Raw genomic sequence first — 54,985 nt, 5'->3', positions numbered from 1 at the left:
TGGTGGCGCCGTTGGCGGCACGTTTTTTCTGCAGGCGGCCGTTCACTGGCGCGAACGCCTCCAGGCCCTGCTTGATATACTCGATGGCGATGCCCGCGCCAACGGCGCATGCCGCCGCGGCCAGCGCATTGCGCACATTATGGTCGCCCGCTGCCTGCAAGCCGACAAAGAACTGGCGCAAGCTGCCGTCCTGCGCGCGCACGCTGACGAACATGTCGCTGCCAAAATCCTCGGCCGCGCGGTGCGTGCAGCTCACGTCGGCGTCTTTCGACAGGCCGAACGTGATGACGGCGCGCGTGCCGGCCAGCTCGCGCCACAGGGGCGTGAATTCATCGCCATGCGGGAAGACAGCTACACCGTCATCGCCCAATGCCGCCAGCGCCGCGCCGTTCTCGCGCGCCACCGCTACCACCGTGTGCATGAATTCCTGGTGCTCGCGCTGCGCGTTGTTGACCATCGCCAGCGTCGGCGCGGCGATCGCCGCCAGGCGCGCGATTTCGCCAGGATGGTTCATGCCCATCTCAATGACGGCCGCCTTGTGCCCGGCACTCAGGCGGAACAGGGTCAATGGCACGCCGATTTCATTATTCAGGTTGCCGCGCGTGGCCAGGCGGGCGTCTTCGCCAAAGGCCGCCGCCAGGATGGACGAAATCATCTCCTTGACAGTGGTCTTGCCATTGCTGCCGGTGACGCCGATGACGGGCAGGCTGAAACGTCGGCGCCAGTGATGCGCGATGCGCCCCAGTGCGACCAGGGAATCGACGACCAGGATGGCCGGCACCTTGCTGCTGTCCCAGCCAGCGGGCAGGCGCTCGACCACCACGGCGGCAACGCCACTGGCGGCCACCTGGTCGAGGAAATCATGCGCGTCGAAACTCTCACCGCGCAGGGCGACGAACAGCGAGCCCGCTGGCGCGCTGCGGCTGTCGGTGGAGACACCGTCAAAAACGGCGTCGCCCGTCAGCTGCGCGCCATGCAGGGCAGGCATCAACTCGGCCAGGCTTGCGTGCATGGGATGATGAATAAGCTGGTCCATCAGTTCGTCCTCATCATGGTCAGGCGCGCGGACAGGGCCAGTTGCGCATGATCGGCATCGGAGAACGGCAGCTTCTTGCCCTTGATTTCCTGGTACGGCTCATGGCCCTTGCCCGCCAGCAGGATCACGTCCGGCTTGGCCGCGTGCTTGATGGCCGACAGGATGGCCGCAGCGCGGTCTTCGATGGCCTGCGGCTGCGGGCCGTCTGCACGCATGCCAGCGACGATCTGCGCGATGATGGCGTGCGGGTCTTCGCTGCGCGGATTGTCACTGGTGACCAGCACGTGATCGGCCAGCTGCGCGATGGCGCCCATCTGCGGACGCTTGCCAGGATCGCGGTCGCCGCCGCAGCCAAACACGCACCACAGCTGGCCACCCCGTTCTTGCGCCACCTGGCGCAAGGCTGCCAGGGTTTTTTCCAGTGCGTCCGGCGTATGCGCGTAATCGATGACGACCATCGGCGCTTCCTGTCCGCCCACCTGCTGCATGCGGCCAGGAGCCGGCTGCAGGGATTCGATGCCGTCGATGGCGGCGCGCAGGCCGGTGCCATGCGCCAGCAACGCACCCAGCACGGCCAGCGCGTTACTGATATTGAAGTGGCCCACCAGCTGCGTTTTGACCAGCGCCACGCCCAGCGCGCATTCCAGGTGGAAGTCGGTACCGGCATTGCGGCTGCGGAACTGGCTGGCGCGCAGCATCAGCACGCCCGGCAAGTCCGGCTGGCTGGCCGCAGCCTGCAAGGTATAGCCGATGACCGGATACTCGCCCGCCAGCTTGCCATCCACGTGGCGCGCCAGGCGCAAGCCCATGGCGTCATCGAGGTTGATGACAGCCGTTTTCAGGCCGGGCCAGTCGAACAGCTTGACTTTGGCCGCCTCGTAGGTGGCCATGTCACCGTGGTAATCAAGATGGTCGCGCGTCAGGTTGGTAAACATGGCGACATCAAAATGCATGCCGGCCGCGCGCTCCTGATCCAGGCCGATCGACGACACTTCGATGGCAACAGCCTTGGCGCCTGCGTCGCGCATGGCGGCGAGTTTACGCGCCAGCAGCACCGCGTCGGGCGTGGTGTAGCCGGTCACGTCGAATTCGATGGCGCCGCGCGGCTTGCACAGGCCCACGCCCAAGGTGCCGATGACGGACGAGGTTTCGCCCAGGCGTGCCAAGGCCTGCGCCAGCCATAGTGCACACGAGGTCTTGCCATTCGTGCCCGTCACGCCGGCGCTGAACATGGCGCTGTCGGGCATGTCGTAAAAGGCGTGGGCGACAGGGCCTGCCAGGCGTTTCAGGTCGCCGACCAGCAGATGCGGCACATTCCATGCGGCGTTCCATTCAACGGCGTCATGCACGATGGCGGCGGCGCCCTGCTGAATGGCGGTGTCGATGAATTGGGTGGCGCCCGCGTAGGCAAAAAACACGTCGCCGCGCTGCACGCGGCGCGAATCGGACGTCAGCTGCCCGGACGGGGCAGCCGCTTTGATCCACAAACTGATGTCTTGTATGGTCATGAGTGACTTCACATGGCCTCCGGGCCGGCATTGGCCGGGACCACGATTTCGGTAACGGAGGAATCGGGCGGTACGTTCATCGCGCGCAGCGCGTTGGTTGCAATCGCCGCGAAAGCGGGAGCGGCGACCTGGCCACCGTAGTGATACAGGCCGGTCGGTTCATCGATCATCACCGCGATGATGAAGCGCGGCGCCGACATCGGCACCATGCCGACGAAAGAGCCAATGTATTTGCGCGGCATCGCATAGCGGCCGTTTTCCACCTTGTAGGCGGTGCCCGTCTTGCCGCCGACGCGGTAGCCGGCGACCTGCGCGCGCTTGGCCGAGCCGTGCGCGCCGGAGACCACCAGCTCCAGCATGGCGCGCATGTCGGCGGCCGTCTTCGGCTTGATCACTTGCTGGCCCACGGGCAGTTCATTGACCTTTTGGAACGACAGGGGAATCGTGTCGCCGTCGCGCGCGAACATCATGTAAGAACGCGCCAGCTGGATCAGCGAGACGGAAATGCCGTTACCGTAGCTCATTGTGGCCTGTTCAACCGGGCGCCACGATTTATACGGACGCACGCGGCCAGCCACAGCACCGGGGAAGCCCCATTTCGGCTGCTGGCCGAAGCCCACCTTGGTAAACATCTCCCACATTTCCTGCGACGGCATGCCCAGCGCAATTTTCGAGGTGCCGATGTTCGACGACATCTCGATGATTTCGGAGACATTGATCACGCCGTGCGGCTTGGTATCGGTAATCGTGCGGTCGGCGATGGTGTAGCGGCCCGGCCCCGTATCGATCAGGGTGGTCGGCTTGACGCGGCCCGTGTCGAGCGCCAGCGAGACCGTGATCGGTTTCAGGGTCGAACCGGGTTCAAACGTATCGGTCATGACGCGATTACGCAGCTGCTGGCCCGTGAGCTTGCGGCGGTCGTTCGGGTCGTAGCTGGGGTAATTGGCCAGGGCCAGCACTTCACCCGTGTGCACGTCAAGCACGACGGCGCCGCCGGCCTTGGCGTTGAATTTTTCCACCGCTTCCTTCAATTGCGTGAAAGCGATGTACTGAATCTTGCTGTCGACGGAGAGGGTCAGGTCCTTGCCATCATGCGGTTCGTGGATGAAGCCGATGTCTTCAACGATGTGGCCCAGGCGGTCCTTGATCACGCGGCGGCTGCCGGTAGTGCCGACGAGGGTTTTCTGCTGCGCCAGTTCCATGCTTTCCTGGCCCACGTCTTCCACGTTGGTAAAGCCGACCACGTGGGTCATCACTTCGCCCTGTGGATAGAAGCGCTTGTATTCCTTGCGCTCGTCGATGCCGTCGATGCCCAGCTTGGAGATTTTGTCGGCCACGTCCATCTCGACCTGGCGTTTCAGGTAGACGAAGCTGCGGTCCGAATCGAGCTTCTTGCGCAATTCGTTGACGTTCATTTCCAGCAAACCGGCCAGCGCGTTGATTTTCTCGGGCGACGCCTGCAGCACGTCGTCGGGGATGGCCCAGATGGCCTTTACGGGCACGGACGACGCCAGCACCTGGCCGTTGCGATCGGTGATCTTGCCGCGCGTGGCAGGCAGCTCCAGCGTGCGCTCGTAGCGCGCCTTGCCCTGCTTTTGCAAAAACTGCGTCGACACGCCCTGTAGCCACAGGGCGCGCACGCCCAGGCCGGCGAAAGCGAAGAACAGCAGGAACAGCACGACGCGCGAACGCCAGACGGGCAGACGCACTGCCAGTACGGGGTTCTTCGAGAATGGCACGCCTTTCGATGCAGCCACCCGGCCGTTGCTGTTACCGCCCAACTTCATTATTCACCCTCCGTCAGGTATTGCGTACGCGCCGCCGTCAGCGGCGTCATGCTCAGATCGCGCCGTGCAATCGATTCGATGCGTTCATGCTTGCCCAAAGTGGACTGGTCAAGCTGCAGTTGCGCCCAATCGATGTCGAGCTGGCGCGACAGCGCTTGCGCGCGCTCCAAGTCGATCAGCAGGTGGCGCGACTGATACTGCGCGTTCACCAGCGACAGGCCGCAGCACACCAGCAGGGCCGACAGCACGACACACAGCTTGCCAGTCATCGGGAGCCGCCATTGGCAGGGACGACCAGCGGCAGGCGCTGCGCCACGCGCATCACGGCCGAACGCGAACGGGGATTACCCTCGATCTCGGCGTCGGACGGCTTCATCTTCAAAATCAGCTTCATTTCCGGCTGCGGCAAGTCCACCGCGCGGATCGGCAGGCGGCGGTCTGGCTGCTCCACGTTCGCCTTCGAGGCGAAGAAGCGCTTGACCATGCGGTCTTCCAGCGAATGAAAGCTGATCACGGCCATGCGCGCGCCGGGCGCCAGGCAGGCATACGCCTGATTCAGACCGATCTCGAGATCCTCGAGCTCTTTGTTAATGAAAATGCGTATGGCCTGAAAGGTGCGGGTAGCGGGGTCCTTACCCTTCTCGCGGGTCTTGACGGCGCCTGCCACGATGCCGGCAAGCTGTCGTGTGCTTGAAATTGGCTGGACTGCCCGGCCAGCAACAATCGCCTTTGCAATCTGAAAAGCAAACCGTTCTTCCCCATAATCGCGTATCACTTTCTCTAAATTCTGCTCGGTTTCCACCGCCAGCCATTCGGCTGCGGAGATGCCGCGCGTGGTATCCATGCGCATGTCCAGCGGTCCGTCGTTGCGGAAGCTGAAACCGCGCGCCGCATCGTCGACCTGCGGCGACGAGATGCCCAGGTCGAGCAAGATGCCGTCCACCTGTTGCACGCCACGCGCGGCCAGGCTGGCCGTCATGGTGGCAAAGCTGTCATGGACGATTTCAAAGCGGGGATCGCCGATCTGTTCGGCCGTGGCGATGGCTTGCAAGTCCTTGTCAAAGCCGATCAGGCGCGCGTCGGACGCCAGGCGCGACAAAATCAATCGGCTATGCCCGCCGCGGCCAAACGTGCCATCGACGTAAATGCCGTGCGCGCGGTCGCCCGACAGGTCGAGCGCATCGACCGCTTCATCGAGCAGCACCGTGCGATGCTGAAATTCCGGCACCGTGAGTTGTGTCATTACGGAGCCTTAGAAAGAAAAATTGGAAAGTACATCGGGGGTGCCGGCATCGATCGCCTGCTGTTCTTTGTCGGCCAACTTGGCGGCATCCCATATTTCAAAGTGACTGCCCATGCCGATCATCATGACTTCGCGCGACAGCCCCACGGCGTTGCGCAATTCGGGCGAGATCAGCACGCGGCCGGCCGAGTCCAGCTCGACGTCAACGGCGTTGCCGAGGAAGATGCGCTGCCAGGCGCGCGCCGACATGGGCCAGGCGGCGATTTGCTGGCGGTGGCTTTCCCACACGGGACGGGGGAAAAACAACAGGCAGCCATCGGGGTGTTTGGTCAGGGTCAAACGGCCTTCGCATTGAAGCGCCAGCGCGTCACGGTGCTTGGCAGGGATAGACATCCTACCTTTGGCATCGAGATTGATTGCGGACGCGCCTTGAAACACGGAAGACCTTTTTTGAGCTTGGGTTGCGACGCTTACGCATCACGATGAAAAGGGAAAAATTCCCACAAAAACACACTTTTTCACACAGTTGCCCACTTTAGAGGAAGCAAAGATAGTGGTCAAGCGGTTTCCGATTGGCAAAACAGGAATTTTATTAATGAAATTAAGGACTTAGCGCATATCGTTGAAGGAGTCTCAAATAAAAATATATCGATAAATTAGATACTTATGAAAGATAGTGAATGTGCTACCTCATCTGCACACATGTGTTTTCCTACCGTAAACATCGAAAAAAACGAAATCGAAAAATTGAATTTTTTACAGTTAGTTGACACATGACAATAGTTTCGTCATCCAGGCACAACAATAATCAGTCGCCGCGAAAGACTTGGTTTAAAGCAAAAAAAATTCGCCCATGGCGCGTACCGCGCCTGTTTTCCGGGGCTGGCCTGTCGCAAAAAAACTATTTTTGCAACGCAGCAATTAATTAAGAAGAGGAAACTTTAACCAATTGTTCATCTTAGTTGTATATACAACTTTATCTTAACTGCTATACTTTTAGAAACAAAAAAAGCCCCGTTGCGGGGGCTTTTTTTGGCGGCGCGCAGCAGGAAAACCGCTGCGGTCGATACACTCCCCGGCAGGCCGGGAAGTAAAAATTCAAGTGAAGCAAGCCGGTAGGCCGGATTTTGTTACGGCGCCTTCCCTTGCAGGTTGGCACTATGACAGTCATTCCTCTAGGCGCCAGATTACTCGGGCGCTCAAGCTTTCTACCCGCACGCTCCGCGAGCAGCATCATCGCGTGCCTATTTGAAATTGCACCAGGTGGAGGTTACCGCGTTTCACCGTAACTTAATACGCTCGTCTCTGTGGCCCTATTCCTCGCCTTATACCATGGGCTAACTGCGCTTGCGGCTTTCAGCGGACGGCCGTTAACCGTCACCCCGCTCTATGGAGTCCGGACCTTCCTCCCGCCAGCGCATTGCTGCGCCGGCCAGCGACTGTCTGGCCTGCTTCACCCGCCATTGTACCGCGCCGCAGCATGTTTCTGCAAAAAGGCCTGTGCAGGCCCCTCGTTACCGCTCCCTCCCAGTCCGGGGGATTGTGTAATTCGGTGTCGCCATTTCAAAAGCCGGGCCAAATCGACTCACATAGAATGAGGCAAGCTGCTTGCATGCAAGCACATGCGCACCGCCTGCCCCAACTTCTTTGCCACCCCACTAGAATATAAAGAGCCGAACATGACGCAACAATCCCGTACCGGCGGCCAGATCCTGGTCGATGCCCTGCAGATCCACGGTGTCGACACCGCTTTTGGCGTGCCTGGCGAAAGCTACCTCGACGTGCTCGACGCCCTGCACGATTCGGGCATCCGCTTCATCATCAACCGCCAGGAAGGCGGCGCCGCCTTCATGGCCGAAGCCTACGGCAAGCTGACGGGCAAGCCGGGCATCTGCTTCGTCACGCGCGGACCGGGTGCCACCAATGCCTCGATCGGCGTGCACACGGCTTACCAGGATTCCACTCCGATGATCCTGTTCATCGGCCAGGTGGGCAATGATTTCGTCGACCGCGAAGCGTTCCAGGAAATCGACTACCGCCGCATGTACGGCCAGATGGCCAAATGGGTGGCGCAGATCGACCGCGCCGAGCGCATCCCCGAATATCTGGCGCGCGCCTTCCAGGTAGCCACCAGCGGGCGCCCCGGCCCCGTCGTGCTGGCCCTGCCGGAAGACATGCTCATTTCCATGGCGACTGTCGCCGACACACGCGCTTACCAGCCCGTGCAGGCGGCGCCATCCGACGCCCAACTGCAGCAACTGCGCAGCATGCTGGTTAGCGCGAAACAGCCGCTGGTGTTGCTGGGCGGCACCACTTGGACGCCGCAAGCGTGCGCCGACCTGCAACAGTTCGCGGAAAACAACCACTTGCCCGTCGCCTGCGCCTTCCGCTTCCAGGACTTGCTCGACAACGCCCACCCGAACTACATCGGCGACGTCGGCATCGGCATCAACCCAACACTGGCCGCGCGCGTGAAAAATGCCGACCTGGTCATCGCCATCGGCCCGCGCCTGGGCGAAATGACGACGGGCGGCTACACCCTGTTCGACTCGCCCGTACCGCGCCAGCGCCTGGTGCACATCCATACGGATGCCGAGGAGCTGGGCAGCGTTTACCAGGCCGAGCTGATGATCAACAGCGGCATGCCGCAGGTCTGCGCCATGCTGGCCGCCATGGCGCCTGTGGATGCGTCCGCCTGGCAGCATACGCCGGGCGAAGCCAAGGCCGAGCTGGCCGCCTACCAGCAGCGCCCGCCCATCTTCCAGGATGGCCAGGCACCGCTGGATCTGTGGCAAGTGACACAGGAGATCATGGCGCAGGTGCCACCCGACACCATCCTGACGAACGGCGCCGGCAATTACGCTTCGTGGGCGCACCGCTTCTACCGCTACGGCGGCATGCGCACGCAGCTGGCGCCAACGAATGGCGCCATGGGCTATGGCGTGCCGGCCGGCGTGGCGGCGAAGATCGTGCATCCGGAGCGCACCGTGATCACCTTTGCCGGCGATGGCGAATACATGATGAATGGCCAGGAACTGGCCACCGCCGTGCAATACCAGGCCGGCGTGGTCATCATCGTCTTCAATAACCAGATGTTTGGCACCATCCGCATGCACCAGGAACGCGATTACCCGGGCCGCGTCTCGGGCACGACCCTGCATAACCCGGATTTTGCGGCACTGGCGCAAGCGTATGGCGCGCATGGCGAAGTGGTGAATACGACGGAAGAATTCGCCCCAGCCCTGCAGCGGGCCTTGGCGCACGCCAAGGCGCACAACTTGCCGGCCCTCATCGAGCTGCGCTACGACGGCAACCTGATCACGCCGAACGCCACCCTGGCCACCATCCGCGCCACGGCGGAAAAGGCGCAGGCGGCCAAATAAGCCCCTTGCAAGGCGAGAAATAACAAAGGCCCGGTCGATACTGGGCCTTTTTCTTTTTGACAGCGGGAATCGCTCAGGCGGCGGGCGCTAGTGCGCTTTCCTCGGCAGGCACTGCCTCGGCGGGCGCCTCCGGCATCGGTGGGCAGGGCGTGCAATTTTTCAAGGGACGGCCGAAATCGCGCACGCGACTCAGTTTCATGGGCATGCGCACGTTGCCGCCGCAGTAATCGCCTTCCAGCGTCAGGGTCTGCCCATCTTTGGAAAACTTGCCGACGATGGTGCGTTCTTCGCTGTCGGCGCCGGCGATGGTGAAGTCGAAGGCACCCGTGGCGACGTCCAGGTTGACGTCGTTGGCGACGATGGGCCAGCTCAGGGCGCCAGCCGTGAATTCGTAGATGACGGAATCGGCCTCGGCAAAGCGGTGCAGGGTCACGCGCTGGCCACCGATTTCGCCGCTATCCTTTTGCAAGCACAGATCCGAATAGACGGCGACGCCGTAGCGCTCCAGTCCGGCCGACTTCTTGCCCTTGACCGCGGCGAAGGCAGCACCCGTGGCGCCAGCGAGCAGCAGCGCGGCCAGCATAGCGGGCAGGCGCGGCAATGGGTATGAATACATGGCATTCCTTTACTTGAGTAACGGCGCCATTATAACTGGCACCGCCCATGCAAAAACGCGCCGCCAGGACTAGCCTGGAGACGCGTTTTCTTGCTTATCAACATCCCCGAAGGGATGCTGGCAGCGGTACTAAGCTTCGCTTGCGCGACTATTAGAACGAGTGACGAACACCAACGTTGAAGGCTTTGTCGCCCGAACCGATGTTGCTGTTGTTACCAACAGTGTAGCCAGCGTTGTTTTTGTTCTTGATTTTAGCGTACGAAGCGTAGGTGCTGGTGCGCTTCGACAGAGCGTACGAGTAGCCCACTGCCCATTGATCAGCATCAGCGTTCGTGCCAGCTTTGTCGTTCGTGCGGATGAACGAAGCCATTACGGTGCCAGCTGGACCAACAGGTACGGTTGCGCCAACCAGGATGTTGTTGCTGTCGTTGCTGTAAGCAGCGGTGTTGTAGTTGAACGAGTTGGTCGTCGAGAACGTACCGTCCGCGTTTTCCTTGGCGTTGTTAGCTACAGCGCTGTTGTTACCTTTGTTGGAGCCGTACGCGATGTAAGCTTTAGCAACTGCGAAGTCGTAGTTAGCTGCAGCCAACCAGTTGCGTGCGCTACCAGCTTCGGTGGTTGCGGTGTCGTTGCTGGTGGTGTTGTAAGCCAGACGAGCATTCAAAGGACCGTTCGAGTAACCAACCGACGCGCCGATTTGACGGCCGATTTTGTTCGACTCAGCTTTTTCGCCGAAGGTGTAAGCCACGTCAGCGTCAAAGCCGTTGAAGTTTGGCGAGGTGTACAGCACGGTGTTGCTGGTGCGGGTCAGTGCTTTCGATGGGAACAGGTTCTTGGCGGAACCAGCGTAGCCCACTGCGAATGGATCAGCAACTTTCGACAGGGTGTTGTACCAAGGCGTGTATTGACGACCCAGGGTCAGGGTACCGGTCGTTTTGCTGCTCAGACCGATGTACGATTGACGATTGAAGATCGAACCGGCTTTGTCTTGCGTACCGTTGTCAACGCCGAAACCCGACTCCAGAACGAACAGTGCCGACAGGCCGCTGCCCAGATCTTCGGTGCCTTTGAAGCCCAGACGGGAAGCCGAAGCAACGCCGCTGTCCAGTTTGTTGGTGTTGCCGGCTGCGCCGCCGCGCTCGCTGACGAAACCAGCGTCAACGGTACCGTAGATAACAACGCTCGATTGAGCTTGGGCTACGCCAGTGGCTGCTGCCAGGACTGCCAGGGTGATCAGAGTTTTTTTCATTGCGATTTCCTTTAATTTTTGAAGCAAAAAGTAATACAGCCTATGCATCTCGAGCTGCGCTCTAGCAGAGCGCTTTTTATGAGTGAGGGCAAGGTCTCCACCTGCCACATTGCTGTTCCGGTCAGGGGAACATTCATATCGGTATCGGCACGCTATTGCACCGATAAGCTTGAAGGCTGCATAACGACCGTCATTCGTGCGCCGGTTCGGTGCTCAAACGGCACCGGAAGCGGCACTATAACGACCGTTTCACATTCCATCAAGTTCCAACATGTTACTTCCGGTACCAGGCCGGGTGCTTTTACAGGCATTCCGACCATCGCCAACCGTACTACGCGACAGAGCCAGTGCCCCTTGCCAACCAATGCATTGGCCTGATTGACCATTCCATCATAGCGCATGGCTTGCTGGCACCCGTTGTATAAGTGCAACAGTATCAGGCGAGTGATTAAAACGTCAACATGCTTTACCCATCATTTGCCCTTCAAGACTTACACGACAAAGCGCACAATTTGTCAGGTGATAATGGATAAACGGGATGAAGCATACACGGCATCGCCAATGTTTGCCGCTGGATGCCCAAAAACGCGAAATAATGCGCCCTGTTTTGGTGCGTTGCCGCATTATTCAGGGGCGTAGGCACAAATTTGTACGTCGGTATGCGCATCCAAAAAATAGCCAGAGTGACAATGAATTTACTGACTTTCGGGTAATTTAAATTGCTCACATAGAAATGTTTTCCATGTTTTGCCATGCATGCGCCCGCTACCCGACAGCAACGGATGAGGACGACTCTTGCTTGCAAATTGCGCATCAATTGAAACAATTTCTTACAATGTTGCCTTCTCAATATTTTGACATATTTGTGTCAAAAAAACGACATATTGACCAAAATCAAGTTTTTGCCGCCCCAATTCCACACAATTAACTTTTTCTTTTTCGCATTTTTTGCTTGAAAGCATCAAGAAACAAGCTTAGCGCTGGCTTGCGCGCCGGAGCATGCGCATGAAACCGCCCAGCAGCGGCAGTTTTTCATACAATTCTTCGGCGGCATCCCAATAATCGCGGTGCAAGACCACCCGCCCCTGCATATCGAAGCGCACATGTGTGGCACCGCGAATACATTGTTCGCCAGATACCAGGCGTTTCATGCGGAAACGGAACTCCCACGTCAGAAAGGCTTGCGTCCCCTGCCCCAGGCTTTCCAGCACGACAAACCTCGGCGCATCGACTTGCATGAACATGTGCTCGAAGATGGCCAGGATGGCGGCATGCCCCACCACCTCGTTGAACGGGTCCTTGAAATGCGCGTCCGGCGCGTACACGGCGCCCAGCTGGGCCAGGCTTTCTATGCTCAAGTGCTCGTAAAATGCCACCAGGCGCGCCAGCGCGCCTTCCGTCTGCGCCGCATTCTGCATGCTTGCGTTCATAGGCCCGTCACCTTGCGGATCAACCAAAAATAGGCCCGGTACGGCAACAGCCGCGCCAGGCGCAGGGTATTCGTGAAGCGTTTGGGAAAGTGGATGTGAAAGTGGCCCCGCTCGATGCCATCGAGCATGGCGACGGCCGCGTCATGCGCCGTCATCAGGGCCGGCATCTTGAAATCATTGTCCGCCGTCAGGGGCGTGGCGACAAAACCGGGATTGATTTGATACACATCAATCCCGCGCCCATGCAAATCCAGGTACAGCGACTCTGTCAGGTTGATCAGCGCGGCCTTGCTGGCGCCATACGCGAGCGCCTTCGGCAAGCCGCCATAGCCGGCTACCGAGGCGACGATGCCGATGCCGCCGCTGCCTTGGCGCAACAGCCACGGCAATGCCTGCTCCAGGCAATTGAACACGCCGCCCACATTCAGGGCCAGCAAGCCCTGCGCCGCTTTCAGGTCAAAACTATCGGCACGCATGGCCTGATAGCCGCCAGCGACTACCAGTATCAGGTCGATCTGCGGCCACTGCTGCTGCAAGTCCGCGCAGACGGCACGCAACTGCGCGGGCTGGGTGATATCGAGCGGCAATGCCTGCGCCAGCGGCTGCCCCTCGCACAGCAGTTCCAGGCTGGCGCGATGACGGGCCGACAAGGCCACGCACGCGCCCTGCTCCAGCAGCAAGCTGGCGCACGCGGCGCCGATGCCGCTGGAGGCGCCGATGATCCACACGCGCTTGCCAGCCCAGTTGGTGATCTTGCGATTCATGGGGCCGCCTGTGGACGCTTGCTGAACGATAAAGTGACGGCGCCCAGGTTGAAGCCAAATTTGCTCATGGCGGCGCGGTTGAGCATCACCTTGTCATCCATCAGGAACATCCAGTCCTCGAAGTCGACGTGGTAGACCGTGCCATCGACGGGCAGCGCCAGCACGTACTGCCAGCGCAGCGCATTGCCGGCCACTTCGCCGATGGCTTCGCCGACCACGTCGGGCGCCGTGCCGATGAAGCGCCCAGGCGCCGTCTTGCGCAGGGTCCATACGCGCCTTTGCCGGCTGCCATCGGCGTACGTGAAATCCTCGTCCAGGGTACCCGTCTCGCCCACCCAACTGGCCCGCATCACCACCGTGAAGCGCTTGACCACCTTGCCCGAGCGGTCCTGGAAAATGCCGTACGCATCGAGCGTGCCATTGAAATACTGTTGCAGGTCCAGCACGGGCAATTCCTGCGCGTAAGTGGCCGGCGTGGGCGGCGTGGAGCAGGCGGCCAGCGCCAGCAGCAAGGCCGCCGCCATCATGCCACGCTGGCAGGATCTCATGAGGTGCATAGTCGGTTCTCCCTGGGTTCACTATATATATGTTGTAAAGGCGCGCGCCACAGCAACAGCGCCGCCAGCAGCTTCAGGGCGCAGGGCAGCAAGGCGTAGGCCGCCGACAGGGCCGGCAAGCCTTTGCCGCTGCCCGGCACATAGCCAAGCCAGGCCAGCAGGGGCAAGGCAATGCCGGCCGCCAGCGCCAGGCTCATTTGCACGCCCCAGTTCCACCAGCCGAAATACGCCGCTTCGTGCCGGCCCGCATGGCCGGCCGCGCCGATCAGCCCTGCCAGCAGGGCCGGCGGCAAGGCCAGGTCGGCGCCCAGTGCCAGGCCCGACAGCAGACAAATGCTGGCAAAGCCCCAGGCGGCGCCTGCGTCGAGGCCATACGCCCAGACAAATACGCAAGCGGCCAGCAGCATGGCGCCGCCCCAGGCACGCGCTTCACCAAAGCGGCGCGCCAGGGCCACCCACAGGGGCATCGAAGCGGCTGCCGCGCAAAAATACACAATCAGGAACGGGCCGGCGTAGTGCCCCAGGCGCAGATAATCGCCGGCAAAGAACAGGAACAGAGTGGCGGGGATAGCGGCGGCCACGCCATTGACGAGCAAGACGGCGAACAGCCAGCGGAACGCGCGCTGGCGCAAAGGGACTTTCCAGCCACTGCCGGCGACCACGTCCCCGGCACTGCGCAAGGCAGGGCGCGGTGCGCGCGCCAGCAGCAGCGCGCCCGCCGCCAGCAGGCAGACGGCAAAGGCCAGCGACAAGCCGTCATAGCCGAGCACGGAAGTCAGCGCCGCCGCCAGGATCACGCCGACCAAGCCGCAGCCTTCGCGCACGGCCGCTACCCGCGCCCGCTGCGTGGGCGCCTGGCTCAGCGCCGCGCCCCAGCTCTGGTGCGCGATGCCGGCCAGGCCATAGGCCGTGTAGACGAGCAGCAAGGCAGCCAGGAACCAGGCCAGGGCCGCCCCATGCGACAGGGATGGCGGATGGAACAGGGCGCCAAAGCCCAGCAGCAACAACGGTAGCGCAGCGCCGACATACACGGCATAGCTGCGCCCGCCGCGCGCCATCCAGGCCCCCAGGGCCGGGTCGATGAAGGCGGCGACAATGCGGGCCGCCAGCAGCACGGCGCCGATCTGCGCCAGATCAAGGCTGCTGCGCTGCGCATAAAACGGCGCCACATATATATAGATGGGCAGCGCCAGCATGGCCAGCGGCAAGCCGAACAGGCCATAGTAGAACAAGGCCGGCAAGGTCAAAGTGCTGGCCCCGGCATTCATGGCAGCGGCGCTGCATGCTGCAACAGCGCGCCGCGAAGCTTCGGCGCCGTCGAATCGGGCGACAGCCAGATGGCGAAGAAGGCGCGCGCAAAGTCGCCATCGCTCACGTCAGCCAGCACCTTGCCATCGAGATAAAAACGCACGCCGGGCGCGATGCCGGCCCGGTAGGCGCCCGCGATGCGCTGGTCTTCCTTGACGTCGGGAAAGATGCGCTGCATGGTGGCCAACCACGCCAGGCGCTGCGCCTCGGTGCCCGCACCTATCTTCTGCATCTGTTCGTAACTGGCTTCGGCGATCTTCTTGCCATCTAGCGCACGCGCGTAGCGCAATTCCAGCACAAAAGGCGCCGTTGCCGACGCCGCGCCCTGGTAACCCTGCGCGCCCACCCAAAGTTGCGCGCGATAAATACGCATGCCGAACCAGGTGTATTCGCCTTCCCCCGCCAGCCGCGCTTCGGGCACGTCGGCGGCGATAAAGGCAGGCGGCGCGGCCACAGCACCGGACATGCTCAACGACAGCACAACAGTGGCAAGCAAGCGGCGCATGGTCAGTCCTTGACGAGGGTAAATTGCATCACATCCGTGTTGTGCGCCTGGAAGGCCGCCTCGCAATACGCCAGGTAAAACTCCCAGGTCAGCAGGAAACGGCCGTCGAAACCCTGTTTTTCCAGCGCCGCGCGCTGGGCCAGAAAGCTGGCGCGCCACAGACGCAGGGTTTCCGCATAGTCGAGGCCAAAGCTGAAGGCGTCTTCCACGCGCAAGCCGTGCGCCTCGGCGGCGCGGCGAAACTCGGCTGGCGATGGCAGCATGCCGCCCGGGAAAATGTATTGCTGGATGAAGTCCGTGCTCTTGCTGTAGCGCTCGAACAAAGCGTCGGCGATGACGATGGTCTGGATGCAGGCGCGCCCGCCCCGTTTCAGGTTGCGCGCCACGCAGGCGAAATAGCCGGGCCAGTAGCTTTGCCCCACGGCTTCGAACATCTCGATCGAAGCGATGGCGTCGTACTGGCCATGGCTGTCGCGGTAGTCGCACAGTTGCAAATCGGCCTGTTGCGCCAGCCCCGCGTCCTGCAGGCGCTGGCGCGCATAGGCGAGTTGCTCGGTGGATAAGGTCAAACCCGTCACGTGGGCGCCGTAGTCACGCGCCGCGGTTTCCGCAAAGCCGCCCCAGCCGCAGCCGATTTCCAGCACGCGCTGGCCCAGCTGCGGCTGCAGTTGCAACTGGTCGGCAATGCGCGCGTATTTCGCGCCCTGCGCCTGCTCCAGGCTGGTGCCTTCGCTAAACAACGCACTCGAATACGTCATCGACGGATCCAGCCACAGCTGATAAAAGGCGTTGCCGATGTCGTAATGGGCGTGGATATTTTTCTTGCTGCCGGCGCGCGAATTGCGGTTGAGCAAATGCCTGACCTTGTAGACCAGATTGCCCCACCAGTTACCGTAGATCAAGGACTCAATCTGCGCGCGGTTGCGTATCATCAACTCGATCAAGCCCGGCAAATTGTCGGTGCGCCAGTCGCCCGCGATAAACGTTTCGGCAAAACCGATGTCGCCCGAACGCAGGACGGCCGAGCACAGGCGCCAGTTGTGCAAGTCCAGGGTGACGGGGTGGCTGCCGTCGCCGTACAGCAAGATACTGCCGTCAGGCGTGCGCAAGCGCAAGGCGCCGTGTTGCAATTTTTCCAGCAGGCGCACAATCATGCGTCCGGTGGCAGGCATATCCAGATGGTCATGCCCAGGCAAGGGAGTGGGGCTGCTGCGCGCATGCATGGCGGTCGGCAGGGAGTCAGAGCTCATCGGGACACCTTTTCTTGTGGGGGTAGGGGTTTGCTGAAAAACGGCACGCGGCGCAGCCACAGGCGCAAGGCTTGCCAATGGATGCGCGCCATCACGCCAAACGTCATCAGGGGGTAGCGCAGCAAGGCCCAGGCGATGACGCCATCGCGCAGCGGCTGCGCCGTGCCGGACAAGCTCGTTTGCAGCAGCGGACCGTCGAGGTCGTCGTAATCGACCCGGGCCAGGTGGCGCTCGCCGCCCTGCTCGGGCTTGCGCAGGAAACGGAAACGATAATTTCCTTCCACCTTGCAAAACGGCGATACATGGAAAATTTTGTCGGCACGCAACTCACTGCCATACGCGATGGCGCCGCCCTGCTCGAGCAAGTACAGATGACGCTCGCCAAAGGTATTGCGTACATCGCACAGCACGGCGCGCAGCACGCCATCCGGGCGGTGGCAAAACCAGAAACTGATGGGGTTAAAGACATAGCCAAACATGCGCGGCATGGTTTGCAGCCAGATTTCGCCACCCGCGTCCAGCACGCCTTGCTGGCGCAGCAGGCCATCGATCCACTCCAGCAGCGGTGTCGTGCCATCGCCATGGTCGCTGTCGCGGAAGGCCAGCACGTTGGCACCGTTGCGCGAAATCAAACGGGCGGGAAAATCCTGCACGCCCAGACTGCGCAAGGGCAGGCGCAGATAAAACATGCCGTAACTGAAAGCATGCGCGCGCGGACGCAGCCGCGCATGGCGCACCCGTCCCAGGCACAGCTGGGGCTGCGGCGGCACGAGCGGCGAGGGATCACGCGGCATGACCGAGCTCCGCCGACGCCATGCCGTTCAACGCGTCTGCCACGGCCAGGCCCGACTTCAAGCCGTCTTCATGAAAACCATAGCCCGTCCAGGCACCCGCAAACCACGTGTTCTGCGTGCCTTGGAAGCCGGCCAGGCGCGCCTGGGCAGCAATGGCCGCACCATCGAACACAGGGTGGGCATACGAAAACGCGTCGATCACCTTGGCCGGATCTGGCTCGTCGAGCGGATTGAGCGAGACGATGACGGGCGTGCTGAACGGCAGCGGCTGCAACTGGTTTAGCAAATAATGCACGCACACTTGCGGCGCCTCGCCATCCGCTTGCGCCGGCCGGCCCTGGTAATTCCATGCCGACCAAGCCTTGCGGCGCTGCGGCAGGCAAGACGCATCCGTATGCAGCACAGCCCGGTTCGGCTGGTAGCGCACGGCTTCGAGCACCTTGCGCTCGTCGTCGCGGATGTCCGCCAGCAGAGCCAGCGACTGGTCGCTGTGGCAAGCCAGCACGACGTGGTCGACATGCTCGACGCCGGCGGCTGTATGCAGCTCGACCATGCGCGCGCCGCCGTGCGGCTGGCGGCGCACGGCCAGCACGGGACACGCCAGGCGCTGCTGCGCAATGCCCGCCAGCAGTTTTTCCACATACATGCGCGAACCACCCCGTACCGTGCGCCATTGTGGCCGGTCACTGACTTGCAGCAAGCCATGATTGTGGCAAAAACGGATGAAAGTAGCCAAGGGAAAGGCCAGCATCTGGCGCGCAGGGCACGACCAGATGCAGGCGGCCATCGGCAGCAGATACCAGTGGCGGAATTCGTCGCCGTAAGCATGCCGGTCGAGAAACTCGCCCAGCGACATGGCCGGCGCCGGTACGCTGGCCGCGGCCAGGGCGCTGGCCTGGCGGTTGAAGCGCAGGATATCGCGCAGCATGCGCAAGAAGGCGGGGCGCAGCAGATTGCTGCGCTGGGTAAACACGGTATCGAAATTGGCACCCGCCCATTCCAGCACGCGGGCATCGGGCGTGGTGCCCAAGGGCATTTTCACGGAAAACGACATGTCGCTGTCGGCCGCCTCGACGCCGAGTTCGTCAAACAATTGCACCAGGTTCGGGTAGGTGGCGTGGTTGAACACGAGAAAACCCGTGTCGACGCCATGCGTGACACCATCGAGCGTGACATCCACCGTATGGCTGTGGCCGCCAAAATAATCGCCCGCCTCATACAAGGTGACGTCCTGACCCGCCTGCGCCAGGCGATAGGCACACGACAAACCGGCAATTCCCGCTCCGACGACGGCGATCTTCATAACAGTATCCATATCAAGTTTGTCCAGGACAAAACCAATAATCAAGTAAATATTGATCTATGTCAATGAGCGAGCGAACCGCTCAGAAACTTATACGCAGGCAATTTTCTATCGGATTCAGCTATTTGGTCCGGGGCGGCGGAAGGCGTAAAATGCATCTCACGTTCTTTTTGCATGCGAGCAAGCCCCCTGTATGGATATCGACCTGCAACCGCTGCAACCCCCGCCCACCTTCAGCATCAGCGATGTCGAGCGCGACACCGGTCTGGCCAAGGAAACGCTGCGTGTGTGGGAACGCCGCTACGCCTTTCCCCAGCCACAGCGCGACGCCTTTGGCGAGCGCAGCTACCCGGCCGAGCAAGTACAAAAATTGCGCATGGTCAAGCACCTGCTGGACCTCGGATTTCGTCCGGGAAAAATCATGCAGCACAGCACCGCGCAGTTACAGCAGTTGGCCAGCGCCGGCAGCGCAGCGCAGCCCTTGCCACAACCGCAACTGGCGCATTACCTGGCCCTGTGCCGCGGCCAGCAGATAGCGGAACTGGGCGACGCCCTGCGCCACGCGCTGGCCGTGCTGGGTCTGAAAGCCTTCACCATCGACGTCATCGCTCCCCTCACCAGCATGGTCGGCGAAGCGTGGGCATGCGGCGAACTGGCCGTATACGAAGAGCATCTATATAGCGAAACCTTGCAGACGGTACTGCGCCACGCGATTTTTTCCCTGCCGCAAGCCAGCAGCCCGTCCACGCGCTCGCCGCGCATCGTCCTGAGTACCTTGCCGCAGGAGCGCCATGGCCTGGGCCTGCTGATGGCCGAGGCGCTGTGCGCGGCGGCCGGCGCCCATTGCATATCGCTGGGAATAGAAACGCCGCTGACCGACATTGTCGCTGCCGCCCGCGCGCAGCGGGCCGATATCGTGGCGCTGTCGTTTTCCAGCGCCAGCAAGCAACGGCAGACGCGCGACAGCCTGCAGCAGTTGCACGCGAGCTTGCCGCCAGACATGGAATTGTGGGCTGGCGGACGCAGTCCCGTCCTGTACAAGCACCCGCCGCCCTTCCTGCTGGTGCTGGACTTGCGGCAAGTCGAGGAAAGCATCGCCGACTGGCGCCGCCGCCATCAGGCGCTCGCCCTGCAAACCCACTGAACCGGCTGGAAAGCCGGACAACTGCGGTGATCTCCGTGGATAGCCGCGCAATGTTGCCAATCGAACAGTAAAGCATGAAGGGCCGGGCCCGCTCTGGTAGAATAGCCCGTAACAACAGTGTCCGGCGCCGCCGGGCCTTAGGTCAGCACCCGCCACCACACATCCATGTTTAGTTTCTTCAAGAAAAAACCCATTGCTCCCGAGGCTGCGCCAGCCGAGCCCCTCGTCCTTCCCGCCGCCACGCGGCCAGCCCCGCCAGCAGTTGCTCCCTCCGCTGCGCCCCTGAGCGGCGCGCCGGCCGAGCTCGTGCCTGTGATCGTGGCCGCCGAACCCGAGAAAAAATCGTGGATGACGCGCCTCAAGGCTGGCCTGTCGAAAACCTCGAATACCTTATCCGTGCTGTTCGTCGGCGCGAAGATCGACGACGCCCTGTACGAAGAGCTGGAAGCGGCCTTGCTGATGTCCGACGCCGGCATCGACGCCACGGAATTCCTGCTCACGGAATTGAAGAAAAAGGTCAAGGAAGACAAGTTGCTCGACGCCGCCGCCGTCAAGGCCGCGCTGAAAGTGCTGCTGATCGACCTGCTCTCGCCACTGGAAAAGCGTTTCGAGCTGGGCCGCCACAAGCCGCTGGTGATGATGATTTCCGGCGTGAATGGCGCCGGCAAGACCACCACCATCGGCAAGCTGGCCAAGCACATGCAGTCGAACAATCAATCGGTGCTGCTGGCTGCGGGCGACACCTTCCGCGCCGCCGCGCGCGAGCAGCTGATGGTCTGGGGCGAACGCAACAACGTCACCGTCATCTCGCAGGAATCGGGCGACCCGGCTGCCGTGGCCTATGACTCGGTGCAATCGGCGAAAGCGCGCGGCATCGACGTGGTCATGGTCGACACGGCAGGCCGCTTGCCGACGCAATTGCACCTGATGGAAGAATTGAAGAAAATCAAGCGCGTAATCGGCAAAGGCATGGAGGGCGCGCCGCATGAAACCCTGCTCGTCATCGACGGCAACACGGGCCAGAATGCCCTCACGCAAGTCAAGGCGTTTGACGATGCCCTGCAGTTGAGCGGCCTGGTAATCACCAAGCTGGACGGTACCGCCAAGGGCGGCGTGCTGGCGGCGATTGCCCGCGTGCGCCCCGTGCCCGTGTATTTCATCGGCATCGGTGAGAAAATTGAAGACTTGCAGCCTTTCGTGGCTGCCGAATTTGTCGAAGCGCTGCTCGGATAAGCCTATACATGATTGAATTTCAACACGTCTCCAAGCAATACTCCGCCGACGCCGTGGCGCTCAGCGACATTTCGCTGAGCATTGCCAAAGGCGAGCTGGTCTTTCTGGCCGGCCCCTCCGGCGCCGGCAAGTCCACCCTGCTGAAAATGATCGCCGCCATGGAGCGCCCCAGCTCGGGCAAGCTGATCGTCAATGGCCAGGACATGGCGAAGATCAAGCCGGCCGGCGTGCCGTTTTTGCGCCGTAACATGGGCCTGATCTTCCAGCAGCAAAAATTATTGAACGACCGCTCCATCCTGGCCAACGTCATGCTGCCGCTGCTCGTCGTCGGCGCTCACAAGGCGGCCGCCGAACAGCGCGCGCGCGCCGCCCTCGACAAGGTGGGGCTGCTGGACCGCGCCATGGCGCGTCCCCTGTCGCTGTCGGGCGGGGAACAGCAGCGCGTGTCGATTGCGCGCGCCATCGTCAACCGGCCGCAGATCATCCTGGCCGACGAACCAACGGCCAACCTGGACCGCGCCAGCGCTAACAAGGTGCTCGACGCCCTGAAAGCGTTTCATTCGGTGGGCGTGACTTGCCTCATTTCCAGCCATGACGAACAGATGCTCGACGCCGCCGCCCGCGTGATCCACTTGAAAAACGGCCAGCTGGTGGCCATCGACAAGGCCACGCAGGCACCCGTCTTCGCGCCACCCGATCCCGATTTTGCGCCATCCCCCGACCCGGACGACGCGCAGGGAGAACAGGCATGAGAGGCTGGTTCCGTCAACACCGCTTCGCGCTGGGCTCGGCGCTGATTCATTTGCGCAAGTCGCCGGGCGGCTTTTTATTGAACGTGCTCGTCGTCGCCATCGCCCTGTCGCTGCCGTTCGCCGGCTTGACCATGCTCGACAATGTGCGCCCCATGTCGGAACAGATGTCGGTCGACCCGGAAATCAGCGTTTTCCTGACGATCGACACGCCGCGCGAGCAAGCCGTGGCCCTGGCCAGCGCCATGCGCAAGATTGTGGGCGCGCAAAACGCGAAGATCGTCTTCATCCCGCGCGAACAGGCGCTCGACACCCTGAAAAACAAGAACGGCCTGGCCGACGTGCTCAGCACCCTGGGCGACAATCCCCTACCCGACAGCTACGTGCTGAAGCTCGATGCGTTCAGCAGCGCCAGCGAAGCGCAGGACGTCGATGCCGTGGCGGAACAGTTGCGCCACCTGCCAGGCGTGGAATCGGCGCAAGTCGATTCGGCCTGGGTCAAGCGCCTGGCGGCCCTGCTGGGCGTGCTGCGCCTGGTGCTGTTGCTGCTGGCCATGACCCTGGGGGTGGCCGTAATCGCCGTGGTCTTCAACACCATCCGCTTGCAAGTGATGCAGCAGCGCGATGAAATCAGCATTTCGAAATTGATCGGCGCCACCGACACCTTCATCCACCGCCCCTTCTATTACACGGGCGCCCTGCTGGGCCTGTGCGCCGGTGCGCTGGCGCTGGGCGCCGTGGCGCTGGCCTTGCAGCCACTCAATACCGCGATTGCCGAGTTTGCACGCCTGTATGCGTCCGAATTCCAGCTGGTGCCGCTGGCACCGCTGCCGATGGCCGGTTTGCTGGCCGTCAGCGCCGGCCTGGGCTTGATCGGCGCCTTCCTCTGCGTACAGCGCCACCTGGCGCGCCTGAACTGACCATCGTTTCCATGGCGGCGCCCCTGGCGCCGCCATGCGCCGCACCTCCTCCTTGCTTTTTTAATATCCACCACATGCTGTGGTTATCTTGATATCTAGCAAGTATTCTTAAGGTTCGCTTCAGCTTGCGGCCGTAGACTATGTCCGTTCGTCAAGAGGCGTGCGGCCCTTTCCGGCGCGAGCAAACAGGTGCACACTGCAGTCACCATGCGCCTTGGCGGCGCGTTTTAGATAAATTATCAACTACTAAATCGCCATAGTATTTAGGCTATCAGGACGATTAAATGTGCTGATTGGCACTCTCGGGCAGAGAGTGCTAATATAGGCACATACCAACAGCAGAACCGCCATGAGCGCCGCCATGAGTGCCATGAGTGCCAGATATAGATGGCGCCGCGATCTGCAAGTGCAAGACCGAATACGCAAAACCGAACAGACAATCAGGCCACGTCGCGTGACATGGCTATCTGGAACAAAGCAAGACTACGAGGGAGAAAACATGACTATGATGTCCGCAACGTCCGCATTGGTTCCGACCAAAAATAATGCGCTGGGCCTCGGGTTCACTGGCAATCTGGGCAATATCGACGCCTACATCTCGGCCGTGAACCGCCTGCCCATGTTGACCCACGACGAAGAAATTTCGCTGGCGACACGCCTGCGTGAAAAAAATGACCTGGCCGCCGCGCAAGAATTGGTGCTGTCGCACCTACGCCTGGTGGTCTCGATTGCCCGTGGCTACCTGGGCTATGGCTTGCCGCATGCCGACCTGATTCAGGAAGGCAATATTGGCTTGATGAAAGCCGTAAAACGTTTCGATCCGGACCAGGGCGTGCGCCTGGTGTCGTACGCCATGCACTGGGTGAAAGCCGAGATGCATGAGTACATCCTGAAAAACTGGCGCCTGGTCAAGGTCGCGACGACGAAGGCACAGCGCAAGCTGTTCTTCAACCTGCGCAGCCACAAGACGGGCCTGGACGCGATGACGCCCAAGCAGATCGATGCGCTGGCCAAGCTCCTCGACGTGAAGCGCGAAGAAGTGATCGAGATGGAAACGCGTTTGAGCGGCCGCGACATCGCGCTGGAGTCGCCAACCGACGATGAAGACGACAAGTTTTCGCCGATCGCTTATCTGTCGTCGGAGCAAAGCGAGCCGACCAAGGTGCTGGAAGCGGAACAGGTCACGCGTCTGCAATCGGAAGGCCTGGAAACGGCCCTGGGCAAGCTCGACGCCCGTTCGCGCCGCATCATCGAAGCACGCTGGCTGGCCAACGACGACGGTTCCGGCGCCACCCTGCACGCTTTGGCAGAAGAGTTCGGCGTATCGGCCGAGCGCATCCGCCAGATCGAAGTAGCGGCGCTGAAAAAAATGAAGGGTGCCCTGGCCGCTTACGTGTAAGCACAAGCAAGGCCGCAATGCAAAAGGCGCCGCAAGGCGCCTTTTAGTTTTACTACTTAATGTTTATCAACAGATAAACATGGCAGCCCGTTAAGCTGCAGCCAAACCCTTGACCAGGATTTCGGCGACCAATTCATTCAGATCCGCGTCGCGCTCCTTGGCGAGGGTCTGCAATTGCAAGACCAGATCGCTGTTCAGCTTGACGGCGAAGGGCACCAGGCCCAGGGCCTGATCGCGCTTGCGCTGCTCGCGGCGGTCGACGACCACCGCTTCCTTACCGAATGCGCCGGCGCCGGGAACATTCATCTTTCCCATCAGTTTCTTGGCATCGCTTTTCGCCAGGGCAGTTTTTTTCATGGTTGTTTCCTGATTTTCAAAACAGCCATTTTACGCAGTAATCGGCGCGCCGCGTGGCCGGCGCATCAATTCATCCGCAGCGTGCCAATAGTGCGCCGGGAAAATATCATTTTGTTATTATCATTTTCATCTCTTGCGCGCACGCCGCGTCGGGAACGCTCCACTTGAAAGGAAAAATATGCATTACCTCCATGACTCTTATCGTCGCTGGCTATTACCCATATTCATCACCTGCCTGGCCGTGCTGGCTGGCTGCGGCGCGGCCGGCAGCGCCGGCGACGCGGAAAACACGCCGCGCAACGTCACCCACGTGCTCTCGCCGGGCGAACAGGTCGCCATCACGGCTACCGATACCCTGAAACTGGAACGTGTCAACGACAGCCGCTGCCGCAAGGGCGCCGTGTGCGTGTGGAAAGGCTACGTCAGCTACAGTTTCAGTTTGCGCAACAGCGCGGGCGCCACGGATATCGTGCTGTCCGATTCCATGCCAGGTGCCGCCAGTTCCGTCACTGTCAACCACCTGACGTTCACCCTGCTCGACGTCGACCCGGCCACGCCGCCCGCCCTCAATGCAGCAGAGCCCACCTACCGGGTCAAGGTGAAAATCACGCAGGGCGCACTACCCCGCTAACATGGTGGCGCCGCTGGCTGTGGGCCGGCGCCTGTTGCCGGTCAAGCATGCCGTAATCGCGCACCACGCCGGCGATGCGCAGCCGGTAGTCGTCAAACACGCCGTGCCGGCCGGCCGATTGCGCCGCGCGGTGCACTTCCAGCTGCCGCCACTGCGCCAGCGCCGCCTCGTCGCGGAAAAACGAGAGCGACAGCAATTTACCCGGCTCGCTCAAGCTGCTGAAGCGCTCGATGGAAATGAAACCATCGATATCGTCAAGCAAGGGCCGCAGCGCGGCGGCCAGGTCCAGGTACTGCTGGCGCCCTTCTGCATTCGGCCAGACCTCGAAAATCACGGCAATCATGCTATTTCTCCAGTGCTAAAGACAGGGATGCGGGCGTTCAGCGACGGCAGATAAGTCCACGCCAGCGGCATGTCTTCCAGCCCATCGGCCCACGCTTGCAGGCAGGCCGTGGCGATGGCGTGCGCGATGGACTGGCCCGGACAGACGTGGCGACCATGGCCAAAGCCTGGCGCCACCTGCCCGCTGGCATCATGGCAGACGCTGGCCAGCACCACGACGATCATCTGCCCGGCCGGCACGCGCACGCCATTGAACTCCACGTCCTCCGCCGTGTAGCGGCGCGTGTTGTGGATGGAGGGATCATGCCGGCTGACTTCGCGCAGCATGGCCGGCCACAGCGGCGGCGTTGCGCGCAGTTGCGGCAGTAAATCCGCTTGGGTACGCAAGGCCACGACGGCATTGCCCAGTAAGCCGGCCGTCGCGTCGCACGTCTGCGACAGCAGCCCCACGAGGTTGGCCAGCAAGCCGCCCGAGGCCTGCCAGCCCACGGCATCCGCCTCTACCACAATCTTGCCCACCAAGCTGCCCGGCAACGCATCCGCCTCGCGCAGCAAGCGACCAAAACCTTGCAACAGGGCATACGCTGCCACCTGTGCGCCAGCCAGTTGCGCTCCATTGCTCAGCGGCGACAGACAGGCGATAAAGTCGCGCGTCCAGGCGGCCAGCGCCGGCCATTGCGCTGGCGCAAAACCCAGCAAGTCCGCCACGGCAAACAGGGGAAGTTCGAAAATCGCACCGTTCAGCCGGGCGGCGCTGCCGGGCAGCTGTGCTTGCGCCAGATGCAGGGTGCGCGCATGCAGGCGCGCCAGATCCACCTGGCCCAGCACGTGCGCCAGCACCTGTTTCGCCACGGCATGGCGTTCGCCCTCATTCATGCGTACCAGTTCGGCAAAGATCGCGCCGCATGGCGTGCCCGCCAAGTTGTGCGGCACGGCCAGTCCCAGTGGGCGCACGCGGCAAGCGGGATGGTCCAGCACGGCCTCCACGCCGGCCCTGCCCGTCGCCAGCCAGCAGTCGAGTGACGCATCGAAACGCCAGGATGGGCCTTCTGCCAGGCGGCGATAGTAGTCATACGGCGCCGCGTGAGTGACGGCAGCGAGCGGGTGAACAGGGTCGGTGGGATAGTCGAGCGGCATGCGCATTCCATTGCAGTGAGGTGGGGACACGAGTATGCTGCCCCTTCCACTACAACACTTCGCCCGCGAACGAATCATGGATGACAGCCCCCTTCCCCACACGGCCGATGTGCGCCTGGCGCAACTGGCCGGCGCCATCGCCGAACCGGCGCGCGCGCGCATGCTGTGTAGCCTGCTCGATGGCCATGCGCGCACGGCCACGGAATTGGCAGCGCTGGCCGAGGCAGGCGCCTCGACGGCCAGCGCCCATCTGGCGCGCCTGCGCGACGATGGCTTGCTGTCGATGGTGGCACAGGGTAAGCACCGCTATTACCGCCTGGCCAATGCAGAGGTGGCACGGGCGCTGGAAGCGCTGCTGGTGGTGGCCGGCGTGCCGGCAACGCCGTTTACCCCCACCACGCCGGACCGCTTGCGCCATGCGCGCACCTGCTACGACCACATGGCCGGCACCGTCGCCGTCACCGTGCACGACCAGTTGCACGCGCAAGGCTGGCTGCTGGACGATGGCGGAGAATATCGCCTGTCGGCAGCGGGTACGGTCGGCATGGCGGCCCTGGGCATTGACGTGCCGCAACTGCAGCAGCAGCGTCGCCGCTTCGCCTGTGCCTGCCTGGACTGGAGCGAACGGCGCGCCCACCTGGGCGGCGCGCTGGGGGCCGCCATCCTGCAGCTGGCCCTGCGCCAGCGCTGGGCCGAGCGCGAACTCGACAGCCGCGCCCTGCGCCTGACGCCCGCCGGCGAACGGCGTCTGCTGGCCGCCTTCGCTGGCCGCTGAAGGGCGCACGATGATCATATTCCAGGGCCTAGCCAAACAGTACGGCACGTTCGAGGCCGTCAAGCCGCTGACCTTGCAGGTGGGCAAAGGAGAGGTCTTCGGCTTCCTGGGGCCGAATGGGGCCGGCAAGACCACCACCATCCGCATGCTGATGGGCATCCTCGTACCCAGCGCCGGCCGCGTACTGGTCGATGACCTCGATTGCCACCGCGATGGCGCCGCCGTCAAGCGCAAGGTGGGCTACCTGCCCGACAATCCGATTTTTTACGATTATTTGCGCGGCCGTGAAATCCTGCAATTCGTGGCCGAAATGCATGGTTTTCCGCGCGCAGAAGCGGCCGCCCGCGCCGCGCGCCTGCTGAGGGAATTTGGCCTCGACGAAGCGAGCGAGGATTTTGCCGTCAATTACTCGCTGGGCATGAAGAAAAAACTGGGCCTGGCTTGCGCGCTGATCCACGATCCGGCCGTGCTGATCCTCGATGAACCGATCAACGGCCTCGACCCGCGTGCCTCGCGCGACGTGCAAGAACGCTTGCTGCGCCGCGCCGCCGCCGGCACCACCATCTTCGTTTCCACACATCTATTGGATATGGCGCAAAAGCTGTGCAGCCGGGTCGCCATCATTCACCGTGGCGCCCTGGTCGCCACGGGCAGCCTGGACGATATCCGCCAGCAACTGTCCAGCGATGGCAGCCTGGAAGACCTCTTCTTGCAACTCACCGATGAAACGTCCACGGCATGACACCGGCGCCGCCCACCGCCTGGCGCGCCGTCTGGCTGCTGACCCGCTTGCGCTTGCAGCGCCTGCTCAACGTCAGCGGCCGTGGCTTTTCATTCAAGAAAAACAATAAAAGCCGCCCCGCCACGTCGGGCAAGCGTAGCGGGCGCTGGCTGCTGGGCGCGTTGCTGTTGCTGCCCATGCTGTTTTCCTTCGGCAGCATTGCCCGCCATAGCGTACTGAACATGCATTGTTTGCTGGACCAGGTCGCCGCCTGCCAGGCGCGCGGCAGCCTGTACACGGGCAGCCACCTGCTCGACCCCGTCATCGCGCAATTCATGGCCACGCCCTTCAGCGCGGCGCTGGTGGGCGGCCTGACCCTGCAGCTGGCGCTACTGTGGCTGGTCAGCGTCTTGCTGCCGCTGGGCATGGGCGAACTGGCCAAGCCGGACTGGGACCTGGAATGGCTGGTCACCCTGCCCGCAGAGAAAAGCACCTTGCTGTGGGCGCGCGTGCTCGAACGCACGCTCGTCAATCCGGCCGGCTTGCTGGCCCTGTGGCCCAGCATGACCGTCATCGCCTGGTATGCGGGCCAGGGCTGGATGTCTCCTTTGTCCGGCCTGCTCGCCAGCCTGGTCCTGCTGGCCCTGGCTGCCATGCTGCGCACCCTGGTCGACACGGGTTTGCGCCTGTCGCTCAATCCGTCCCAGCTGGGCAACCTGCAGGCAGTGATCTCACTGGCGGGCCTGTTGCCCATGTATATGGGCATGTCGTTTGGCATGGGCACGGGCGGCTTCGCGTATGCGTGGGCGGCGGCCATGCCCGCCTGGACCGGCTGGACGCCGCCGGGCCTGCTGCTGCGCCTGCTCAATGCATCTGACGTGGCGGCCCTGCTGCTGCCAGCCGTCCTGCTGCTGGCGCAAGTGCTGCTGCTGATGTGGCTGGGCATGGCCATCCTGCGCCGCCAGTTGCGCCATGGCGTAGTGGGCGCGGGCCAGCGCGAAGGCGTGCGCAAGCCGGCGCCGACGCTGCCGCCATCACGCCGGTGGCGCCCGCGCATCGGCACGGTCATTCAACGACGCGAGCTGACGTTACTCTTGCGCGACCGTAATTTTCTCGTACAGACCCTGCTGATGCCCTTGCTGATCCTCGGTGGCCAAGCCCTGTTTACGGGCCAGGCGCGCGACGTGCACGCGCTGCTGGAGCATCCCGTCCTGCTGGCCTCCACCGGCTTTTTCCTCGGCACCTATGTCCTCATGATGTCGGCCTTCCAGACCCTGAACAAGGAAGGCGGCGCGCTGTGGCTGCTGTACACCTTTCCCGTCTCCGTCGAGCAGGCGCTGCGGCAAAAGGCGCAGCTGTGGGCCGTGCTGGCCCTGCTGTATCCATGCATCCTGTTCGGCGTGGCGCTGGCCTGGCTACCCGCCTGGTCGTGGCAAACGGCGGGCCTGATGCTGCTGGCCCTGGCCGGCATTCCCCTATATGCGGCAATCGCCGTGGCGCTAGGCGTGTTTGCCAGCGACCCGCTGGCCACCGAGGCAACGGCAAAGGTGCGCCCCACGTATATGTACCTGTATTTACTGCTCAGCGGCCTGTACCTCGTCGCGCTGGCCGCCGGCAGCCTGGTGCAGCAACTGGTGTTTGTCGTGCTCACGGGTGCGCTGGCCGTGGCCCTGTGGCAAAAGGCACGCGAAGCTCTGCCCTACCTGCTCGATCCCGCCGCCTCGCCGCCTGCCACGGTAGCGGCGGCCGACGGTCTGATCGCCGCCATGCTGTTTTTTACTCTGCAAACACTGGCCTTGATCCTGCTCAAAGGTACCAGTGCGACGCCGCTGGCACAGGTCGCCATCGCCTTCGGCGCGGCCGGCGCGCTCACGTATGCGCTGCTGCTCCTGGTCTATTGGCGCGCCAGGACGGCCGGCGTGCCACGCATCGGACAGGGGCGCCAACCGTGGCGTCGGGGAAGCGCGGGCGCCTGTGTCGCGGTCCTGTTCGGCATCGGCTATGCGACCCTGTTGCCGCCGCCTGCCGAGCCCCTGCAGGATGTTCTGTCCTGGAACGGGCTGTGGCTGCTGGCCGTGGGCATGCTGGCCGCACCCCTGTGCGAGGAATTCCTCTTCCGCGGCTTGCTGCAGGGCGGCTTGCGCCGTTCTCTGCCCGCCTGGCAAGCGATCGGCATCGCCGCCGCGCTGTTTGCCATCGTGCAACCGCCCGCCGCCATGCTGCCCGTCTTCGTGCTGGGCTTGTGCACGGGCATCGCGTACGAGCGCAGCGGATCGCTGCTGGCGCCCATGCTCACGCACGCGCTCTACAATGCCGCCATGCTCGGCTATCAGATGAATAGGTGATTGTTGCCGGGTTTGCTAGAATCGCACACGTTTCCGTCCGTATCCCAACCCATGACTACGCACAGATCACGCATGCATCCACGCTTGTTCCTACCCTTTGTCCTCGTTGCACTGCTGAGCGGCTGCACGGTACTCGCCCTGCGCCCCAACAGCGGCGTCGAAAACCGCACGTTTACCGTGCAGGAAACACCGCGCCTGCGCATCGATGCGCCCAAGGCGCGCATCCAGAATCCCATGCCCAGCGACCATTTCATCGGCATCGCCCTGTCCGGCGGCGGCAGCCGCGCGGCCAATTTCTCGGCCGCCTCGCTGGAGCAGCTGGAGCAGTTCGGCCTCGTCAGCGGCGCCTCGGCCATCTCCGGCGTCTCGGGCGGCGCCATCGCGGGCGGCTACTATGCGCTGCATGGCAAGCAAACGGATTGGCCCTTGCTGCGCAGCAAACTAAAAACGGATTTCTTCGGCCAGACCATTTTGAAACCCGCCAACCTGACAACGATGTTGTTGACGAACAAGACGCGCACCTCGTTCCTGTCCGACGTGTTTGACGATGTGCTGTACGACAAGAAAACCTACCAGGACTTGCCGCACGACGGCCCCATCTTCCTGGCCAACGCGACGGACGCCACCGATGGCGGCAAGCGCGTGGTGTTTTCGTATGAGTATTTTTACGGCACCCTGCATTCGCCGATCCAGGATATCCGCCTGGCCACGGCCGTGGCCACCTCGGCCGCCTTTCCCGGCGTGTTCGATTCCGTCACCTTCGAGCGTTTTCGGCCGAAAAACAGTTTCGTGCCGGAACTCGGTTCCGAATCGCGCGAATCACCGTCCTATGTGCACCTGTTCGATGGCGGCGCAGCCGACAACCTGGGCGTGGAAACGCTGTGGGACGTGGCCCTGACGCAAATGTATGGCAACGACATGGCCGTCGTGCCGCCGCGCCTGAACAGCAAACCCTTCATCCTTATTTCCATCGATGCCAACGCGCCCAATTCCAGCGCCGTATTCGAAAAGATGTCGGACGAGCGCCAGCCGCTGGATCGCATCTTCAACAAGAATATCTACGATGCCGTCGACGCCCTGTTTTCGCGCCAGCGCAAGGAAAACCTCGTCAAAATGGGCTTCGGGCAAGCCCGCTTCGATACCATCACGCATGAAAACTTTGGCGACCTGAGCCAGAAATTCGTCAAGGGCAAGCGCACTTCGGCCTTTGCCATTCCCGTGCTGTGCCGGCCCCACCTGGGCCAGTACCGCTGCGAAGTCGATGCGGCCGATCCCTTGCCGGGCCAGATCCGCACGCGGCTGGAAGGCTTTGCCTGGCATATTTCCATCGACCAAATCGCCTCGCTGGCGCTGCGCCTGGCCAGCGAGGACGTGCACATCGACGGTGCGCGCAAGGAAGAGCGCGCCGCCCTGGTCAAGCTGCAACGCCTGGCCACGCAGACAAAAACCCATTTGAAGCTGACGGGGCCGGAAAATTGCAGCCCGGAGGTCTTGCAAGCGGCCCTGTACAGCGCCGCACGCGTGCTGATCCTCGACGACGAAGAATCGCGCTTCGCCCTGTGCGACTACATGCTGGCGAGCCAGCTGATCAATGACGATACCGTCTGCAAGCAACGCTATGTGCATGCCGTGCCCCGCTTTGCCATCGAAAGCGAAGATTTGCAGTACCGCAACTTGAGTTCGGATGGCAATTCGGTGAATGTGCCGATACGCTGCAAGAAGTGAGCGGCAGGTCACGATAAGACTAAATCTTGATTGCAATCAAGACAGCCAACACGCCAGTGAAGAAGAATGCACTGTCCAGCTGCTGCGGTAAATAAACGCACGAACCGCAGTTGCCTGGCCACCATTCATCGTGAAGGATAGCCCATGTTTTGCACGGCATGCGGGACGCAACAAGCGGAAGGCAAGGCGTACTTTTGCGCACACTGTGGCGCACGCAGCGACGCCGCCGAAGCAATGCCTGCGGGTGTAGCGGGCTGGAGCTGGGGTGCCTTTTTGCTGAACTGGATATGGGCAATAGGCAACCGCACATGGATAGGCTTGCTCTCCCTGATCCCTTACGTCGGCATCGGCGTTGCCATCTGGCTGGGCCTCAAGGGCCGCGAGATGGCTTGGAAAAATGGAAAATGGCAGAGCGTCGAGCATTTCAAGCTGGTACAAAGAAGATGGTCGCAATGGGCCATCGGCATTTCGCTTGTCGTCGGCGTGACCAGCATGCTGCTGGCTATCGCCTTGCTGGTGTCGTGGTCGAAAGACATGAAGCGCGTTGACGCCCGCACTGCCGACACCCAGCTGGCGGCCGCGGAAATACAGTCGCCAGCGGCAGAACCAGCAGATATGTGCTCCGCCGAGAGCGACGAGTAGCGCCGCGCACACGCACACGCACAAAAAAGCCCGCAACGATCGCTCGTGCGGGCTTTAGCGCAAGGATTCCTGGCGCCCGGTTAATTTAGATCAACCGACTACGCCTGCGCATGTAGCTGCGGCTTAACGCACCTTCCAGTTCCCGCTCCGTTTTATGCTGGTTCACCGTGTACAGGGCCCACAGGGCCGCCGGCGCCCAGCCGATCACAGTGCACTGCAAGATCAAGGTGGCGGCACCGGCCAGCGGGCGCCCCAGCATGAAAAACGTGAGACACGGAAGTAGCAAAGCTATCAGCAATCGCATCACAACATACTCTCCTTCAAATTAGAGCAGCGGACAAGGGCCGGTATCCGGTCCGTCCCCCGCCCGCTGCGTACTGCTCCTTATAGATGCACGGAAATCTGCGGCATCAAGTCGTCAAAAGTGCGACCGTTGCCGTTTTCGCCGATGGCGTGCATCTTCCATTCACCGTTATGGCGGTACAGCTTGGCCATGATCTGTGCCGTGTGGGAACCTTGCACAGACAGGTTGAAACGCGCGACTTCTTGGTTATTGCTGGCATTCAAGATGCGGCAATAGGCGTTTTCCACCTGCGAGAAGTTCTGGCCCGTAAAGCTGTTGACGGTGAAGACCAGGCTTTTCACGTGCGCCGGCACTGTCGACAGATCGACATTGATCTGTTCGTCGTCACCATCGCCCGCGCCCGTGCGGTTGTCGCCCGTGTGAACGACACTGCCATCCTTGCTTTTCAGCTGGCGGAACCAGACAATGTCGGACGTGCTCTTGTTCTCATCGAACATGACGCACGAAGCGTCCAGGTCGACGGCTTCCGTCTTCGAACCAAAACCGAGGAAACCCTTGGTCTTGACGGCATCCCAGCCCAGGCCCATGGTGATACGGGTCAGGGTGGTACCAGCTTCTTTGTCCAGAGAAATCTTCTGGCCTTTGCTCAAATTGACAGACATACGCATTGCTCCTGTTTGGTTGGTTACTGCTTGATTACGCCGGCTTGCTTTGGGTCCAGGCGAGGAAGGCCGCGCGGTTGCGCGAGCACACGAGGATTTTTCCCGTGCCTGAAAACTTCAGTACCATGCCCTCGCCACTAGTCTGGCTATTGATCAGGTTACCCAGAAAACCGCCGCTGCTGCCGGTCGTCATGGAAATCTCGTATTGCAGGCGGTTATCCCAGCACACGACGTGCGAGTTATCGATCACCACGTCCTTGCCAGGCGTCACTTCCAGTATCGACATCGCGCCAAAACCGGACACCGCCAACTGGCCGCTGCCTGCCGTCTCGGTAATGAAAAAACCACCGCTCTGGGCAAACAGCGCGTTGCCAAGGCTCTGCGTGCGCACCTTCAATTCCACGCCAGCACTGGCAGCCACGAAGGCGCCGTCGCTGATCATGTATTGCTGGGCGCCCACCTCGAGAACCCGCATCGCGCCAGGCAAGGTGGGCGACAGCAGACAGTCGCCGTCGCCGCGCATCGCCTCGATATGCTGCTGAAAGAACGATTCCCCGTTGGCAAAGGTGCGCATCAGCGCGGCGCCTATGCCGCCAGTCATCTTGCCTTTCAGTTCAAGATTGGTTTCCATCATCACCATCGCGTTGGATTCGCAATAAATCTTCTCGCCCTTGGCAAGCGACACATGCAGGAACGGGTCGACGTCCCCGGTGATATTGAAAACTGGCATCTAACTGTTCCTTCCTAGACGATGATGGTGATGGTGGCGGCCCGCACCGCGGACCGCTTTTACTATTGACGACTTATACGCCGACGCCGAAAGAAGCGGCGAGTGGGCCCAGGCCGCCTTTATATCCCTGGCCGATGGCCTTGAATTTCCAATCGGCGCCATTGCGGTAGATTTCGCCGAAGACCATGGCCGTTTCCGCCGAACCGTCTTCCGACAGGTCGAAGCGGGCGATTTCCGTGTTGCCATTGGCGTTGACGCAACGCACGTACGCCTTCGACACCATACCAAAGTTTTGCTTGCGCGCTTCGGCATCGTGTATCGTCACGCAGACGGCGATCTTGTCAATCTCGGCTGGCACCGTGGCCAGGTCGACGATGACGGTTTCATCATCGCCATCGCCGGCGCCGGTAGTGTTGTCGCCCGAGTGGGTAACGGAACCGTCGCTCGATTTCAGATTGTTGTAAAAAATCATGTCGACGTCGGCGCGTACCTTGCCGTCGGCCTTCAGCAGGAAGATGGAGCCGTCAATGTCGAACGCGGCGCCATCGGTGGCGCGGGCATCCCAGCCCAGGCCGATGATCATTTTCGAAATGCCAGGGGCTTCCTTGCTCAGGTTGACGTTGCCGCCTTTTTGCAGACTGATTGCCATGATGTATTTCTCCTATGTGAGTGTGTATGACCAAACACCTGGCGTCCTCCACCGGCCTGACTCCCCAGGCCGGCGGCGACGCTTGCTACAACTTGCCGACAAACCGGTGTAGTCGTTTGTCGCGCATTCTTTACACTGCTGTTGCCTTGCCTGGTTCCAGCGCTTCCATCTTGTCTTCTTCGAGGGCCATCTTGCGCTTGTAGCGGATCGACGACCACAGCGAGGCAAGAATGAATGCTACTCCAATCAGCCCCGTGAAGAGCTCGGGAATGTGGAACTTCATGCTGACCAACATGATCACGGCCAGGATACCGATCGCATAGTGCGCGCCGTGCTCCAGATAAACGAACTCATCCAGCGTGCCCTTGCGCACCAGGAACACCGTCATCGAGCGCACGAACATCGCGCCGATAGCCAAGCCCAGCATGATGATCACGACATCCTTGGTGATGGCAAACGCGCCGATCACGCCGTCAAAGCTGAACGAGGCATCGAGCACTTCCAGGTACAGGAAGCCGCCAATACCGCCGCGCTTGACGATGTCGCCCACGTTGCCGTTGCCGTTATCGCCTTCCAGCAAGCCGCTGACCACATCGACGCCCACGTAGGTCAAAATACCCCACAGGCCGGCCGTCAAGACTACCAGTTTCTGACCTTCTTCGATCATCGACAGGCTGGCCATCAGGGTGCCCAGGGCGATCATCACGGAAATCGAGGAGATCTTGCCCAGCGCGCCCAGTTTTTCTTCAATACGCCCCAGCCAGTGCGTTTCTTTTTCCGAGTCCAGCAAGAAGTTCAGGAACACCAGCAGCAGGAAGATGCCGCCGAAGGCCGCCACTTCCGCATGGTGGTTGGTCAGGTGCATCGAGTACTGCTCAGGATCGCTCAGCGCCAGATTCCATACTTCCAACATGCCCAGGTCGGCCGCTTGCGCCACGATGACCAGCGGGAACAGCAAGCGCATGCCGAAGACGGCAATGATGATACCCACGCCCAGGAACAAGCCCTGCCAGAACTTGTCCCAGTTCTTCAGTACGGAGGCGTTGACCACCGCGTTGTCAAACGACAGCGACACTTCCATCACGCCCAGGATGACCGCGATACCGAGCGCTGCCAGCATCGTCTGCACGCCACCGTGCGTGTAACCCCACCAGGCAGAAATGCCCAGGCAGATAAATGTCACTAAAAATGACACTCTGAAATGTTTCATCGATAGTTCCCTTTTATGCAAATTCAATGGAACGTAGTATAGGGACGTGTGACACATTTAAAAATAGAAGATAATGGAAGTATTACTTCGTAAAAACAGAAGATAGGCGAACACGATGAAAACGACTGGTTTCAATTACCGCCATTTGTACTTCTTTTGGGTGGTCGCCAAGGAAGGCGGCGTGACGCGTGCGGCCGAACGCCTGGGCCTGGCCGTGCAAACCATCAGCACCCAGCTGGCCCTGCTGGAAAAAGAACTGGGCAAGTCCCTGCTGCAGCCGCAGGGACGGCGTTTGGTGCCGACGGAAGCGGGCCGGCTGGCGCTCGGCTATGCGGACCAGATTTTTTTGCTCGGTGAACAGATGCAGGAAGCGCTGGCCGACACCGACGCGGAAAAGATGCGCCTGACGGTGGGCATTTCCGACTCGCTGCCGAAACTGATGGCCTACCGCATGCTCGACGCCACGCGCAGCCTGGACAAGCCCGTCAAACTGGTGTGCCTGGAAGATGAATTCGAGTCCCTGCTGGCCGACCTGGCCCTGCACAAGCTGGACCTGGTGTTGACGGACCGCGCCGTGCCGGCTGGCGCCAGCCTGCGCGTGTCCAGCCACCTGTGGGGCGAAAGCGCCATGAAACTGTTCGCCATCCCCGCGCTGGCCGGACAATACCGAGACAATTTCCCGCACAGCCTGCACGGCGCGCCATTTTTACTGCCCGCGCGCAACAACGCCCTGCGCGGGCGCATCGACGAATGGATGGTGCAGCAAGGCGTGCGCCCCGACGTGGTCGGCGAATTCGAAGACAACGCCATGCTCAACGCGTTTGGCCGCAAGGGCCTGGGCCTGTTCTTCGCCTCGGCCAGCCTGGCCGGCGAGATCGAAGAGCAATTCGGCGCCGTGCTGGTGGGCGACGCCTCGTCCCTGCGCGAGCAGTTTTACGTCATCTCGAATGAACGCAAGATCATGCACCCGGCGCTGGACGTGATCCTGGCCGCCATCCAGCGCTCGCCGAAGATTCACAAGGAAACCTGATAAATCCATTCGAAAATAACGTTTGAATAATCAATCAAAAGCGATTGTAATGAAGCCTGAGACAAACACGCGCCTGTCCCTCGCCGGAAGGGCGCGACCACCATAAAAAAACAGGAGCGGCACCATGTCCACGGCAGGCAAGACGATCGATATTCCCGATCTTATCAATAACAACAAGATCGGCTCTTTCCAGATCGGCATGCTGATGCTGTGCGGGCTGTGCGTCATCATGGATGGCTTCGACGTGCAAGCCATGGGTTATGTGGCGCCCGCCATCATCGCCGACTGGCACGTCAGCAAGGCCAACCTGGGGCCCGTGTTTGGCGCTGGCCTGCTGGGCATGCTGGTCGGCTCACTCGTCTTCAGCATCACGGCCGATAAATTCGGCCGCCGTCCCGTGCTGATCGGCTCGACCATCTTCTTTTCGCTGTGCATGCTGGTCACGCCGCTGGCCACCACCATCGAGCAATTACAGCTGATCCGTTTTATCACGGGACTGGGCCTGGGCGCCGTGATGCCGAACGCCATGGCGCTGGCCGGTGAATACAGCCCCCTGCGCAAGAAAGTCACGCTGATGATGCTGGTCTCCTGCGGTTTTACTTTGGGCGCCGTGCTCGGTGGCTTGCTGTCGGCCGCGCTGATCCCCGCATTCGGCTGGCAATCCGTGTTTTACGTGGGCGGCGTGGTGCCGCTGGTGATTGGCGTGCTGATGTTCTTCCTGCTGCCGGAATCGATGCAATTCCTGGTGCTCAAGCAACGCAAACTGGACAAGGTCGCCCAATGGCTCAAACGCATCGACCCGACCGTGAGCATCACGGCCGACACGCAATACGTCGTGCATGAAAAGGAACATAAGGGCGCGCCCGTGCTGCAATTGTTTACGGGCGGCCGCGCGAAGATGACGATTTTGTTGTGGGTCATCAACTTCATGAACTTGCTGAACTTGTATTTCCTGTCGAACTGGCTGCCGACCATCGCCAAGGAAGCCGGCCTGTCCACAGCCAACGCCGTGTTGGCCGGCACGGCCCTGCAAGTGGGCGGCACCATCGGCACCCTCGTCATGGGCCAGCTGATCGACCGCTCCAGCTTCCGACGCATCCTGCTGCCATGCTTCCTCGTCGCGGCGGTCGCCATCGCCCTGATCGGCCGTCCCGACGTGTCGCTGGCCTTTTTGTTCATTACCATTTTCATCGCCGGTTTTTGCGTGGTGGGCGGCCAGCCTGCCGTGAATGCTCTGGCGGCCAGCTACTACCCGACCACCTTGCGCTCGACGGGCATCGGCTGGAGCCTGGGCATCGGGCGCATCGGCTCCATCATCGGCCCCGTGCTCGGTGGCGAGCTGATCCGCCTAAACTGGCCCAACAGCACGATTTTCCTCGTCGTCGCCATCCCCGCCATCGTCTCGGCCGTCATGGTCTTTGCCATGCGCGGCGGACCGCAAACGGCGCTCAAAGGCTGAAAAAGCGTGAAAGACCGGCCACGCGCGCCCGCCTGCACGGGCGGGGCGCGCGGCTAAATTAGGCTATGCCGCCCTTCGTCGTTTAAGATGACGTTTTTACAGCCCATCTTTTGCGCCCCCATGCACAATGTCTTGCTAGTCCTGCTCGCCCTCTTCCTGGTCGCGCTGAACGGTTTTTTTGTTGCCGCCGAGTTTGGCATCGTCACCTTGCGGCGCACGCGCATCCGCGCCATCGCCAGGACACAGGGACTACGGGGCCGCATCCTGGCCAAGGTACATGGCCAGCTGGACGCCTACCTGTCCGCCTGCCAGCTGGGCATTACCCTGGCGTCGCTGGGCCTGGGCTGGGTCGGCGAACCGGCGTTTGCCGGCTTGCTGGAACCGCTGTTCGGCGCCATCGGCGTCACCTCGCAAGAACTGATCCACGGCGTCTCGTTCGTCGTCGCCTTCAGCGTGATTTCCTTCCTGCACATCGTCGTGGGCGAACTGGCGCCCAAATCGATGGCCATCCGCAACCCGGAAGCCGTCGGCCTGTGGAGCGCGATTCCCCTGTATGGTTTCTATTGGGCCATGTATCCAGCCATTTACCTGCTCAACGCCAGCGCCAACTGGGTGCTGCGCATGGCGGGCCTGTCCGGCAAGGGCGGCCACGATGCCCATTACTCATCCGAAGAACTCAAGCTAATCCTGCGCACCAGCCAGCCCGGCGAGAAGTTTACACGCGACGAGCGCAACATCCTGGCGCAGTCGCTTGATTTTGAACAGATGACGGTGTCGGACTTGATGCGCCCGATCAATGAAGTGATCGCCCTGCACGCCTCGAGCACGCTGGAAGAAAACCTCGACACGGTGCTGCGCAACCGCTTCAGCCGCTATCCGTATTTCGACATGAATGAAGACGATGTGCTGGGCGTGGTGCACTTGAAAGACTTGTTCTTTGCCCAGCAGGCGGGCAAACCGATCACCTCGCTCACGCCCTTTTTGCGTCCCGTGGACATCATTTCCGCGCGCACGCCGGCGCTGGAACTATTCCGCCGTTTCCGCGATGGCGCGCCCCACTTCGCCCTGATCGGCGAAAAGGGCAAACGCCCGCTGGGTTTCATCACGCTGGATAATTTGCTGGGCGCCATGGTCGGCGAAATCCGCGACGAATTTCGCCGCAATGAAAACGACTGGCTCAAGCAAAGCGACGGCACCCTGATCGGCAAGGCCAGCCTGCCCATCTTCTCGCTCGAACGCATCCTCGGCATCGATATCGAAAACGAGGAACTGGGGCTGGATGATGTGGAATCGGTGGGCGGCTTGATCATGGTCAAGCTGGGAGACATTCCGAAGCAGGGCCAGCGCATCACCTTTGTCGACTTCGACATCGTCGTCAAGAAGATGAACGGGCCCCGCATCGTGCTCATCAAGGTGATCCCCAAGCAGGAGCGCGACCTCGATGCGGATTTACGCGATTAATCTTTTTTCAAGGTAATCGTATCTTTGCCCTGCGGCACGGTGGTCTCGCCTACCGTCCACGTTTGCAGCAAGCTGTACAGCACCGCCAGCAGGGTCGGCCCGATGAAGATGCCGACGAAGCCGAAAGCCAGCACGCCGCCCAGCACGCCCAACAACACCAGCAGGAAGGGCAAGCTGCTGCCGCGACTGATCAGCATGGGTTTGACCACATTGTCCACGCCGCTGATCAGCAATCCGCCCCACACCAGCATGAAGATGCCCCAGCCCGTCTGGCCGTCATTGAACAGCCAGATAGCGGCGCCGCCCCAGATCAGGGGCGGGCCCACGGGGATCAGCGAAAAGATGAAAGTGGCCACGCCCAGCAGCGCCACGGCGGGCACGCCGGCGATCAGAAAGCCCACCACGGCCACCAGGGCTTGCGCCAGCGCCGTGCCCAGCAAGCCGTACATGACGCCGCGCACGGTGCGGCTGATGGTCAGGCCCACGCCTGGCGCGCTGTCGCCGATGATGCGGGCGGCGCCCGTCATCAAGGCACGGCTCAGTTGTTGGCCGTCGCGGTAAAGGAAGAAGCTGACGAACACGGCCAGGCTGGTCTGCGCCAGGCCCGTGCCCAGCAAGATGCCGCCGGAAGCGAGGAAATGGCGCGCCGGCTCCAGCATGGTCTTACCCAAATTCAGTAATTCCTCGCGGTCAGCGAGCAGGCGCTCCACGTAGCCAGCGATGGTTTCGCCCACCACGGGAATATTGGCCAGCCAGGCCGGCGGATGCAGGCCGCCCGATTCCAGCGCCGTACGCAACTGCTCATAGACGCGCGAGACATTGTCGGCCAGGTTGTAGGTGACAAGGGCCAGCGGCAACACAATGACCAGCACCAGGGACAGGGTCATGATGGCGGCAGCCCAGTTGCGCCGGCCTTTCAGGCGGTCGAGCAGCAGCAGGTACAGGGGCCAGCTGGAAATGCCGACGCAGGCGGCAAACAGCATGGCGGCGAGGAAAGGCCGCAAGACGAAAAAGCAGCCGATCAGCAAGAAGATGATGGCTGCCAGGCGGGCGTGCGGCTCGAAACGTTTGTCCATGTACTGCATGTCCTGAAGATGGCGCCTGGTGGCGCGACCGGGTCAGGATAGCAGAAGTTTAAGGTCGTGCGCGATGGCAGCAGGTTTTTCGCCATGGCGCACAAATAGGCGAATCTTTCCTTCGCGGTCGAACACATAGGTGCCGGCCGTGTGGTCGACCGTGTAGCTGCTATCCGTTTCGCCCTCGACCTTGGCGTAATACACCTTGAATTCCTTGGCCACCTTGGCCGTCGCGGCCGCATCGCCATACAGGCCCACGAAGCGCTTGTCGAAGGCGGGTACGTACTGCGCCAGCAATTGCTGCGTGTCGCGCTCGGGGTCGACGGTGACGAACAGCACTTGCACCTGCTCCGCCTGCGGACCCATTTCCTGCATCACCTGCGCCATGTCGGCCATGGTCGTGGGGCACACATCCGGGCATTGCGTGTAGCCGAAGAACATCAGCACCAGCTTGCCCTTGTAGTCGGCCAGCGTGCGCGGGTGGCCCGTGTGGTCCGTCAGCGCGAACTCGCGCGCGTAGCCCAGGCCCGTCACGTCCGTATTCTTGAATGCCAGCTTGGGTGCGGCCGGCTTGCCGCAGCCGGCGAGGACGGCGACCAGTGCGGTCGCCAACAACAGCGTCAGGTATTTTTTCATGTTCCGAGGGGAATGTAGTGGTCGACCAGCAAGGCCGCGAACAGCAATGCCAGGTAAATGATGGAATAGGTAAAAGCTTTGCGCGCGATCAAATCCGTGTAGTGGCGGTACATCTTCCACGCGTAATACAGGAAACCGGCATTCAGCAATACAGCCGAGGCCAGGTAGATCAGGCCGCTCATGCGCACGGCAAATGGCAGCAAGGTGGTGGCCGCCAGCGCGATCGAGTACAGCCAGACGTGGAATTGCGTGAATTTCAAGCCATGCGTGACGGGCAGCATGGGCAAGCCCGAGCGCGCGTAATCGTCACGCCGGTACATGGCCAGCGCCCAGAAGTGCGGCGGCGTCCAGACAAAGATGATCAAGACCAGCAACCACGCCTGCATCGGCACGTCGTTGGCGACGGCGGCCCAGCCCAGCGCGGGCGGCATGGCGCCGGACAGGCCGCCGATGACGATATTTTGCGGCGTGGCCGGTTTCAGCACCATGGTGTAGATCAAGGCATAGCCGACAAAGGTGACAAAGGTCAGCCACATGGTCAGCGGATTGACCAGGTTGTACAAAATCGCCATGCCCAGGCCGCCGATCACCAGCGCAAACACCACCGTCTGCTTGACGCTGATGTCGCCCATGGCCATCGGGCGGCGCGCCGTGCGGGCCATGCGCGCATCGATTTCGCGCTCGGCCAGGCAGTTGACGGCAAACGCGGCGCCGGCCAGCAGCCAGATGCCGAGGGTGCCGAACACCACCGCGCGCCAGTCAGGCAACTCCTCGCTGGCCAGGAACATGCCGATGACGGCGCAAAACACGGCCAGTTGCGTCACGCGCGGCTTGGTCAGCGCCCAATACTGGGCGATGCGGGGGGTAGGTTTACGGCGGATGGTTTGAGTAGTCATTTATGCGATACGGGAAGGACTGGCTGGTGCCGTGGGCACTGGCGCGGAGGCGCAAGCGCGCTTAACAGTGCGCGCAACATCGAGTTGGAATTTAGCCTTGTAGTTTAACATGGTCAGCAACAACACGAGCAGCGCCGCCCCGCCGTTATGCAGGACGGCAATCGACAATGGCCAGCTCAGGTAAATCGTCGCCAGGCCCGTGGCAGCCTGCAAGGCCAGCACCAGCGCAAGCCAGCGCGCCGTGCCGCGCAAGGACGGCAGTTTCCACGCGCGCAACACCGTATAGCCGATGCCGGCCAACACGATGAAGGCGAAGTTGCGGTGCACCCAGTGGATGGCCGTCAGCGCGGAAAACGGCAAATAGTGGCCGGCGGCCGTCTTGCCCAGCTCGCGCCACAAATGGAAACCATGCTCGAAATCCATCTCCGGAATCACCTTGCCGCCGCACAGGGGGAAATCCGTGCAAGCCAGGGTGGCGTAGTTGGTGCTCACCCAGCCACCCAGCGCGATCTGCACAGTCAACAACACGAGCGACATGACGGCCAGCGCGCGCACGGGACGCAGCACAGCAGCATCCGCGTCGGCGCGCAGCAAGGGTTTGACGGCATGATCCTGGCGCCCGCCCAGCCACGTCAGCATGGCCAGCAAGCCCATGCCCAGCAGCAAGTGGATGGTAACGATCACCGGCTGCAGCTTCAAGGTCACCGTCCAGGCGCCGAACGCACCCTGCAGGCAAACAAACAAGAACAGCGCCGTCGGCAGTGCCGGGGCGAATTCCTGCCGTTTGCTTTTCTTCCACTGGCGCCACGCCTGCACCATCATCGCTACGATCAGCACGCCAATGGCCATGGCCAGGTAGCGGTGCGTCATTTCGATCCACGCTTTCACCACCGTCACTGGCCCAGTCGGCATCAGGGTTTCCGCCGCCACGATGTGTTCGTGCGCCAGAAAAGGATTGGCCGAACCATAACAGCCTGGCCAGTCGGGGCAACCGAGGCCGGAATCGGACAGGCGCGTGAAGCCGCCAAACATGATCAGGTCGACCGTCAAAAAAACAGCGATCCACACCAGCTTGCGGTATTTATTGGCGTCCGCGGACACCCACACCATGGTCAAGGGCAGCAGTGCCACCAGCAAACCTGTCAAGCCCAGCTGGGCCAGCGCGGAGAGATGCATCGTCGGCATGCAGACTCCTCAACCGATCGCCGAAGCTTTGAGCAGCTTGGCGATGTCTTTTTTGATCTTGTTCGGGTCTGCGTCTTTCGGGAAACGCATCATCAAATTGCCCAGCGGGTCGATCAAATACAAATGGTCGCTGGTCTGGCCGCCCGCCTCCACGGGCAGCCAGGCTTTCAGGGCGTCGCCATTCACGCGCAGCATGCTGGTGCCATCGAATTCGCGCATCACCAGCGTGTCGAGCGGCTGGGCATCCGTCACCAGCCAGAGCCGTTCCAGGCGTTCGCGCTCCTTGCCCTGCATCAAACGCAGTTGTTGCATGTCAAACAATTGCTTCTTGCACGCTTCCTGGCAATCGGACGGCCCCGTTTGCAGCAGCACCCACTTGCCCTTGAATTGCGCCAGCGGCGCCGCCTTGCCGTCGAGTTCCGTCACCTGCAGCTGGGCTTCGGGTATCGGATACAAACGCGGGTCGATCAGGGCGCCGTAATTGTTGCGGCCCGTCGGCTTGATGATGTAATACGTGAAATACGAGGCGATGATGGGAAAGGCGCACACGGCCACCACGGCCAGCAGTTTCCAGCGTCCCGTATTTTGTGCCTGCTTGCCGCTGCTGTCTTGCGTTGCTTCAGGGTTGTTTGTTTGCACGTCGAAATCCTGTAAAGACAAAAAATAAAAAAGCCATCAGTGCCAGTGCATACCACTGGAATGCATAGCCGCGGTGCTTGTCGCCGCCCAGGTCGGGCGCCGGCCAGTCGCGCACGGGAAGCTGGCCAGATGCTGGCGCCGTCGCTGTCGGATTATCTGGATTATCTGGATTATCTGGATCAGCTGTTTGTTCGATGAGGAAGGGCTGCAAGGCCAGGCCGCTGGCCCGTGCCAGCTGGGCGATATCGGCATTTTGCACGATGGCCTGCGGCGCCAGGACCGGCGCCGTGCCCAGCTCCATCACGTGACCCGCGTTCAGGCGCGCGATGCCGGCAATCGTGACCGTGCCGGTGGGCGTGGCGTAGTCGGGGATGCGCGTGCGCTCGGCATTGTTGCGCGGCAACCAACCCTGCGCCACCAGCACGTGCATGGCGGAACCGTCAATCCGGAATGGCGTGAGCACGTGGAAACCGGCCTGGCCCTTGTAGGGGCGGTTGTCCAGGTACACCGTCCAGGCGGGCACAAAATGGCCCGTGACGGTCACACGGCGATATTCGATCGCTTGCGCATCGGCCGGCAGCAGAGGCGCGGCCGTCAATGCCTGGGGCGCGGCCAGGTTGCCCGCTTCCAGCCGGGCGGCGCGGTCGAGTTTCTCGTCGCCACGACGCTGCTGCCATTGCGCCAGCGATATCCCCAGGGCCACCAGTAGCAGCATTACAACAAATGGAATCCATCTAAAATGGAAGCGGATACGCATTACAATGAAACCTCCTCAAGCCTGGCGCTACCATCCATGAAAATCCTCGTTGCCATTGCCTTCATCCTAATCCTGGGCAGCCTGGGCTCGGCCCTGTTTTTCCTGATGCGCGACAAGGGCAAGAGCAACCGCACCGTGCAGGCGCTGGCCCTGCGCGTGGGCTTGTCGATCACCCTGTTCCTGCTGATCCTGCTGGCGCACAAGCTCGGCTATATTCAGCCGACGGGAATTCATTAACGCCAGACATTGCCTGATTGGCAAATTCTTCACACTAAGAAAAAAGCCGTACCCGGGATCTCCCGGTACGGCTTTTTTCATGCTGCAGCCCGCCTAACAACGGCGCGTGCCCTGTCCCACCATTATAACCAATACACGACCACGTACAGGCCCAGCCAGACGACGTCGACAAAGTGCCAGTACCAGGCGGCGCCTTCGAAACCGAAGTGGTGATCGGGCGTGAAGTGGCCTTTCAGCACGCGATACAGGATGACGGACAGCATGATAGCGCCCAGGGTCACGTGAAAGCCGTGGAAACCCGTCAGCATGAAGAAGGTGGCGCCGTAGATACCCGACGTCAATTTCAAGTTCAGTTCGCTGTAGGCGTGCATGTATTCGTAGACTTGGAAGCCCATGAAGATGGCGCCCAGCAAGATCGTGGCGAACAGGAACAGGGCCGTCATGGCGCGGTGGCCGGCGCGCAGCGCGTGGTGCGAGATGGTCAAGGTGACGCCCGACAGCAGCAGCAAGGCCGTATTGATGGTCGGAATCCAGAACGGCGTCATGGTGGTAAATTCCTGCACCGTACCGGCCGGACCCGTATTACCCCACTGGGCGGCGAAATCGGGCCAGATCACCTTGTGGTCGAGGTCGGCCAGCCACGGCATGGAAATGCTGCGCGCATAAAACAGGGCGCCGAAGAAGGCGGCGAAGAACATGACTTCCGAAAAGATGAACCAGCTCATGCTCCAGCGGAAGGAGTGGTCGATGCGCTCGCTGTACAGGCCCTGCTCCGATTCGCGGATGGCGTCGCCGAACCAGAAATACAGCACCAGCAGGATGCCGGCCAGGCCCAGGTAATTCAGGTACGGGCCCCAGGAGACGTCGTTGACCCAGGCCGAGGCGCCGATCATGGTCAGCAGCAGGCTGGCGCCGCCCAGCATGGGCCAGCGCGACGGGCCGGGCACGAAATAATAGGGTACGGCGGCGTGGTTGGAACTCATCATCATCTCCTCAAAAACTTATAGGGTGGTTTTTTATAATTTATAAAACGACGAATTTAACAATCGAAATCAAGATGCCGATCAGGCAAGCCACCACCAGGAAGCCGGCGATGACGATGTGCACGGGATTGAGCTTGGCCGAATCCGTGTCGAAATCGCTCTTGCGGCGCAGTCCCGTGAATGACCAGACGACGGCCCGCAGCGAATACAGGAACGACGCTTTTTCAGGCTGCTTGGATTCGCCCATGCCACTCTCCTATTGGACAGCCGGCGTCTGAGCCTGGCTCAAACCGGCAATCTCGAAAAACGTGTACGACAGGGTGATGGTCTTCACCTCTTTCGGCAGGGCCGGATCGAGGAAGAACACCACCGGCATCTGCCGCGCTTCGTGGGGTTTCAAGGTCTGCTGCTTGAAGCAGAAGCACTCGACCTTCTTGAAATGCGGCGTGGCGCTCTGCGGCGCGTAGCTGGGAATGGCTTGCGCGTTCACAACGCGATTTTGCGTGTTGACCACTTCATACATGACGGTCACCAATTCGCCCGGATGCACTTGCATGCTCGACACGGTCGGGCGGAAGCGCCAGGGCCCCTGCGCATTGCCGTCGAACTCGACGGTGATGCTGCGCGTCGTATCGACCTGCGTATTGTTATCGTAGGCCACCGTGCCATCTTTTTGCGTCAGCACGTTGATGCCCATCACTTCGCAAATCTGCTTGTAGACGGGAATCAGGGCATAGCCAAAGCCAAACATCAGGATGGCAATGACGATCAGCTTGCCCAGCATCTTGCGGTTCAGGCCGCGTGTTTCCTGTTGGATCGGCGTCGTCACGTCAGAGCCACATGCGCTTGACGAATACGGACAGGAAGAAGAAGGCCGCCAGGGCCCCCAGTATCAGCCCGGTACGCAGGTTGTTCGGTTTTTTACGTTCGGTCATGACAGGCACTTTATTCAAGACGGGCCGCGGAACACGCCGGCCCGGGATACCTCATTTCACTGTTGGCGGCGTTTCAAACGTGTGGAATGGCGCCGGGCTCGGCACGGTCCATTCCAGGCCTTCCGCGCCTTCCCATGGTTTCGCTGGCGCAGCCTTGCCGCCGCGGATGGTCGGCAAGACCACGAAGAACAGGAAGTACACTTGCATCAGGCCAAAACCGAAGCCGCCGATCGAGGCAATCATATTAAAGTCCGTGAACTGCGCCGGATAGTCGGCGTAGCGGCGCGGCATGCCGGCCAGGCCCAGGAAGTGCATCGGGAAAAAGGTCACGTTGAAGGTGATCAGCGACAGCCAGAAATGGATCTTGCCGCGCGTCTCGTTGTACATATGGCCCGTCCATTTCGGCGACCAGTAGTAGAAGCCGGCGAACAGGGCAAACAGCGAACCGGCCACCAGCACGTAGTGGAAATGCGCCACCACATAATAGGTATCCTGCAGCTGGATATCGATCGGCGTCACCGCCAGGATCAAGCCCGTGAAGCCGCCCATGGTGAAGACGAAGATGAAGCCCACCGAGAACAGCATCGGCGTCTCGAACGTCATGGAACCCTTCCACATGGTGGCGATCCAGTTGAACACTTTCACGCCCGTCGGTACGGCAATCAGCATGGTCGCGTACATGAAGAACAGCTGGCTCGTCACCGGCATGCCGGTGGTAAACATGTGGTGCGCCCAGACGATGAAGGACAGGATGGCGATCGAGGCAGTGGCGTACACCATCGAAGCGTAGCCGAACAGTGGCTTGCGGGCAAATGCGGGCAGGATCTGCGAGACGATGCCGAAGGCCGGCAAGATCATGATGTAGACCTCGGGGTGGCCGAAGAACCAAAAGATGTGCTGGTACATGACGGGGTCGCCGCCACCTGCCGCGTTAAAGAAGGACGTGCCGAAATGGCGGTCCGTCAGGGTCATGGTAATGGCGCCGGCCAGCACGGGCATGACGGCGATCAACAGATACGCGGTAATCAGCCAGGTCCAGCAAAACATCGGCATTTTCATCAAGGTCATGCCGGGCGCGCGCATGTTCAAAATGGTGACGATGATATTGATCGAACCCATGATGGACGAGGCACCCATCAGGTGCATGGCAAAAATAGCCATGTCCATGCCAGGGCCCATCTGCGTCGACAGCGGCGCATACAGGGTCCAGCCGGCAGCCGTGGCGCCGCCCGGCACGAGGAAGGACGTGGCCAGCAGGATGGCGGCCGGTGGCAGCAGCCAGAACGAAAAGTTATTCATGCGGGCAAACGCCATGTCGGATGCGCCCACTTGCAGCGGGATCATCCAGTTGGCGTAGCCGACGAAGGCCGGCATGATGGCGCCGAATACCATCACCAGGCCGTGCATGGTGGTCAGCTGGTTGAAGAATTCAGGGTGGAAAAATTGCAAGCCTGGGTGAAACAATTCCGTACGGATCATCAGCGCCAGCACACCGCCCGACAGCAGCATGATGAACGAGAACCACAGGTACAGGGTACCGATATCCTTGTGGTTGGTGGCAAACAGCCAGCGGCGGTAGCCGCGGGGGTGATCATGACTATGGTCGTGGGCATGGTCAGTATCGTGACCGGCGTGGTCCAAGGTGCTAGTGCTCGTGCTAGTACTCATTGCGGCTCCTAATTACTTGCGTGCAGCCACGATTTCGGCTGGTTGAACGATGTTCTCTTCGGCCTTGTTCGACCAGGAATTGCGCGTGTAAGTGATCACTGCGGCAATTTCCGTGTCGGACAGCTGTTTCCAGGCGGGCATTTCCGCTGGATACTTGCCGCTCTTTTGCCCGTTCAGCAAGACATGGATCTGTTCCGCTTTCGGACCGTTCACCAAGGCCGAGCCGTCCAGCGGCGCAAATGCACCGGGCACGCCCTTGCCTGTCGCCTGGTGGCAGACCACGCAGTTGGCCGCATACACTTTCTCGCCCTTGACCTTCAATTCATCGATGGTCCACACCTTGCTCGGATCATCGGCCAATGCCGCCATTTCCTTTTGTTTTACCTCAACCCAGGCCTTGTAGTCATCGTTTGATACGACCTTGACGACGATGGGCATGAACGCGTGCTCCTTGCCGCACAGCTCGGCGCAATTGCCGCGGAACGTGCCGATATGGTCAGCCTTGAACCAGGTATCGCGCACGAAACCAGGAATCGCATCCTGCTTCACGCCAAAGGCGGGCACGGACCAGGCGTGGATGACGTCGTTGGCGGTCAGCACCATGCGGATCTTCTTGTTGACCGGTACGACGACTTCGTTGTCGACTTCGATCAAATAGTTTTCGCCCCGTTTTTCCGTCGGCGGCACGCCGGGCGCACCCACTTGCGAGCGCGGTGTGGCCAGGTTGGAGAGGAAGGAAATACCTTCGCCTTCGCCTTTCAGGTAGTCATAGCCCCATTTCCACTGCATGCCGGTGGCCTTGATGGTGATGTCGGCGTTCGAGGTATCCTTCATGCCCACCACGGTGCGCGTGGCAGGCAGGGCCATGCCGATGACGATCAGGAACGGCACGACGGTCCAGGCGATCTCGACGGTGGTGCTTTCGTGGAAGGTGGCCGGTTTGTGGCCCAGGGACTTGCGGTGCTTGAAGATGGAATAAAACATGACGCCGAACACAGCCACGAAGATCACCAGGCAGATGATCATCATCAAGGTATGCAAATCGTAGATTTCATGGGCGATCTGTGTCGCCGGCGGTTGCAGATTCATTTCGAACGGCACGGGACCGCCGGTGCCGGGATAGGTACTGGCAGCCGGTGCCGCCGTGGCCCATCGCCCGATGCCAAACGCTGTCAAAGACAGCCCGAGCAGCAACGATTGAAGTCGCTTTGCATGTGTCATGTTTTCCCCAACCACCCAAAAATAAAGATATTTTAAACGGCTGCGGACTTCTCCGTACTGGACCGCTGCCGCTCCTCCATGAAAGCAACACGGCCAGAATACGGCCATGTGCGTCAAGCACCAGCGAATTCCATGCTGGCTGCCGCAGCAAAAAACGGCGGCGCGCAACCATGCTGGAACCCTGTTTTTCTTCCCCACCTTGAAATGGCCTCGTGTGGAAGATGGTTACTATACTAATGCAGTAACTTCGAATAAGTCTTGCTTTGTTTTTTTTATTTTGTATGCAGCCCTTGTTTTTTAGCCTTAGCAAGCTGACAAACAATCAACGATTATAATCAAGTAAACTTGAATCCATCAAGCAATAATCGGCTTTGTGCGCGCCCTTCTCCTGGCCGCCGCGCGCTTTGCAACGCTACGCTGCTGCATTGACGCCCAGATGCCGACCAAGTGTCGGTTTCTTTGCCCTTTTATTTAGGCTTGCGCGGCAAATCGAAACGGATGATGGCCTCGCCATTGCGCGTCACGCGCGGCGCGGGGCGGAAGGCGTGGCCGTAGATCACCTCAAAACTCAGGCCCAGCTTGCCATCGGGACGGCGCGTTTTTTCCAGCGCATCGAGCATGCGCTGCCAGGCCGCCTTGCCCATCAGGCCGCGCCGGCGCGTGGTCAAAGGATTGCCGCCAAAGGCACGCACGTCCGCCAGCAGTTTTTCCGCCGTGTCGTAGGTGACGGTGATGATCTCCATGTCCAGCACGGGCGTGGAAAAACCCGTCTCGACCAGCATGTCGCCGAAGTCGTGCATGTCGACAAAGGGCAAGGCGTGCGGATATAAATCGGCCTCGGCAAAGGCGTCGCGCACTTCGCGGAAGGTGTCGGGACCGAAGCAGGAAAACATCAGCAAACCATCGAGGCGCAGCGCGCGCCGCCATTCGGCAAACACGCGGTCGGGCTGGGCATGCCAGTGCAGCGCCAGGTTGGACCACACGAGGTCGATGCTGCCCTGCGCCAGCGGCAGGTCGCCCAGGTCGCCGCACAACAAATCCACGCCCGCCTTGGCCGGCAGCAACTTGCTGAGGAACTGGTTCAGGCTAGCCAGTTTCGACGCGGGCGCGCGCGCCGCCTGCATCATCGCTTGCGCTGCATCGAGACCGATAATCTGCGCGGCGGGATAATCCTTATGCAACTGCGCCAGGTCCGCACCGGGGCCGCAACCGGCGTCAAGCACGCGCAAGGGGGTGATTTTCACCAGCTCCAAGCGCTCGTGCATGCGGGCCGACACTTCACGGCGCAGGAAGTCCGACGGCGCGATACGCGCCGGACGGGAAAAGAAATCGCGTACTTGCACCGCATCGATGGGCGCACTCATTTTGGGCGGGCTGGTGGGAACTGGCATGTTGAAACCGGTGAGGTGAGATAATGTCGGCAGTGTACATGGAAGGACGCCATCGCGATGCGGACCGCCACCCAGCACCGTCTTGATGCCGCTTGGCAGGCGCTGCGCCAGTGGCTGGGCGCCGCGCTGCTGCCGGCCCAGTGCGCGCTGTGCGGCATCGGCTGCCCGCGAGTGCTGTGTACGCCCTGCCGCGCGCAGTACCTGGGTCTGCTACGCCCCCGCTGCCGCCAGTGCGCCAATCCACTCGATGATGTGGCGACGCTGTGCGGACGCTGCCTGCGCCACAGGCCCGCGTATGACACCACGTTCACGGCATTTGATTATGCGGCGCCCGTCGACCAGTTGCTGTTGCAACTGAAATTTGGCGCGCGCCTGGCGCTGGCACCCCTGTTGGCAGAGTTGCTGCATGTTGCCATTCAGCAGCAACTGGCTTGGGATGCGCCGCAACTGCTGTGTCCTGTGCCGCTGGGTCCGGCCCGGCTGGCCGAGAGGGGCTTTAATCAGGCGCTGGAAATTGCCCGCCCGCTGGCGCGCCTGCTGGACGTGCGCCTGCAGCCGCGCCTGGCGCTGCGCGTGCGCGAAACCAGAGCGCAAAGCGGCGTGGCGCCGCAGGAACGGCAAGCCAACCTGGCGCACGCCTTCGCCATCGCGCCGGAATGCGCGGGATTATTGCAAGGATGCCATGTCGGCATCGTCGACGATGTGATGAGCAGCGGCCATACCGTCAACGCCCTGGCCATCGCCTGCAAGCGCGCGGGCGCGGTGAAGGTCAGCATCCTGGTCGTGGCGCGCACGCCGCCGCATTAGATAGATTAGTACATATATTAATTAGAGTTAGACCCAAGGAGAGCATTTTGTTTCACGTTGTTTTGGTAGAACCTGAAATCCCGCCCAATACGGGCAACGTCATCCGCCTGTGCGCCAACACGGGCGCGCAGCTGCATCTGGTCGAACCGCTGGGCTTTCCGCTCGACGATGCCAAGATGAAGCGCGCCGGCCTCGATTACCACGACTACGCCAAGATGAAGGTGCACAAGAATTGGGCAGCGTTCCTGGCCGACACCCAGCCCGACCCGGCCCGCATGTTCGCCATGACCACGCGCGGCTCGCGCCCATTCGGCGACGTCGCCTTTTTACCCGGTGACGTGTTCGTGTTTGGTTCGGAAACGAAAGGCCTCGATCCCGCCTTGCGCGACGGTTTTCCTGCCGAGCAGCGCATCCGCCTGCCCATGCGCCCGGACAACCGCAGTTTAAATTTGTCGAATACGGTGGCGGTCGTCGTGTATGAAGCGTGGCGCCAGCACGGCTACTCTGGGGGAGCTTAACGCAACGCCAGCTGCGGCGCGGCGCCGCCCGCGTCCAGCATCACCAGCTGCGTGCGCAGGTCGCGCGTGGCGGCCAGCTTGCCGTTCACGTACAGATTCGTCTTGACGCCATACACGCCCTGCGACACGCCGGCCGGCAAGGTCAGCTCAAACGAGTTTTCAAAGCGCCCGCCCGATTTGTTGCTGCTGGCCAAGGCTTTCGAGCCGGACTTGAATGGCTGGCCTTGCGGATCGAGCACCACCAGTTCCTCGCGCACGTCGTTGACGCTTTGCGCGCTGCCGTTGACCAGCTCCACCACCGACGTGACTTTAAATGGCTGACCACGCTTGACGGTGGTCGCGCTCAGCTGCGGCGTGTACGATATCACTTGCGGCTCGCGCGGCAGCGCGCCGCGCGCGCGGATATAGTCGCGGTCCGCCTGCGCCGCCGTCTTGGTCTGGCGCGAATTGACATTGATGGCCAGGCAACCGGCCGCCGCCAGGCCGCCGCCGATGGCGGCGCCCTTCAGCGCGCCATTCTTGCCGCCCGCCAGCGCGCCCAGCAGCGCCCCCACGGCCGCGCCGGCCGCCGCCGTCGTGCCCACGCTGCACGGATCCTCATCCGTGGCCGCCTGGGTTCCGCCTTGCGGATAGGCACTGTCTTGGCGCACGCCGTTCGGGTTCATAGTCGCCGTGGCGCAGCCGGCCAGCATCGCCGCGATGGTCAGTGCAGCGGCCGCGCGCAAGGTGGTGTGATTCAGCATGGTGATTCCCCAGATAACTAATTGATCGTTGTTTCCGTTTGCAGCACTTGCCGTTCGCGCTCGCGGATGCGGCGCGACAGATTGTCGATGCGCGCATTGCCGGGATCGACACGGCGCGCACTTTCCAGATAGGTCTTGGCCGCATCGAACTTGCCTTCCAGCAACGACCGCTCGGCGTCGCGCAGGAACGATTGCGCCATCTCGCTGCGCATGGCCGCGCCGTTATCCATGGGCGCCGTTTCCTGCGGACGGCGTTCGGCCGCCGTTGAACGTTCGACCGCACGCCCGGGCGCAGGTTCCGTTGGCACGACGCGGGCCGGTGCCGTTTCCAGCGGTGCCGGTACAGAAACGGGCGCGGGTGCAGGCGCCGCCGACAAGGCTTGCACGTCGGCTTTCAACTGCGGTAATTCCGCCGCTTCGCGGTCGATGGCTTCCAGCCTGGCAATGCCATTGCGTGCCGCCGTCGCATCCTTGCCATCGAGCGCCTGACGCACTCCCACCAGCACCGATGCGGCTGCCGCCTGCTGGCGTGCCAGCTGCTTGCGCAAGGGTGCCACGCTGGCAGCGCCCGCGCAATCGACATCGAGCGCGGCGATGCCCCTGGCGGCACTTTGCAATTGATGGCCATCGATATTGCGCTCGATGGCGCGCGCACCGCGCTGGCAACCGCCTGATGCGGCGCCCGCCTTGCCGATCGCCGCCTGCAAATCGTCCGCCTTGGCGCTGGACTTTCCTGTGCACACATTTCTCGCCGTCGCCAGCTTCTGGCGGGCCCCGTCCAGGCTGCCATTCGCTACCAGTTTCAAGCCACTGTCGATGGCGTCATTGCAAGCCGCATCATTCTTGCCGCCCGGCTTGCCATTCATGTAAACGATGACAGCCGCCAGCACGGCAAGGCCGCCCAGCCAGCGCAGCCACTTGCGCGGCGGTGACGG

57 protein-coding genes and 1 other RNA gene (2 of these 58 cut by a window edge) are annotated in these 54,985 nt (G+C 61.6%); 18 read left to right on the top strand and 40 right to left on the bottom strand.

Features of this window, described 5'->3' with window-relative positions:
• From ACQ4W7_RS15660 to rnpB, 7 genes are all read right to left on the bottom strand, one after another.
• On the bottom strand, positions 1-1,012 hold the 5' portion of the coding sequence (locus ACQ4W7_RS15660) for a UDP-N-acetylmuramoyl-tripeptide--D-alanyl-D-alanine ligase (RefSeq protein WP_436531655.1). 419 nt of this gene lie to the left of the window's left edge; 1,012 of the gene's 1,431 nt are visible here — the first part of the coding sequence; the start codon lies at positions 1,010-1,012; the stop codon falls past the left edge of the window.
• A 23-nt stretch (positions 1,013-1,035) separates the two neighbouring features.
• A complete protein-coding gene (locus ACQ4W7_RS15655; protein WP_436531578.1) occupies positions 1,036-2,544 on the bottom strand; it encodes a UDP-N-acetylmuramoyl-L-alanyl-D-glutamate--2,6-diaminopimelate ligase in 1,509 nt (502 codons plus the stop codon).
• Positions 2,545-2,552: 8 nt separating this feature from the next.
• Positions 2,553-4,331: a peptidoglycan D,D-transpeptidase FtsI family protein gene (locus tag ACQ4W7_RS15650; RefSeq protein ID WP_426074532.1), complete on the bottom strand. Its 1,779-nt coding sequence runs from the start codon at positions 4,329-4,331 to the stop codon at positions 2,553-2,555.
• Positions 4,331-4,600, bottom strand: coding sequence for a cell division protein FtsL (gene ftsL, locus ACQ4W7_RS15645; protein WP_034748894.1), 270 nt, complete (start codon positions 4,598-4,600; stop codon positions 4,331-4,333). The genes ACQ4W7_RS15650 and ftsL overlap by 1 nt, the downstream gene beginning before the upstream one ends.
• Positions 4,597-5,574, bottom strand: a complete 978-nt coding sequence (rsmH, locus tag ACQ4W7_RS15640; protein ID WP_426074531.1) for a 16S rRNA (cytosine(1402)-N(4))-methyltransferase RsmH — start codon at positions 5,572-5,574, stop codon at positions 4,597-4,599. Before rsmH ends, ftsL begins: the two co-directional genes overlap by 4 nt.
• Before the next feature lie 9 nt (positions 5,575-5,583).
• Positions 5,584-6,012 carry a division/cell wall cluster transcriptional repressor MraZ gene (gene mraZ, locus ACQ4W7_RS15635; RefSeq protein ID WP_426074530.1) on the bottom strand — a complete coding sequence of 143 codons (429 nt, stop codon included), beginning with the start codon at positions 6,010-6,012 and terminating at the stop codon, positions 5,584-5,586.
• 662 nt (positions 6,013-6,674) lie between these two features.
• Positions 6,675-7,029: RNase P RNA component class A (rnpB, locus tag ACQ4W7_RS15630), an RNA gene on the bottom strand.
• 224 nt (positions 7,030-7,253) lie between these two features.
• On the opposite strand from rnpB, the gene ACQ4W7_RS15625 reads away from it, so the two are divergent.
• Positions 7,254-8,957: a thiamine pyrophosphate-binding protein gene (locus ACQ4W7_RS15625; RefSeq protein ID WP_426074529.1), complete on the top strand. Its 1,704-nt coding sequence runs from the start codon at positions 7,254-7,256 to the stop codon at positions 8,955-8,957.
• Positions 8,958-9,030: 73 nt separating this feature from the next.
• Here the strand turns inward: ACQ4W7_RS15625 and ACQ4W7_RS15620 are convergent, their stop codons facing one another.
• The 10 genes from ACQ4W7_RS15620 to ACQ4W7_RS15575 all read right to left on the bottom strand — a co-directional run bounded on the left by ACQ4W7_RS15620 (position 9,031) and on the right by ACQ4W7_RS15575 (position 18,733).
• Positions 9,031-9,573, bottom strand: coding sequence for a hypothetical protein (locus ACQ4W7_RS15620; protein WP_436531574.1), 543 nt, complete (start codon positions 9,571-9,573; stop codon positions 9,031-9,033).
• A 151-nt stretch (positions 9,574-9,724) separates the two neighbouring features.
• Complete coding sequence (locus ACQ4W7_RS15615) at positions 9,725-10,822, bottom strand: porin (protein WP_436531572.1); 1,098 nt, start codon at positions 10,820-10,822, stop codon at positions 9,725-9,727.
• A gap of 974 nt (positions 10,823-11,796) precedes the next feature.
• Positions 11,797-12,252: a nuclear transport factor 2 family protein gene (locus ACQ4W7_RS15610; RefSeq protein ID WP_426074525.1), complete on the bottom strand. Its 456-nt coding sequence runs from the start codon at positions 12,250-12,252 to the stop codon at positions 11,797-11,799.
• On the bottom strand, positions 12,249-13,016 hold the full coding sequence (locus tag ACQ4W7_RS15605; RefSeq protein ID WP_436531570.1) for an SDR family NAD(P)-dependent oxidoreductase: 768 nt from the start codon (positions 13,014-13,016) through the stop codon (positions 12,249-12,251). The genes ACQ4W7_RS15610 and ACQ4W7_RS15605 overlap by 4 nt, the downstream gene beginning before the upstream one ends.
• Positions 13,013-13,573, bottom strand: a complete 561-nt coding sequence (locus tag ACQ4W7_RS15600; RefSeq protein ID WP_426074523.1) for a DUF3833 domain-containing protein — start codon at positions 13,571-13,573, stop codon at positions 13,013-13,015. Before ACQ4W7_RS15600 ends, ACQ4W7_RS15605 begins: the two co-directional genes overlap by 4 nt.
• Complete coding sequence (locus ACQ4W7_RS15595; protein WP_426074522.1) at positions 13,561-14,841, bottom strand: MFS transporter; 1,281 nt, start codon at positions 14,839-14,841, stop codon at positions 13,561-13,563. Before ACQ4W7_RS15595 ends, ACQ4W7_RS15600 begins: the two co-directional genes overlap by 13 nt.
• Complete coding sequence (locus ACQ4W7_RS15590; protein ID WP_436531567.1) at positions 14,838-15,386, bottom strand: chalcone isomerase family protein; 549 nt, start codon at positions 15,384-15,386, stop codon at positions 14,838-14,840. Before ACQ4W7_RS15590 ends, ACQ4W7_RS15595 begins: the two co-directional genes overlap by 4 nt.
• 2 nt (positions 15,387-15,388) lie before the next feature.
• Positions 15,389-16,636 carry a class I SAM-dependent methyltransferase gene (locus ACQ4W7_RS15585; RefSeq protein WP_436531565.1) on the bottom strand — a complete coding sequence of 416 codons (1,248 nt, stop codon included), beginning with the start codon at positions 16,634-16,636 and terminating at the stop codon, positions 15,389-15,391.
• A complete protein-coding gene (locus ACQ4W7_RS15580; RefSeq protein WP_426074519.1) occupies positions 16,633-17,430 on the bottom strand; it encodes a DUF1365 domain-containing protein in 798 nt (265 codons plus the stop codon). The genes ACQ4W7_RS15585 and ACQ4W7_RS15580 overlap by 4 nt, the downstream gene beginning before the upstream one ends.
• Entirely contained in the window at positions 17,420-18,733 is a 1,314-nt protein-coding gene (locus ACQ4W7_RS15575; protein WP_436531653.1) for an NAD(P)/FAD-dependent oxidoreductase, read from the bottom strand. The genes ACQ4W7_RS15580 and ACQ4W7_RS15575 overlap by 11 nt, the downstream gene beginning before the upstream one ends.
• Positions 18,734-18,926: 193 nt before the next feature.
• Between ACQ4W7_RS15575 and ACQ4W7_RS15570 the strand changes: the two genes are divergently transcribed.
• The 5 genes from ACQ4W7_RS15570 (at position 18,927) to rpoH (ending at position 24,178) form a co-directional block, all read left to right on the top strand.
• On the top strand, positions 18,927-19,877 hold the full coding sequence (locus ACQ4W7_RS15570; protein ID WP_426074518.1) for a MerR family transcriptional regulator: 951 nt from the start codon (positions 18,927-18,929) through the stop codon (positions 19,875-19,877).
• 165 nt (positions 19,878-20,042) lie between these two features.
• Complete coding sequence (gene ftsY / locus ACQ4W7_RS15565) at positions 20,043-21,110, top strand: signal recognition particle-docking protein FtsY (protein WP_436531562.1); 1,068 nt, start codon at positions 20,043-20,045, stop codon at positions 21,108-21,110.
• Between the two features lie 8 nt (positions 21,111-21,118).
• Complete coding sequence (locus tag ACQ4W7_RS15560; protein WP_426074516.1) at positions 21,119-21,862, top strand: cell division ATP-binding protein FtsE; 744 nt, start codon at positions 21,119-21,121, stop codon at positions 21,860-21,862.
• The gene (ftsX, locus tag ACQ4W7_RS15555; protein WP_426074515.1) at positions 21,859-22,779 is read left to right on the top strand and encodes a permease-like cell division protein FtsX; all 921 of its coding nucleotides are present in this window, start codon (positions 21,859-21,861) and stop codon (positions 22,777-22,779) included. The genes ACQ4W7_RS15560 and ftsX overlap by 4 nt, the downstream gene beginning before the upstream one ends.
• A 505-nt stretch (positions 22,780-23,284) precedes the next feature.
• The gene (rpoH, locus tag ACQ4W7_RS15550) at positions 23,285-24,178 is read left to right on the top strand and encodes an RNA polymerase sigma factor RpoH (RefSeq protein WP_426074581.1); all 894 of its coding nucleotides are present in this window, start codon (positions 23,285-23,287) and stop codon (positions 24,176-24,178) included.
• Between the two features lie 90 nt (positions 24,179-24,268).
• On the opposite strand, the gene ACQ4W7_RS15545 is transcribed toward rpoH, so the two are convergent.
• Positions 24,269-24,535 carry a hypothetical protein gene (locus tag ACQ4W7_RS15545; protein ID WP_436519782.1) on the bottom strand — a complete coding sequence of 89 codons (267 nt, stop codon included), beginning with the start codon at positions 24,533-24,535 and terminating at the stop codon, positions 24,269-24,271.
• 178 nt (positions 24,536-24,713) lie between these two features.
• On the opposite strand from ACQ4W7_RS15545, the gene ACQ4W7_RS15540 reads away from it, so the two are divergent.
• A complete protein-coding gene (locus tag ACQ4W7_RS15540) occupies positions 24,714-25,166 on the top strand; it encodes a hypothetical protein (RefSeq protein WP_436531559.1) in 453 nt (150 codons plus the stop codon).
• Here ACQ4W7_RS15540 and ACQ4W7_RS15535 read toward each other — a convergent pair.
• Both ACQ4W7_RS15535 and ACQ4W7_RS15530 read right to left on the bottom strand, forming a co-directional pair.
• On the bottom strand, positions 25,141-25,509 hold the full coding sequence (locus tag ACQ4W7_RS15535) for an antibiotic biosynthesis monooxygenase family protein (RefSeq protein WP_436531557.1): 369 nt from the start codon (positions 25,507-25,509) through the stop codon (positions 25,141-25,143). The two genes, ACQ4W7_RS15540 and ACQ4W7_RS15535, sit on opposite strands and share 26 nt — an antisense overlap.
• Positions 25,506-26,645 (bottom strand): cytochrome P450 family protein, encoded by a 1,140-nt coding sequence (locus ACQ4W7_RS15530; RefSeq protein ID WP_436531555.1) that lies wholly within the window; start codon positions 26,643-26,645, stop codon positions 25,506-25,508. Before ACQ4W7_RS15530 ends, ACQ4W7_RS15535 begins: the two co-directional genes overlap by 4 nt.
• 76 nt (positions 26,646-26,721) lie before the next feature.
• Between ACQ4W7_RS15530 and ACQ4W7_RS15525 the strand changes: the two genes are divergently transcribed.
• From ACQ4W7_RS15525 to ACQ4W7_RS15505, 5 genes are all read left to right on the top strand, one after another.
• A complete protein-coding gene (locus ACQ4W7_RS15525; protein ID WP_436531553.1) occupies positions 26,722-27,420 on the top strand; it encodes an ArsR/SmtB family transcription factor in 699 nt (232 codons plus the stop codon).
• Between the two features lie 10 nt (positions 27,421-27,430).
• Positions 27,431-28,162, top strand: coding sequence for an ABC transporter ATP-binding protein (locus tag ACQ4W7_RS15520; protein WP_436531551.1), 732 nt, complete (start codon positions 27,431-27,433; stop codon positions 28,160-28,162).
• Entirely contained in the window at positions 28,159-30,486 is a 2,328-nt protein-coding gene (locus ACQ4W7_RS15515; protein WP_436531549.1) for a CPBP family intramembrane glutamic endopeptidase, read from the top strand. Before ACQ4W7_RS15520 ends, ACQ4W7_RS15515 begins: the two co-directional genes overlap by 4 nt.
• A gap of 72 nt (positions 30,487-30,558) precedes the next feature.
• A complete protein-coding gene (locus ACQ4W7_RS15510) occupies positions 30,559-32,211 on the top strand; it encodes a patatin-like phospholipase family protein (protein ID WP_436531547.1) in 1,653 nt (550 codons plus the stop codon).
• A gap of 144 nt (positions 32,212-32,355) precedes the next feature.
• Positions 32,356-32,853, top strand: coding sequence for a zinc ribbon domain-containing protein (locus ACQ4W7_RS15505; RefSeq protein WP_426074506.1), 498 nt, complete (start codon positions 32,356-32,358; stop codon positions 32,851-32,853).
• Between the two features lie 85 nt (positions 32,854-32,938).
• Here ACQ4W7_RS15505 and ACQ4W7_RS15500 read toward each other — a convergent pair whose 3' ends face one another.
• The 5 genes from ACQ4W7_RS15500 to ACQ4W7_RS15480 form a co-directional block, all read right to left on the bottom strand.
• Entirely contained in the window at positions 32,939-33,157 is a 219-nt protein-coding gene (locus ACQ4W7_RS15500) for a YqaE/Pmp3 family membrane protein (protein ID WP_436531545.1), read from the bottom strand.
• Between the two features lie 80 nt (positions 33,158-33,237).
• Positions 33,238-33,819: a TerD family protein gene (locus ACQ4W7_RS15495; protein ID WP_426074504.1), complete on the bottom strand. Its 582-nt coding sequence runs from the start codon at positions 33,817-33,819 to the stop codon at positions 33,238-33,240.
• A 34-nt stretch (positions 33,820-33,853) separates the two neighbouring features.
• Entirely contained in the window at positions 33,854-34,549 is a 696-nt protein-coding gene (locus tag ACQ4W7_RS15490) for a TIGR00266 family protein (RefSeq protein WP_219330112.1), read from the bottom strand.
• Between the two features lie 73 nt (positions 34,550-34,622).
• Positions 34,623-35,198 carry a TerD family protein gene (locus ACQ4W7_RS15485; protein WP_071079413.1) on the bottom strand — a complete coding sequence of 192 codons (576 nt, stop codon included), beginning with the start codon at positions 35,196-35,198 and terminating at the stop codon, positions 34,623-34,625.
• Between the two features lie 130 nt (positions 35,199-35,328).
• Entirely contained in the window at positions 35,329-36,408 is a 1,080-nt protein-coding gene (locus ACQ4W7_RS15480; protein WP_426074503.1) for a DUF475 domain-containing protein, read from the bottom strand.
• 115 nt (positions 36,409-36,523) lie between these two features.
• Here ACQ4W7_RS15480 and ACQ4W7_RS15475 point away from each other — a divergent pair, with 115 nt between their 5' ends.
• The 3 genes from ACQ4W7_RS15475 (at position 36,524) to ACQ4W7_RS15465 (ending at position 40,358) form a co-directional block, all read left to right on the top strand.
• Entirely contained in the window at positions 36,524-37,438 is a 915-nt protein-coding gene (locus tag ACQ4W7_RS15475; protein WP_426074502.1) for a LysR family transcriptional regulator, read from the top strand.
• 124 nt (positions 37,439-37,562) lie between these two features.
• Positions 37,563-38,897 carry an MFS transporter gene (locus tag ACQ4W7_RS15470; protein WP_426074501.1) on the top strand — a complete coding sequence of 445 codons (1,335 nt, stop codon included), beginning with the start codon at positions 37,563-37,565 and terminating at the stop codon, positions 38,895-38,897.
• A gap of 120 nt (positions 38,898-39,017) precedes the next feature.
• The gene (locus ACQ4W7_RS15465) at positions 39,018-40,358 is read left to right on the top strand and encodes a hemolysin family protein (protein ID WP_426074500.1); all 1,341 of its coding nucleotides are present in this window, start codon (positions 39,018-39,020) and stop codon (positions 40,356-40,358) included.
• On the opposite strand, the gene ACQ4W7_RS15460 is transcribed toward ACQ4W7_RS15465, so the two are convergent.
• Genes ACQ4W7_RS15460 through ACQ4W7_RS15435 form a run of 6 tightly spaced genes read right to left on the bottom strand, consistent with a single transcriptional unit; the run spans position 40,355 to position 45,505 of the window.
• The gene (locus ACQ4W7_RS15460) at positions 40,355-41,434 is read right to left on the bottom strand and encodes an AI-2E family transporter (protein WP_426074498.1); all 1,080 of its coding nucleotides are present in this window, start codon (positions 41,432-41,434) and stop codon (positions 40,355-40,357) included. The two genes, ACQ4W7_RS15465 and ACQ4W7_RS15460, sit on opposite strands and share 4 nt — an antisense overlap.
• Before the next feature lie 42 nt (positions 41,435-41,476).
• Entirely contained in the window at positions 41,477-42,070 is a 594-nt protein-coding gene (locus ACQ4W7_RS15455; protein ID WP_426074497.1) for an SCO family protein, read from the bottom strand.
• A complete protein-coding gene (gene cyoE, locus ACQ4W7_RS15450; protein WP_426074495.1) occupies positions 42,067-42,966 on the bottom strand; it encodes a heme o synthase in 900 nt (299 codons plus the stop codon). The genes ACQ4W7_RS15455 and cyoE overlap by 4 nt, the downstream gene beginning before the upstream one ends.
• Complete coding sequence (locus ACQ4W7_RS15445) at positions 42,967-44,142, bottom strand: COX15/CtaA family protein (protein ID WP_426074580.1); 1,176 nt, start codon at positions 44,140-44,142, stop codon at positions 42,967-42,969. It abuts the gene before it with no gap.
• Positions 44,143-44,160: 18 nt separating this feature from the next.
• Complete coding sequence (locus tag ACQ4W7_RS15440) at positions 44,161-44,790, bottom strand: SCO family protein (protein ID WP_436531540.1); 630 nt, start codon at positions 44,788-44,790, stop codon at positions 44,161-44,163.
• Complete coding sequence (locus tag ACQ4W7_RS15435) at positions 44,771-45,505, bottom strand: SURF1 family protein (RefSeq protein WP_436531538.1); 735 nt, start codon at positions 45,503-45,505, stop codon at positions 44,771-44,773. Before ACQ4W7_RS15435 ends, ACQ4W7_RS15440 begins: the two co-directional genes overlap by 20 nt.
• Positions 45,506-45,583: 78 nt before the next feature.
• Between ACQ4W7_RS15435 and ACQ4W7_RS15430 the strand changes: the two genes are divergently transcribed.
• Positions 45,584-45,784, top strand: coding sequence for a twin transmembrane helix small protein (locus tag ACQ4W7_RS15430; protein ID WP_034748996.1), 201 nt, complete (start codon positions 45,584-45,586; stop codon positions 45,782-45,784).
• Between the two features lie 122 nt (positions 45,785-45,906).
• Here the strand turns inward: ACQ4W7_RS15430 and ACQ4W7_RS15425 are convergent, their stop codons facing one another.
• The 7 genes from ACQ4W7_RS15425 to ACQ4W7_RS15395 all read right to left on the bottom strand — a co-directional run bounded on the left by ACQ4W7_RS15425 (position 45,907) and on the right by ACQ4W7_RS15395 (position 51,982).
• Complete coding sequence (locus ACQ4W7_RS15425) at positions 45,907-46,767, bottom strand: cytochrome c oxidase subunit 3 (RefSeq protein ID WP_426074492.1); 861 nt, start codon at positions 46,765-46,767, stop codon at positions 45,907-45,909.
• 40 nt (positions 46,768-46,807) lie between these two features.
• Positions 46,808-47,014, bottom strand: coding sequence for a DUF2970 domain-containing protein (locus tag ACQ4W7_RS15420; RefSeq protein WP_034749002.1), 207 nt, complete (start codon positions 47,012-47,014; stop codon positions 46,808-46,810).
• 9 nt (positions 47,015-47,023) lie between these two features.
• Positions 47,024-47,596 (bottom strand): cytochrome c oxidase assembly protein, encoded by a 573-nt coding sequence (locus ACQ4W7_RS15415; protein ID WP_426074490.1) that lies wholly within the window; start codon positions 47,594-47,596, stop codon positions 47,024-47,026.
• A gap of 1 nt (position 47,597) precedes the next feature.
• Positions 47,598-47,702, bottom strand: a complete 105-nt coding sequence (locus tag ACQ4W7_RS15410) for a cytochrome oxidase small assembly protein (protein WP_211551746.1) — start codon at positions 47,700-47,702, stop codon at positions 47,598-47,600.
• Positions 47,703-47,753: 51 nt separating this feature from the next.
• The gene (gene ctaD / locus ACQ4W7_RS15405; RefSeq protein ID WP_426074488.1) at positions 47,754-49,370 is read right to left on the bottom strand and encodes a cytochrome c oxidase subunit I; all 1,617 of its coding nucleotides are present in this window, start codon (positions 49,368-49,370) and stop codon (positions 47,754-47,756) included.
• A 12-nt stretch (positions 49,371-49,382) separates the two neighbouring features.
• On the bottom strand, positions 49,383-50,591 hold the full coding sequence (gene coxB / locus ACQ4W7_RS15400; RefSeq protein WP_426074487.1) for a cytochrome c oxidase subunit II: 1,209 nt from the start codon (positions 50,589-50,591) through the stop codon (positions 49,383-49,385).
• Positions 50,592-51,058: 467 nt separating this feature from the next.
• Positions 51,059-51,982 carry a methyltransferase domain-containing protein gene (locus ACQ4W7_RS15395; RefSeq protein ID WP_426074486.1) on the bottom strand — a complete coding sequence of 308 codons (924 nt, stop codon included), beginning with the start codon at positions 51,980-51,982 and terminating at the stop codon, positions 51,059-51,061.
• Positions 51,983-52,039: 57 nt separating this feature from the next.
• Between ACQ4W7_RS15395 and ACQ4W7_RS15390 the strand changes: the two genes are divergently transcribed.
• Both ACQ4W7_RS15390 and trmL read left to right on the top strand, forming a co-directional pair.
• Positions 52,040-52,789: a double zinc ribbon domain-containing protein gene (locus tag ACQ4W7_RS15390; protein ID WP_436531534.1), complete on the top strand. Its 750-nt coding sequence runs from the start codon at positions 52,040-52,042 to the stop codon at positions 52,787-52,789.
• Between the two features lie 47 nt (positions 52,790-52,836).
• Complete coding sequence (gene trmL / locus ACQ4W7_RS15385; RefSeq protein ID WP_133988631.1) at positions 52,837-53,307, top strand: tRNA (uridine(34)/cytosine(34)/5-carboxymethylaminomethyluridine(34)-2'-O)-methyltransferase TrmL; 471 nt, start codon at positions 52,837-52,839, stop codon at positions 53,305-53,307.
• On the opposite strand, the gene ACQ4W7_RS15380 is transcribed toward trmL, so the two are convergent.
• Complete coding sequence (locus tag ACQ4W7_RS15380; protein WP_426074484.1) at positions 53,304-54,050, bottom strand: hypothetical protein; 747 nt, start codon at positions 54,048-54,050, stop codon at positions 53,304-53,306. The two genes, trmL and ACQ4W7_RS15380, sit on opposite strands and share 4 nt — an antisense overlap.
• Positions 54,051-54,067: 17 nt before the next feature.
• Positions 54,068-54,985, bottom strand: the 3' portion of a protein-coding gene (locus ACQ4W7_RS15375) for a hypothetical protein (protein WP_436531532.1). Its footprint extends 39 nt past the window's final position; the window shows 918 of its 957 coding nt (coding positions 40-957); its start codon lies beyond the right edge, outside the window; it ends in the stop codon at positions 54,068-54,070.

Origin of the sequence: Janthinobacterium algoris (genome assembly GCF_051380935.1) — a bacterium.
Lineage (GTDB): Bacteria > Pseudomonadota > Gammaproteobacteria > Burkholderiales > Burkholderiaceae_D > Janthinobacterium.
The sequence above is the reverse complement of the archived record's forward strand: the minus strand, read 5'-3'. Positions and strand labels throughout refer to the sequence as shown.

Bases quoted from the DNA above. Each gene is read 5' to 3' on its own strand.
- ACQ4W7_RS15395 (WP_426074486.1), bottom strand. From the start codon at position 51,982: ATGCCAGTTCCCACCAGCCCGCCCAAAATGAGTGCGCCCATCGATGCG.
- ACQ4W7_RS15600 (WP_426074523.1), bottom strand. From the start codon at position 13,573: ATGCACCTCATGAGATCCTGCCAGCGTGGCATGATGGCGGCGGCCTTG.
- ACQ4W7_RS15470 (WP_426074501.1), top strand. From the start codon at position 37,563: ATGTCCACGGCAGGCAAGACGATCGATATTCCCGATCTTATCAATAAC.
- ACQ4W7_RS15610 (WP_426074525.1), bottom strand. From the start codon at position 12,252: ATGAACGCAAGCATGCAGAATGCGGCGCAGACGGAAGGCGCGCTGGCG.
- ACQ4W7_RS15420 (WP_034749002.1), bottom strand. From the start codon at position 47,014: ATGGGCGAATCCAAGCAGCCTGAAAAAGCGTCGTTCCTGTATTCGCTG.
- ACQ4W7_RS15525 (WP_436531553.1), top strand. From the start codon at position 26,722: ATGGATGACAGCCCCCTTCCCCACACGGCCGATGTGCGCCTGGCGCAA.
- ACQ4W7_RS15490 (WP_219330112.1), bottom strand. From the start codon at position 34,549: ATGCCAGTTTTCAATATCACCGGGGACGTCGACCCGTTCCTGCATGTG.
- coxB (WP_426074487.1), bottom strand. From the start codon at position 50,591: ATGACACATGCAAAGCGACTTCAATCGTTGCTGCTCGGGCTGTCTTTG.
- ACQ4W7_RS15520 (WP_436531551.1), top strand. From the start codon at position 27,431: ATGATCATATTCCAGGGCCTAGCCAAACAGTACGGCACGTTCGAGGCC.
- ACQ4W7_RS15595 (WP_426074522.1), bottom strand. From the start codon at position 14,841: ATGAATGCCGGGGCCAGCACTTTGACCTTGCCGGCCTTGTTCTACTAT.
- ACQ4W7_RS15530 (WP_436531555.1), bottom strand. From the start codon at position 26,645: ATGCCGCTCGACTATCCCACCGACCCTGTTCACCCGCTCGCTGCCGTC.
- ACQ4W7_RS15650 (WP_426074532.1), bottom strand. From the start codon at position 4,331: ATGAAGTTGGGCGGTAACAGCAACGGCCGGGTGGCTGCATCGAAAGGC.
- ACQ4W7_RS15575 (WP_436531653.1), bottom strand. From the start codon at position 18,733: ATGAAGATCGCCGTCGTCGGAGCGGGAATTGCCGGTTTGTCGTGTGCC.
- ACQ4W7_RS15570 (WP_426074518.1), top strand. From the start codon at position 18,927: ATGGATATCGACCTGCAACCGCTGCAACCCCCGCCCACCTTCAGCATC.
- ftsY (WP_436531562.1), top strand. From the start codon at position 20,043: ATGTTTAGTTTCTTCAAGAAAAAACCCATTGCTCCCGAGGCTGCGCCA.
- ACQ4W7_RS15445 (WP_426074580.1), bottom strand. From the start codon at position 44,142: ATGCATCTCTCCGCGCTGGCCCAGCTGGGCTTGACAGGTTTGCTGGTG.
- ACQ4W7_RS15495 (WP_426074504.1), bottom strand. From the start codon at position 33,819: ATGTCTGTCAATTTGAGCAAAGGCCAGAAGATTTCTCTGGACAAAGAA.
- ACQ4W7_RS15430 (WP_034748996.1), top strand. From the start codon at position 45,584: ATGAAAATCCTCGTTGCCATTGCCTTCATCCTAATCCTGGGCAGCCTG.
- ACQ4W7_RS15585 (WP_436531565.1), bottom strand. From the start codon at position 16,636: ATGAGCTCTGACTCCCTGCCGACCGCCATGCATGCGCGCAGCAGCCCC.
- ACQ4W7_RS15425 (WP_426074492.1), bottom strand. From the start codon at position 46,767: ATGAGTTCCAACCACGCCGCCGTACCCTATTATTTCGTGCCCGGCCCG.
- ftsL (WP_034748894.1), bottom strand. From the start codon at position 4,600: ATGACTGGCAAGCTGTGTGTCGTGCTGTCGGCCCTGCTGGTGTGCTGC.
- ACQ4W7_RS15535 (WP_436531557.1), bottom strand. From the start codon at position 25,509: ATGATTGCCGTGATTTTCGAGGTCTGGCCGAATGCAGAAGGGCGCCAG.
- ftsX (WP_426074515.1), top strand. From the start codon at position 21,859: ATGAGAGGCTGGTTCCGTCAACACCGCTTCGCGCTGGGCTCGGCGCTG.
- ctaD (WP_426074488.1), bottom strand. From the start codon at position 49,370: ATGAGTACTAGCACGAGCACTAGCACCTTGGACCACGCCGGTCACGAT.
- ACQ4W7_RS15605 (WP_436531570.1), bottom strand. From the start codon at position 13,016: ATGAATCGCAAGATCACCAACTGGGCTGGCAAGCGCGTGTGGATCATC.
- ACQ4W7_RS15465 (WP_426074500.1), top strand. From the start codon at position 39,018: ATGCACAATGTCTTGCTAGTCCTGCTCGCCCTCTTCCTGGTCGCGCTG.
- rsmH (WP_426074531.1), bottom strand. From the start codon at position 5,574: ATGACACAACTCACGGTGCCGGAATTTCAGCATCGCACGGTGCTGCTC.
- ACQ4W7_RS15510 (WP_436531547.1), top strand. From the start codon at position 30,559: ATGCATCCACGCTTGTTCCTACCCTTTGTCCTCGTTGCACTGCTGAGC.
- ACQ4W7_RS15515 (WP_436531549.1), top strand. From the start codon at position 28,159: ATGACACCGGCGCCGCCCACCGCCTGGCGCGCCGTCTGGCTGCTGACC.
- rpoH (WP_426074581.1), top strand. From the start codon at position 23,285: ATGATGTCCGCAACGTCCGCATTGGTTCCGACCAAAAATAATGCGCTG.
- ACQ4W7_RS15540 (WP_436531559.1), top strand. From the start codon at position 24,714: ATGCATTACCTCCATGACTCTTATCGTCGCTGGCTATTACCCATATTC.
- ACQ4W7_RS15505 (WP_426074506.1), top strand. From the start codon at position 32,356: ATGTTTTGCACGGCATGCGGGACGCAACAAGCGGAAGGCAAGGCGTAC.
- ACQ4W7_RS15460 (WP_426074498.1), bottom strand. From the start codon at position 41,434: ATGGACAAACGTTTCGAGCCGCACGCCCGCCTGGCAGCCATCATCTTC.
- cyoE (WP_426074495.1), bottom strand. From the start codon at position 42,966: ATGACTACTCAAACCATCCGCCGTAAACCTACCCCCCGCATCGCCCAG.
- ACQ4W7_RS15590 (WP_436531567.1), bottom strand. From the start codon at position 15,386: ATGCGCCGCTTGCTTGCCACTGTTGTGCTGTCGTTGAGCATGTCCGGT.
- ACQ4W7_RS15485 (WP_071079413.1), bottom strand. From the start codon at position 35,198: ATGGCAATCAGTCTGCAAAAAGGCGGCAACGTCAACCTGAGCAAGGAA.
- ACQ4W7_RS15560 (WP_426074516.1), top strand. From the start codon at position 21,119: ATGATTGAATTTCAACACGTCTCCAAGCAATACTCCGCCGACGCCGTG.
- ACQ4W7_RS15625 (WP_426074529.1), top strand. From the start codon at position 7,254: ATGACGCAACAATCCCGTACCGGCGGCCAGATCCTGGTCGATGCCCTG.
- ACQ4W7_RS15545 (WP_436519782.1), bottom strand. From the start codon at position 24,535: ATGAAAAAAACTGCCCTGGCGAAAAGCGATGCCAAGAAACTGATGGGA.
- ACQ4W7_RS15500 (WP_436531545.1), bottom strand. From the start codon at position 33,157: ATGCGATTGCTGATAGCTTTGCTACTTCCGTGTCTCACGTTTTTCATG.
- ACQ4W7_RS15410 (WP_211551746.1), bottom strand. From the start codon at position 47,702: ATGACCGAACGTAAAAAACCGAACAACCTGCGTACCGGGCTGATACTG.
- ACQ4W7_RS15615 (WP_436531572.1), bottom strand. From the start codon at position 10,822: ATGAAAAAAACTCTGATCACCCTGGCAGTCCTGGCAGCAGCCACTGGC.
- ACQ4W7_RS15480 (WP_426074503.1), bottom strand. From the start codon at position 36,408: ATGAAACATTTCAGAGTGTCATTTTTAGTGACATTTATCTGCCTGGGC.
- ACQ4W7_RS15620 (WP_436531574.1), bottom strand. From the start codon at position 9,573: ATGTATTCATACCCATTGCCGCGCCTGCCCGCTATGCTGGCCGCGCTG.
- ACQ4W7_RS15380 (WP_426074484.1), bottom strand. From the start codon at position 54,050: ATGCTGAATCACACCACCTTGCGCGCGGCCGCTGCACTGACCATCGCG.
- ACQ4W7_RS15390 (WP_436531534.1), top strand. From the start codon at position 52,040: ATGCGGACCGCCACCCAGCACCGTCTTGATGCCGCTTGGCAGGCGCTG.
- ACQ4W7_RS15435 (WP_436531538.1), bottom strand. From the start codon at position 45,505: ATGCTGCTACTGGTGGCCCTGGGGATATCGCTGGCGCAATGGCAGCAG.
- ACQ4W7_RS15475 (WP_426074502.1), top strand. From the start codon at position 36,524: ATGAAAACGACTGGTTTCAATTACCGCCATTTGTACTTCTTTTGGGTG.
- ACQ4W7_RS15655 (WP_436531578.1), bottom strand. From the start codon at position 2,544: ATGACCATACAAGACATCAGTTTGTGGATCAAAGCGGCTGCCCCGTCC.
- ACQ4W7_RS15580 (WP_426074519.1), bottom strand. From the start codon at position 17,430: ATGCCGCGTGATCCCTCGCCGCTCGTGCCGCCGCAGCCCCAGCTGTGC.
- ACQ4W7_RS15455 (WP_426074497.1), bottom strand. From the start codon at position 42,070: ATGAAAAAATACCTGACGCTGTTGTTGGCGACCGCACTGGTCGCCGTC.